The organism is Clostridium lentum, from assembly GCF_014287815.1.
GTDB classification, from domain to species: Bacteria; Bacillota; Clostridia; order Clostridiales; family Clostridiaceae; genus Clostridium; species Clostridium lentum.
Window position 1 is genome coordinate 1 of the sequence record NZ_JACOOQ010000009.1, and the last position, 57,671, is coordinate 57,671.

The window sequence follows — 57,671 nt, forward strand, 5'->3', positions numbered from 1 at the left end:
TTATTTTCATATATTTTTAAGAACCCATGCCAGTGATCTTCTAGTATTATTTTTATTTTACCTTTTTTCATATGTAAAAACCTCTAATTTATAATTAATAAATTTAACATATTTAAAGGCTGAATGCTAGATAACATATAACTTTCAGCCATCGAAAATTTTATACTTTCCTGTACTTTAAAAAAAATAAAGACTACATTAAATTATTAATTCAATGTAGTCTTTATATATATTACATAGTTAACTTCTTATTCTTTAATACAAGTATAACATCTGATTTCTTAGCTAATTCCTTACTATGGGTAACAACTATTACACATTTTCCATGCTTATGTGCACTTGTTTTTAATATTTCTATAATTTCATCTTCTGTTCCACTATCTAAATTTCCTGTAGGCTCATCTGCTAATATTACTGGCGAATCTGCAACTAATGTTCTTGCAATAGCTACACGTTGTTGCTGTCCTCCTGACAATTGTAATACATTTCTATTAATTTCATCATCTTTTAATCCTAAATCATTTAATATTGATTTATCAGCTTTTGGATTAACTATTTTTAAATTTTCTAGTGGTGTCATATAATCTATTAAATTATAATTTTGAAAAATTAACGAAATATTATTTTTTCTATGTTTCTCATATCCCTTTATTTTTATATCTTCATTATTATAGAGAACTGCTCCACTTTTCGGCTCATCTAATCCAGCTAATAATGATAATAATGTTGATTTTCCTGAACCTGAAACACCTAATATAGTGTAAAATTTACCTTTTTCAAATTCCATACTTACATCACTTAAAACACTTTTTCCATTTTTATATGAATAATTTACTTTATTTAATGCTAAAATTGACATTTATCTCCCTCCTAGCTCATTTTTGATAATATTTCTTTTGGTTTTAATTTAATTATTGATGCTGATGATAGTAATACTGAAATTATTATAATACCAGTTCCTAAAATATACACATAAACTACTTCTTTAGCATCTACTTTTACATCAATTTCACTTACAGTATGAGTTAGCAAGTTACTATTAGGATCATTTCCTAAGTTAAATCCTCCAAATCCACTTTCAACATCTTGTACAGCTTGTTTACTTGCTTGATTAACTATTGCATTACCTATATTTTGTGAAATTACCTTACTTGAAAAATATGATGCTCCGAAAGCTAATACACTTATAAGTAATAATTCAATAATATATTGTGAAATAACATTAAACTTTGATACTCCAATTGAAAGTAATATTCCAGTTTCATGAATTCTTCCTTGAATCCAAAACGCTAAAATTAATGATAATACAACTACTCCTACTACAAATGCTCCAACTAAAATTATATTTACAATCTTACCTAAAGTATCGAATGACTTAGTTAAAGCTAAGAATGTATCTTGACTTCTTACTATTGTGTATTTATTCCAATCAGCTGAAATTTGCTTAACCTTTGGCAATACATTTTCAGCTTTATCACTTGTGTTAAATATAGCATTTGTATACTTAATATTTCCATCAGAGTATCCATATAAAGTTTTTAAAGTGTACATATCTGATATTATAAGATTTTCTGAAAGCTCTGTTTTATGTCCTGATCTTTCAGTATTTGCACTTTCAAATATTCCTACAATTTCAAATTCATATTCATCTGGTGACATTGAAGATACATTATAATCAACATTATTTTTAGTTCCTTTTATTTTATCTCCAACTTTTAAATTATTCTTTTCAGCTAAAGCCTTATGAATTAATACTTTGTTTTTATCACTTTCAACAATATGTCTTCCTTCTACCAGCTTAAATGATTTACTTATAAATTTAGTATCAAACTCTGTAGATGTATGACCTTCTACTGTAAAAAGTTTTTCATATTCAGAATCATCTTTATATTGAACTACATTCTTTTCTGCATCTATATGATTAAGATTTTTAAAATCTAATGCAGCTCCTTGAATTACTCCATCATATCCTTTAATTCCATCTACCTTTGAAATTTTATTAACCAAACTTTCTGGAACAGAATCATCCAAGTTTGATGCAAAATTAGATTGAACCTCAAATCTATTGTCTATATCTTTAATAGAATTTTCCTTTGCTATAGTTGCAGCTTTTTTAATTGAAATCCCACTTAAAACAGCTGTTGCTATTCCAAATAATATAAATAACATAATAAGACTTTTCATTTTTTTTCTTGTTATATATAATCTCGCTCTTTTAAATACATTCATTGTTTTTTCCTCCTCACTTAACTTAATCACATTTTATCAATGTAATATGAAATATTTATGAAATTAAATAACAATGTATATATATTTTTTAGTGCGACAGCTCTTTTTACTTAAATAATATTTTTATTATTAAAATCTATTTCAAATTTCATTCCATTTTTAATTGGTTTAAATGAATAAGTTAATTTGGTAGTTGTCAATATTTGCTGAACTATATATAATCCTAATCCATTTCCACCACTACTCTTATTTCTATCAAACTCAACTCTATAAAATGCTTCAAAAATATGTTCTAAATGCTCATTAGAAATAGGTGTACAGTCATTTTCTATAATAAGTTTATTATTTTTTATATAAATTCTTATTTCTTTTCCTTCATCAGTATAATTTACTGCATTAGAAATAATATTAGAAATAGCTTTTGTAAATAATTTTTCATCTATACTAATATTAAAAGAATCTTCTAAATTAATATTAATATTAATTTGTCTTGATTTAGCTATTAATTTATATGTATCTACTATTTCATTTACTATTTGTGATAAATCTATTATCTTTTCATTTTTATTATCTAGAGTATTAAGCCTTGAAGTATCTAAAATTTCTTGTACCATCTTACTTAATTGATTTACTACTTCCTTACATTTTTCTAAATATATATCATGATTTTTATACTTTCCAACACCAAGTATCATATTCTCAAGCATTATATGCATACTCATTAACGGTGTTTTAAGTTCATGTGATGCACTTCTTAAAAAATCCACTTTAATTTTTTCAGATTTACTTACATTTTCTATTTCCTCTTCTAATGATAGAATTGTATTTAATAAATTTTCATATAAATTATTTATGTTATATGCTAATATACCTATTTCATCTTCCGTTTCTACTTTGCAAAAAGCTCTCTTATTTAAGTTTTCCATTTCTTTTGTAACATCACAAATTTCTTTTATTGGAGTTGTAATTTTTTTAGAATATATATATGATGCTATTAATGCTATAAATAAGCTTACTAAAATAGAGTATGGTAATATTTTTAATATAACGTCTCTAGTTTCTGTAAATGCCTCTAAATCCATGGCCATTTGTATATTACCATTTATATCATTTATTGTCTTAAAGCTTTTACTTTTTATTATTGATGAATTATTTATATTAATATATTGATTAAAATCCTCTTCACTTTTAGAACCTGTGATACCTTCTTCATAATCTTTTATAATACTATCACTTTTTATATCTGGAAGTACTATTGTTTCATCACTAACTGAATTTTGATCTAAATATATATCAACATCTTCATGTCCTTGAAAAGTTTTCTTTTCTTCATTTAATGTTAATGAAATTTTAATATTATACTTTTCTGAAAAATTTTCAGCTAATTTAAATGACTTTTCTATATCAGCATCAACTTTATTTATTTCTTTAATTAAATCTTCAATAATATTATCGCTTTCTTTTTCTTTATTACTTATGTATACCTTTGGCAATCCTAAGTATATTAAAATATGTGAAATTATAATTATCATACTTATTAAAGCCATTGTAAATATGTATGTCTTTGAAAATAATTTTAATTTTTTCATTACATCTCCTCAAATTTATATCCAATTCCTTTAACTGTTATTATACAATCCAACTCTAATTTTTTTCTAATATTTTTAATATATACATCAATTACCCTATCATTTGGTGATTCTTCAATATTCCATATATTATCTAATATTTGAGTTCTTGTTAAAACTTTTCCACTATATTTTAATAATAATTCCAATAATTTTATTTCTTTAGGTTTTAAATCTATATTGTTACCGTTCTTTTTTGCTGAATATCCTTCAAAATCAATTTCAATATCTTTATAATACCATTTTTTACTTTCATCATCTTTTAATCTTCTTCTAAGTAAAGCTTCTATTCTTTTATGTAGCAATATTATTGAAAATGGTTTTGTAATATAGTCATCTGCTTTTTCATCAAAACTCATAATTTGAGTATAATCATCACTCATTGCGGTTAGCATAATTACAGGAACATTACTTTCTTCTCTAATTTTATTTAACACAATAAATCCATTGGCTTTTGGTAACATTATATCTAAAATTACTAAATCAAATTTATTTTTATTAAATATTTCTATTGCTTGCATTCCATCTTCAGCACTTATAACATTGTAACCAACTTCTGATAAGTATTCACTTACCCCTTCTCTTATATCCACTTCATCTTCAACTATTAATATATTAACTTTCAAATTTCTTCACCTCATAAAATATAATTATTAAAGTTTAATTTATGATATATATGGCAAAATTAAATTAAATTCTGTTCCTTCATTTAGTTTACTTTTTACTTTAATTTCCCCACCATGAAGTTTTATAACTGATTGAGTTAATGATAATCCTAGTCCAACTCCATTATCTGAATATGTATTAATTCCTTCACATCTATAAAAAGGTTTAAAAATTTCTTCATACTCCTCTTCTTTTATACCTTTTCCAGTATCTATAATCTTTACTTTAATAATATTATAATCCTCACTACATAATATATTTACAGTTCCATTAATTTTGTTATATTTAATAGCATTTTCAATTACATTATAAAATGCTCTATATAACATAATTTCATTTCCCTTTATTTTACTCTTTATATTATTTGTATTTAATTTTAATTGTATATTTTTTTTATCAGCAATAATATCCAAGTCATCTACTATATCTTCTAATATTTCACTTATACTAACACTTTCATTTAAAGGTGCATTCTCTTGCTTTATTATATCTAACATTGTTTCTATTATTAAGTTCATCTTTAATATTGATTTTTCTACAATTGCTAATGTTTTATCATATTCTTCTATGCTTTTACAATTGCTTCTTTTTAAAACATCTATATTAGTTTTAATCACAGCTAATGGCGTTTTTAATTCATGGGCCACGCTAGAATTAAATCTCTTTTGGGATGTAAAAGCATTTTCTAATTTTGCTATCATTTTATTAAAAGAAATTGTAAGTTCCTTAATTTCATCATTAGGGCCTTTAACACTTAAGTTAGAAGTTAAATTATCCTCATTTATTTTTTTTATATTTTTATTTAATTCCACAATTGGAATTAAAGCATTATTTACTACAAAATAAGTGCACATACCTCCAATTATTACTACTAAAATAAATGTTGTTATTGAAAGCCAGTAAATTCTTGATGTTGTTTCCTCTATAGCAGATTCTATTGATATATTATCAATTTCAGCTTTAAAATCACTATTTAAATCTATTTTAACATCTCCTGTATTTGAATTAATTACTCCTTTTAACTGTGGAACTGTATGCCTTACATCATAATTAATACTAAAAACAAGAATTCCACTAGTTATTGTCATTATTAATATAGTAAATAATGTAAGCTTCCATTTTAATTTTATCTTTATATTATTCACTAGTGTCTCCTCCAAATAAATATCCTACTCCCTTAATAGTTTTAATCATATTTTCATTGCCACTAACAGCTGTTAATTTTTTTCTAAGAGAATATACATGAACTCTTATTACTGTTGTGAAAGGATCTGCATTTTCATCCCAAACATGATTTATTAATTCTTCTGAGCTTATAATTTTATCTTTATTTTGAACTAAATATTTTAAAAGTGAATATTCTTTTAGTGTTAAATTAATAGCTTCATCATCATATGTAACCTTATGTTTCGATAAATCTATGGATAATTTTCCTTCATTTATAATTGAAGGTTTACTGGCAAATTCTCTTCTTAGAAGAGCTCTTATCCTTGCTGTTAACTCCAAAAAATCAAATGGCTTCACTAAATAATCATTAGCCCCTAAATCTAAACCTTTTATTCTATCTTCAATTTCTCTATTTGCGGATACAATTATCACTCTTGTATTTATATCACTTTCTCTAAGTTTTTCTAATATATAAAATCCGTCTACACCTGGAAGATTTATATCTAAAACTAATAAATCATATGTGTTCACACTTAAAAATTCTAAAGCCTCTTCTCCATCAATTGCTACATCAACTGCATAACCTTCATTTTTTAACCCTCTCTGTAAAGCATGTACTATATCAGCTTCATCTTCTACAATTAATAATCTCATAACATAATTTCTCCTATTTTATTTAATAAAATAACTCCATATCATTCGATATGGAGTTATTTATTAATTATAATATAAAAATTATAATTATACTACAGGGGTTTTTAATATTATTATAAATATTTTTATTTTTTTGTTTATTCAAAGCCAGCAGCTTTTACTTCTTCTCTAAATTTTTCATCAAATCCAGTTATATCTACCTTTTGTCCATTAACTGTTAATCCTAATCCATTTTTTAAATTTGCTAAATCTTCTTCACTTAATTCAAAAGAAATATCCTCATCACTTCCTTCATTGCTATATGAACTACTACTTGAGTTATTATAAGAATTATTATATTTATTGCTATATGAATTACTATACGAATTACTATTTGCAATTTCTTTATCAACATTATTCTGTGTATTTCCATTACTGCTATATGAACTTGTAGTTTTATTATTTGCTTTGCTTACTTCTTTATTACTTGCTCTACCTCCTACAAAGCCTAGTAATCCTACTATTGCTAATGATACTACTCCAAATATTACTGATCTTTTCATAATTTATCATCCTTCCTTACTCAAAAACTTTTCTGATAACTTAACTCTTTTAATACTTTTAAACTGTCTTGTTTTTTTAGTTATCCTTTCTATGTTTTTATGATAACAAATCCAATGTAAAATCATTGTTAATTTTAAAAGAAATTATAATTTTTTAAATTTAATATTTACTAACTCATTTTTGATAATATTTCCTTTGGTTTTAATCTAATTATTGACACAGAAGATAATAATACTGAAATAATTATAATTCCACTTCCTATAACATATACATAAATTAATTCTTTAAATTCTACCTTTACATCAATCTCATCTATAGTACGCGTTGCTAAAGACGAATTAGAATCATTTCCTATATTATTTCCTCCAAAACCATTTTGCACTTCTTGCACTGCTTGTTTACTAGCTTGATTAATTATTGCATTCCCTATATTTTGTGAAATTGCTTTACTTGAAAAATAAGATGATCCAAAAGCTATTAAACTTATGATTAATAATTCAATAATATATTGAGATATAATATTAAATTTTGATACGCCAATAGAAAGTAATATTCCTGTTTCATGAATTCTTCCTTGAATCCAGAATATTAAAACTAATGAAAGTACTAATACTCCTGCAATAATAGCTCCAATTAAAACAATATTTATAATTTTATCTAAAACCTCAAATGTCTTACTTAAAGCTAAAAAAGTATCTTCACTTTTTTCTATTGTATACTTGCTCCAATCTTCAGAAATCTTCTTAACTTGTGATATTACATCTTCTACATTACTACTTGTGTTAAATACAGCATTTGTATATTGAATATTTCCATCTGAGTAACTATATAACGCTTTCAAAGTATTAATGTCTGATATTATAAGATTTTCTGGAATTTCTAATTTACTTCCTACACTCTCATCATTTTCACTTTCAAAAATACCTACAATCTCAAGTTCATATTCATTTTTAGAAATACTTGTTGCTTTATAATCTAATGTACTCTTAGTTGCTTTTAATATATCTCCAACTTTTAAGTTATTTTTCTCAGCTAGGGACTTATGTATTAATACTTTTCCATTATCTGTACTAACAATATGTCTTCCTTCAACTAATTTAAGTGATTTACTTACAAACTTAGTATCAAGTTCTGTAGAAACATGTCCCTCTACAGAAAAAAGATTATTATATCTTTCATCTTTATATTGAATTGTACTTTTTTTAGGCTCTACATAATCAAGTTCCTTAAAATCTAAACCTGCACCTTGAATCATTCCATCATAGCTTTTTATACCATTTACATTTAAAATTTTATTTATCAAACTTTCAGGAACTGTTCCATCAAAATTTGTTCCAAGATTAGCTTTAACTTCAAATTTATTAGCTATCTGGCTACTTAAATCTTGTTTAGTTAAATTTGTTGCCTTTTTAATTGAAATACCACTTAAAACTGCAGTTGCCATACCAAATAATATTAATAACATAATAATACTTTTTACTTTTTTTCTTGTTATATATAATATTGCCCTTTTAAATATACTCATATTGTATTCCTCCTAGATTAATTACTTCAAGAATATTATATATATTAAATATGAAATATTTATGAAATATACAATTTATTTTTACTTTATTTTTTATAAAAAATGATAAGGTCTATATTTTAATAAACCTTATCACCTTTAATATATTTTATTAGATTCTCAAAATAAATTTATTTTTTCTTATTTTTACCTAACAATAAACTACCTGCTGCTATAGTAAATGCTCCTATATATCCTAACAAGCTTCTTTTTCCTGTTTCAGGTAATTTATCTTTTTTACTATCTTCCATTTTTATTTGATTATTTAAATTTTCTTTGTTATTTGGTCTGTTATCATCACCCGGTTTACTCTCATCACCTGGTTTATTTCCATCACCTGGTTTATTTTCATCACCTGGTTTATTTTCATCACCTGGTTTATTTTCATCACCCGGTTTATTTCCATCACCTGGTTTATTCTCATCACCTGGTTTATTTTCATCACCTGGTTTATTTTCATCACCTGGTTTATTTTCATCACCTGGTTTATTTTCATCACCTGGTTTATTCTCATCACCTGGTTTATTCTCATCATCTATTTTAGATATAACTTCCTCTAATTTTGATTCAAATACGCTTACATTATCTAATTCTTTTGATATTCTTAATTCTATGTATGCTTCATCATTAGATTCATTTTTAATAGTTCTTACAACTCTTGAAACCAATGATGTGTTTTTAACTTTTATTTTATAAACTATAAAGTCTCCATCTATTCGTTTTTCTTCTAATAATGCATCTAATTCTTTAATGCTATTTAAAAATCCAGTAAATTTTTCTAAGCTTATATTTTGTACTTCCATTTGTAATGGAGATTCTTTTTCTCCTGAACCTGTTATAGCTGAAACAACATTTGTATCTATAATATTAGTAACAAAATCTACTACATTGTTTTCATATTCTTCTATATTTATAGTAAAAGTATCAATTTTATTGCTACCATCTTTAGTTTTTGCTGTTATAGTTACTTGTCCCTTTGCCTTTGCTGTTACTTTAACACTATTTCCTGTAACTTCTATTGATGCTATGCTCTCATTATTTACTGACCATTCTACTTCTTGTATATCTGCCTCTGCATTTACAATTGCAGTAAATACTTTATTACTTCCTACATATAAACTATTAATTTTATTATTTATAGTTATACTTTGTGCCAATGAACTACCTTTTTTAACAATTACAGTTATTGTCTTAATTGCTGATGCACCTTTACTATCTGTTACTTTATATGTAACTTCATATGTTCCTGCTTCTTTCATATTTACTGTATTCTTTATTATATTTGCTTCAGTTAATACGATTTTTCCATCTTCATCATCTTCTGCTGTAACTCCTGCTAATGGATTAAATTCATCTCCAACCTGTAATACTTTATCTTCTGCTTTTATTGTTGGTACTTTATTTAACTGTTCAATCCTTGGATTTACTGTTACTGTTATTGTCTTAACTGCTGATGCGCCTTTGCTATCTGTTACTTTATATGTAACTTCATATGTTCCTACTTCTTTCATATTTACTGTATTCTTTATTATATTTGCTTCAGTTAATACGATTTTTCCATCTTCATCATCTTCTGCTGTAACTCCTGCTAATGGGTTAAATTCATCTCCAACCTGTAATACTTTATCTTCTGCTTTTATTGTTGGTGCATGATTTAGTTCTGTAGAATTTAAAATCCACTTTGCATATAGTGTTACATTATGCGCTGGTACTTTATCTGTTTCGAAGTCCCAAGGATTTTCGCATTGCTGTTCTTTATACCATCCAGCAAATGTATATCCAGCTTTTGTTGGTTCTTGTGGCTTTTTAATCTTTTCATCAAATTTAGTGCTTTGTCCTTTTACCTCACTTCCACCTTGTGAGTTAAATACTACATCATAGCTATTTTTTGTCCACTTTGCATATAATGTTACATTACTTGCTGGTACTTTATCCGTTGCGAAGTCCCAAGGATTTTCGCATTGCTGTTCTTTATACCATCCAGCAAATGTATATCCAGCTTTTGTTGGTTCTTGTGGCTTTTTAATCTTTTCATCAAATTTAGTGCTTTGTCCTTTTACCTCACTTCCACCTTGTGAGTTAAATACTACATCATAGCTATTTTTTGTCCACTTTGCATATAATGTTACATTACTTGCTGGTACTTTATCCGTTGCGAAGTCCCAAGGATTTTCGCATTGCTCTTCTTTATACCATCCAGCAAATGTATATCCAGCTTTTGTTGGTTCTTGTGGTTTTTCAATCTTTTCATCAAATTTAGCGCTTTGCCATTTTACCTCACTTCCACCTTGTGAGTTAAATACTACATCATAGCTATTTTTTGTCCATTTTGCATATAATGTTACATTATGCGCTGGTACTTTATCTGTTTCGAAATCCCAAGGATTTTCGCATTGCTCTTCTTTATACCATCCAGTAAATGTATATCCAGCTTTTGTTGGTTCTTGTGGCTTTTTAATCTTTTCATCAAATTTAGCGCTTTGTCCTTTTACCTCATTTCCACCTTGTGAGTTAAATACTACATCATAGCTATTTTTTGTCCACTTTGCATATAGTGTTACATTACTTGCTGGTACTTTATCCGTTGTGAAGTCCCAAGGATTTTCGCATTGCTCTTCTTTATACCATCCAGCAAATGTATATCCAGCCTTTGTTGGTTCTTGTGGTTTTTCAATCTTTTCATCAAATTTAGCGCTTTGTCCTTTTACCTCACTTCCACCTTGTGAGTTAAATACTACATCATAGCTATTTTTTGTCCATTTTGCATATAATGTTATGTCATCTTCCTTTACACTATCATTTTCAAAATCCCATTCAGTTGTAAAGTTTGTATCTGTATACCAACCTTCAAATGTATACCCGTTTCTTATTGGATCATCAATTTTATTTATTAATGTATCTTTTCCTACTGAAAAATAGGCTTTATTTATATCTACGTTATCTTTTTGATGACCACCATTAAAATCAAATGTAACAACTGATTCTTCATTATTATACAATTTAATTACATGAATAAATTCTTTACCAGTTAAAGTATCTGTAAGTATAATTTTATAATCTCCTACAGGTAAGTTTGGATTATATATTTCAATAATCATTTCATTTTGCATTTCAGAAACTTCAAGATACATATCATCTTCTGATACTTCTTGTCCATCTACCCCTAAAATTTTATAATCAAATATTGGAGTGTATTCTAGTAAATTATCATTTATATCTTTAAATACTAAATTATAAACTTCTTCTCTATAATTACTTAAATCAATTCTATTTTCTCCTTCTATTTCCACTTTATCTAATTTAGGCTTATCTGTAACTCTAGTAATCCATTGTTTTTTATTATCAACATTTTCACACTTTAATTCATACATTGTTTGATTCCAATATGGCTTAAACATTACTTGTCCAGTAGAATTATTAGATGCAGAAATATATTTATGATCTACTAATATCATTCCTGAAGTTTGTGCATCATTTCCCTCTGTTCTTAATTCAAGTGTTCCATTTAATGCACCTTCTACATTGATTGATCCACTTTCAGAAAAAATTATCTTTGATGAATTTTCACCTAAAAGGTTACCTTTAATATCTAATGTATTTGTTTTAGATGATATATCTAATTTACTATCTCCTAATAAACTTAAACTTCCATTAACTTCATCAAAATTAGATTCATCATTTATTTTAATACTACTATTGTTTAATGTAATGTCTTTAAAACCTAAAATAGTTGTTCCAGCCATACCATTATGGTTATTTAAAGTTAAATTAGCTTGCCCAAGATTACTTGCTTTCTTAAAACTATTAGCAAAAATATTTCCAATACTAATATTAATATTTCCATTTACACCACCATTTACTCCATTGGCATAAATATCTTCTAATATTTTAACTCCACTATTTAGCTTTAATGTTACATTTCCAGTATAATTCCCTGTATAACTTCCAGCATAAATATTTTCAAAAATAGTATTTTTTCCTGTTGTATTATCTACTACTAATTCTGAATCATTATTATTTATACTTTCAGATGAACTACCATATACTGTTGGCCAACTCTTTTCTGTTGAACTTTCAACTGAAACATTATTCATAACTAACTTATGACCATTTAAAAATATTCCTCTATTATCTACAGACACTCCTGGAAAAGACCATGCAAAATTTTTCAGTACAACATCCGCTTCTAATTGAAATGAAGTTCTAGAGTTTAATGTAGCATCTGTTCCTTCCATACCTTCAATAGTAATATTTTTTTTACATATAAATGGAGCTGCTCCATCACTTCCTTGCCCAAGAATAGTTACATTTCCATTTAAAACAATTGTATCTCCGTCCTTTGCTTGTTCATAAGCAGTACTAAAACTTTTATATGGATTACTTTCAGATCCATTTTCTACTCCATCATGAATTTGTTTAACATATATTTTTTTCCCAGTACTTTGATGATTCTCTAATAAAACACTTTTATTAAATTCATCATTACTTGTAATTAATTCTGAGGCATTAGCTATAGTTATATTGTTAGCCAAAACTGTAATTACACTTGATGCTGCTAATACTTTTTTACTATATTTTTTCATATGATTAATTACTATATATCAAAATATAATTTATATTTTGATATATAGCCCCCTTTCTTATAATTTAAACTATATATACTCAATATTTTTATATTCGTTAAGTCTAACAATATCTGAATATTTTTCTATAGTTAATTTTTAGCCACTCGTTAATAATCTTTATGCTATGCTTACCTGTACTCTGTTATCAAGCTCATTATACCCCATATTATGTTTAGGTTATAAACTTACATATTCAATTTTTATATAATATTTTAACTTGGTAAACTTATTATAAATTCAGAACCCTTATTAATTTCACTATAAACTTCTATTTCTCCTCCATGAGCATTTACTATTGATTTTGCTATTGTAAGTCCTACTCCAACGCCTTTCTCATTAGCACCTCTTGATTTATCTAATCTATAAAAACGTTCAAATATATTCTTGTATTCACTTTTTGGTATACCAATTCCACTATCTTTAATACTTATATTGATACTATTATTTTTCTTAAAAACTTTAATATATATCGAATTATTTCCATTATTATATTTAATAGCATTAGATAATATATTTATAATTACTTGAGCAAATTTTTCTTTATCAATTAATGCCTCTATATTTTCTAATTGATATTTAATTACTATATTTTTTTCTAGAGCTTTACCTTCATAATTATAAGCAATAGATTTTATGTAATTTTTCAAATTAACTATTTCTTTATTTAAATTATCTTTTCCACTATAAAATTTAGCTAACTTTCTTAATTCATCAACAAGATTTGTAATTCTTTTTACTTCTTCATTTATACTATTAAGCCTTTCATTAGTAGGTTCCCAAATCCCTACAATAATTGCATCTAAATGACCTTTTATACTTGTAAGTGGTGTCCTTAGTTCATGAGCTATATCACCAGTTAATTGCTTTCTTAAATTTTCTTGATCATTTAACTCATTGGATAACTTATTTATAGAATTTATTAAATCATCAATTTCCATTATATTACTCTTGTAATTTAATTTATTTTTATAATTTCCCTCACCTATATATTTTGTCATTTTTGAAACCTTAGAGATAGGTTTAGCTATTGATCTGGATATTATTATTGAAATTATTATAATACTGGATATTGAAATAACTCCTATTATAATTATAATCCTATTTATAGCATTAAAAAATTCAACATCATTTTCCATATAATAAGTAGATGCATAATGACCTATATACGCATACCCCACTAAAATATTACTCTCATCATCATTAATATCAACTTTTAACTCTTCAAAATAATTATCCCATTGCTTTTCTATACTCTTCATATTTTTGCTTATATCATTTAAAGTTTTATCTGATAATACTTTTTCATCTTCAAATACACTCCATACCTTATTATCATTTTTATCATATATTTCAATTGCAATACCTTTTCTAATAGCTTCTATTCCTAAATTCTCTATAAACTCAGTATTCCAACTTTCATTTGTATATAGGTTTTTTAAGTCAAATTCAATTAAGTGATTTACTTCTACTTTATTGCTATCATCAACATACTTTTCAAAAGAATCTTTAAAAATTGTATTAACAAACAACTTTATTGATAAAATTGTTGCAATCATAATAAGTGTGAAAGATATTATAAGTTTGCTATTTATTGACTTTAATTTACTTTTGTAATCCAAACCTATATCCTACCCCATAAACAGTTTGAATTATTTTAGGATTCCTTGAATCCTCTTCTATTTTTTGTCTTAAATTTTTTATATGGCTGTCTATAGCTCGATCACCTTTTTCATAATATCCCTCAATAGTACTTTCTAGTAACTTTTCTCTTGAATATATTTTTTTAGGATTATTTATTAATGTAAGTAATATTTTATATTCAGTATTTGTTAATATAACTTCTTTTCCCTTAACCTTAACTTCATGAGTTGAAGTATTTACTTCTAATTCTTCCCCATACTTTATTATTTCATTGTCATAACTAGTAATATTACATCTTTTCAAAACTGCTTTAACTCTCAATATTAATTCACTTATATTAAAAGGCTTACAAATGTAATCATCGCACCCTAAATGAAATCCATCAATCTTATCTTCATCTTCAATTTTAGCTGTTAACATAATTATAGGAACTTGTGATTTACTTCTTATATATTTACATATTTCTTCCCCACTCACATATGGAAGCATTCTATCTAATATTATTAAATCATATTTTTTTGAATTTATTTTATCTATAGCACTTTTACCATCATAAGCAACATCTGCATAATATCCTTCATTATCTAAAAAAGCCTTTATAAATTCACATATTTTTTCTTCATCATCAACTATTAATATATTAGTCATTGTTACCCTCCAAAAAGTTTTTTCTTTTATTTTATAACTATTTTTTTATAACATTTAAAAAGTTGCCCTTAAATATATCTTAAAGACAACTTTTTATAACTATTATATTCCTAAAAGTATTTTTGCAAAAGTAAAATAAACAATTAATGCAAAGGCATCTACTATTGTTGTAATAAGAGGACTTGCCATTATTGCTGGGTCTAAGTTTAGTTTTTTTGATATTATAGGTAAAATTCCTCCTACAACTTTAGCTAACACTATAGTAAAAAATAAACTTACACATACTGTAAGTGAAACCATAAATCCTGCACTAGTAAAGAAATATAACCTTAAGAAATTAACTGATGATAAAATACTAGCAACAACTATACTTACTTTAAATTCTTTAAATATTACTTTAAAAATATCTTTTGTTGTTATTTCTCCAAGTGCTAATCCTCTTATAATCAACGTAGATGATTGAGAACCTGAATTTCCACCAGTATCCATAAGCATTGGAATAAATGATGCTAATATTACTACTGATTGAAGAACATCTTCAAAGCCTTGAATTATTGCTCCAGTAACTGTTGCAGATATCATTAATATTAAAAGCCATACTATTCTATTTTTTGCTAATGTCCAAACTGAAGTTTTTAAATATAGTTGTTCAGTTTTCTCAATAGTATCCATCTTTTGTTTAGATTTTTTATCTAAATGTTGACTTAATTCACTCATTTTGTTTTCTTGAACTGCTCTTAATAATTCTTGTGCCATAATTTCCTCCTTTAGAGTTCATATATACACAAGTAAATTAGTAAGATTATTTAAATTTAAAACATTGTGCCATATATGAACTACTTATCCTATTTAATATTTTTATTTCATTATTTCCTAGAGGTATATCATCCATATAAATCACACTCCTTAATCAGTTTACTTCTTAAGTTTACAAAACAATTGTGGAGAAATTATGAGCTTTTCATTTTAATTCTAGCTGATTTTTCATCTATATTATACAACCTGCTAATACCATTATTGATTAAAACTATTCCTAACATCTTTATTCATAACCTATACTACTAATATTTACGTATAGATAACTCTTTGGAGTTTAAAAATTTCTTTCTTACAAAGTTATGACATAAATTTATTGCACTTTCTATATTTTGAGTCAAATTCCCCAAAACTCTTAATACAAATCCACTTACTTCAAGTTCTGATATTCCAAAATAAATTGGCAAATTTAAATTATTAATATTATTTCTTAAATTCTCAAGAATTTCCACATTAATATTTTTATTTATTACAAGTAATGTTCCAAAGTTTTGATATCCTTCAAAAAAGCCTAATTTAGTAACATCATCTTCTTTTGGATTTACTAATAAATTATCTAATAAAACTATTTTATTATTTACATATACCTTTGTTTTTAACTGTACATTGCTATATTGAAATTCTTCTCCTTCTTTTGACCATCCAGATGTAATTCCATCACTATATATGAGCGTTGCACTTTCATCCATATAAATATTGTTTACCTGCTTATAAATTGCATCTTTATATAATATTACACTATCTGTTATATACTCTAAGATGCTGTTTTTCTCTAAACTTATTAACGTTTCTTGTTCAGTTTTCTCTCCATGTATACATTTATATACTTTTGTAGAGGCTTGAGTTGTTATAATTGATCTTGCATCTTCCTTTAGATTAATGCTGTATTTATATTTTTCACCTTCAACATATCCTCCTCCAAGGCCAACTATAAAATAAGTTGAAATTTTTTCACTATCAAGATGAATGGTTGGAGATAATTTTATTAGACCATCAAATCTTTTTTCACTTATAACAGTTTTATCATTCTTTTTCTCCAATACTATTTCAAATTCTCCTGCATACTTACTGTTACTCATATTAATTAATTCCTTCTAATAAACAATTCTTTTTAATCCACAACAAGACTTCATTTACACCTTCATCCTTTTTTAAATTAGTAAATATAAAAGTCTTTTCCTTTCTAAAGGTTAATGTATCTCTTCTCATAACGTCTAAATCTGCTCCAACATAAGGAGCTAAATCTATTTTATTAATGATAAATAAATCACTCTTTATCATTCCTTGCCCTGCTTTTCTTGGAATCTTTTCTCCTTGTGCCACATCAATTATGTAAATAGAAAAATCCACTAAATCTGGACTAAATGTTGCCGCTAAATTATCTCCACCACTTTCTAAAAAAATAATATCTAAATCATTAAATCTGCTTTTAATTTCTTCTATAGCAGCAAAATTCATTGATGCATCTTCCCTTATTGCTGTATGTGGGCACCCACCTGTCTCTACTCCAATAACTCTATCTTCACTTAACACAGAATTCTTCACTAAAAATTTAGCATCTTCCTTGGTATAAATATCATTAGTAATAACTGCAAATTTATATTCATCTTTTGCTAATCTAGTTATTCTTTCTATTAATAAAGTTTTTCCACTTCCAACAGGACCTCCTACCCCTATTATTACTGGTTTTTTCATATATCTCACCCTTTACCATATAACTAATTTTAATTTTCTTTTTTGATTTTAAGACATAAATAATCTAAACTCTAGTATTTCATGATTTATCTGAGCTAATTCAATACCTGGAATACTTGCACCAAAAAAACTATAATCTAAGTTTTTAATTTTTTTATATAAAACTTTAAAACTCTCACTGCATTTTTTTAGAATTATCTGACCATCTTTTTGTCCTAATGGTATAGCTCTGACACCATTTTGAATAAGTGTTGAAATTGTACTATACATATGAAAAACTATAGCTTCCTCTTCATTAAAATTTAAAGAATACATAAGTAATCCAAACACTATAGCTGGATGACCAAAAGCCTTCTTTCCATTTATTTTTTCTTCATACTCTTTTAAAATGTCACTATCATATAAATCAAGAAATAATTTAATCATTCTGCTGGCTATAAGCTTTGATCCATTTCTAGTTTCTTTAGCTATGGTTTGAACTGTAAGCATTCTATCAAGTTCTAAAATTTTTTCCCATTCATTCTTATTCAAATATTCATACAACATCCTAATTGCCAATCCATCACTATAAATAAATACATTGTTTAAAAACACATCAAGGTATTCTTTTAAACTTTCTGCATTTGTAATCTTGTTATTTCTCAAATAACTCTCCATACCATATGAATGATTAAAGGAACCTATAGGAAAGTTAGAGTCACATATTTGAATAACACGCAATACATTTATAATATTATCTTCATTACTTTTAGTGTGTGTGTGCAAATTCAACATGTTTAAATGCCTTTTTTAAAATTATATTTTCTCTAGAATAATTAATATTATCCCTTTTTAATTCTTCCTCTACTAACCTATCATATTGAATTATCATTTTATTATCTTCAAATTGTGCTTGAAGATGCCTATTACCTAAAGCGTGTGCTATTACTCCCATTTCAGTTATACTTGAAGGTTTAATAATTAACACATCTTCACTATTAGCTTTCACAACTATAAGTTTCTTATCTTCATTATAAAGAATATCACCATCTTTTAATTTTTCGTTATTATCTAATGTTATTCCATACTCTCTGTTATGGTCTGAAGTTACTCTTAAAATTCTTTTAAGCATATCTTCACTATTTAAATATATTGTTTCAACATGATATCCATTTAAATCATCTATTTCATTAATATTTCCTATTATCTCATGAAAAATCATTTCTCAATCCCTCCTATAAGATTTAAAAATTATATTAAATTTATTTTTAAACTTAGAATAAGAAGTATCTTTGTGCCAATGGTAATTCTTTTGCTGGTTCACAAGTTATTAACTCTCCATCTACAGTGACATCATAAGTTTCTGGATCAACACCAAGCTTTGGAGTTGCATTATTTAATTTCATATCTTTCTTTGTTAAATTTCTTATTCCGCCTACTGGTAATACTAACTTTTGTAATCCTAATTCTTCTTTTATGCCATGCTCATATGCGTATTTAGAAACAAAAGTTGCAGAAGTTGGATATTTTGCTTTTCCATATGCAGCAAAACAATCTCTATAAAATTCTGGCTGACACGTTGGAATAGATGCATTTGCTTCTCCTATTATTGATTTATTTACCATACCACCTTTAATTACCAGATGTGGTTTTACACCAAAGAATTGTGTATCCCAAAGTACTAAATCTGCCATTTTCCCTACTTCTATGGAACCTACATATTGTGATATTCCTTGTGCTAATGCTGGATTTATTGTATATTTTGCAATATATCTTCTCACTCTATTGTTATCATTTTCTTCAGAGTCACCTTCTAATATTCCTCTTTGCTTCTTCATCTTACTTGCAGTTTGCCATGTTCTAGTGATAACCTCTCCTATTCTTCCCATAGCCATTGTGTCAGAACTCATAATACTAAATACCCCCATATCTTGTAGTATATCTTCTGCTGCAATTGTTTGATGCCTTATTCTAGAATCTGCAAATGCAATATCTTCTGGAACTTTAGGATCTAAATGATGACATACCATCAACATATCTAAATGTTCTGCAATTGTATTTATAGTAAAAGGTTTAGTTGGATTAGTTGATGCTGGTATTACATTAAGTTTAGAAGCCACTTTTAATAAATCAGGTGCATGACCTCCCCCTGCCCCTTCTGTATGATATGTGTGAATTGTTCTTCCTGCAATTGCTTCAATTGTATGTTCTACAAATCCACCTTCATTTAAAGTATCAGTGTGTATTGCAACTTGAACATCATATTTATCTGCTGTTTTTAGAGAGTAATCTATTGCAGATCTTGTTGCTCCCCAGTCTTCATGAACCTTAAGGCCACAAGCACCTGCTTCAATTTGCTCTGCTGTAACCCTTATATTAGCTCCACTACCTTTTCCTAAAAAGCCAAGATTTATTGGAAAGCTTTCTGCAGATTGTAACATACGATGAATATTCCACTTTCCTGGTGTTGAAGTAACAGCATTAGTTCCATCAACAGGACCTGTTCCTCCTCCTATAAGTGTTGTTATTCCACCTTCCAATGCAGCATTAACAACATCTGGACTTATATAATGTACATGAGTATCTATCCCCCCTGCAGTTATTATCCTCCCTTCTCCAGCCAATGCTTCTGTACTTGGTGCTACTATAAAATCCACATCATCCATAGTATACGGATTACCACCTTTGCCAATAGCTAAAATCTTTCCATCACGAATACCAATATCAGCTTTATATATTCCTGTATAATCTACAACAGTAGCTCCTGTAATGATAAGGTCTGCAACCATAGGATTTTCTCTGCTTTCAATTGCATTTTGTCCCATTCCATCTCTTAAAACCTTACCACCTCCAAATTTACACTCATCACCATATCCTGTATAATCTTTTTCAATTTCAATAATTAAATCTGTATCTCCTAACCTTATTTTATCTCCCTTTGTTGGTCCAAATAATTCTAAATAACGATGTCTATCAATTTCAAAACTCATTATTCTTTTACTCTCCTTCCATCTAAGTATCCGTCAACTAAATTACGCAAACCGTAAACTCTTCTAACTCCACCAATATCTATTAAATTTATTTCTTTTTTATCTCCAGGTTCAAATCTAACTGCAGTACCAGATGGAATGTCTAATCTCTTTCCATAAGCTTTTTCTCTATCAAACTTTAAGTAATCATTTACTTCGTAAAAATGATAGTGAGAACCTATTTGTATAGGTCTATCACCGGTATTTATCACCCCAAGTTTTATTGCTTCTTTTCCTTTGTTATATTCTATAGTTCCTTCTTTTATAATAAATTCTCCAGGTATCAATTATGTCTATCTCCTTTCTTAACGTATTGGATCATGTACTGTAACTAATTTAGTCCCATCTGGAAATGTTGCTTCAACTTGAACTGTATGAATCATTTCAGGTATACCTTCCATTACATCGCTTTTACTTAAAATTTTTGTACCATAGTCCATTAAATCTTTTACTTCTCTACCTTCTCTAGCACCCTCTAAAAGCTCATTAGTAATTAGCGCTACAGATTCAGGATAATTTAGCTTTAAGCCTTTCTCTTTTCTTCTCCTTGCAACATCTGCAGCAACAACAATCATAAGTTTTTCTCTTTCTCTGTCTGTTAAATGCACTTGTTTTTTCCTCCCTTTTCATATTACCTTATTAAATATTATGTATTATTTGTAATTTTCTAATTAAGATACATAAATTTAAAAATTAGCATAAAAAAATAAAAAACGTTAAATATATTTATACAAGATTTCACTTACTAAGTACATTTAACATTTTTTAATGAATTTATTAATTATATTTTTATAAATAAGTTTATATCCCATAAAACAACTGAAAAAAACCATATTTATAATATTACATCCTAAAGAATATCTTCTTTTTTTCTTATTTTATTAATAAAAAAATAAATTTACTTACCAATGTATTTTAGATTACCTTGTGTCTATAAAATAAACCCACAAAAATCATGATTTTTGTGGGTTTCATGTATAGAAGTGATATAATACTCACATTTAAATATTGCTATCTTGGAATACACATTGGTCTATTAGTAATAGGATCAGGAATTACTATACTATCTATACCAAATACATCTTTTAACATTGTTTCATTAAATATATCATGTACTTTACCTTTTGAATATATCTTACCATTTTTCATACAAACAAGATTATCTGCATATCTAGCAGCTTGATTCAATTCATGTATTACTATAACTATTGTTTTTTTAGTCTTTTTATTTAAATCTTTTAGTAACTCTAAAATTTCTATTTGATATGCTAAATCTAAATAAGTTGTAGGTTCATCTAATAACAATATATCTGTATCTTGAGTTAATGACATTGCAATCCATGCACGTTGTCTTTGTCCACCAGATAATGAATCTAATTTCCTATCTTCAAATTCCTTAAGTCCAGTTACCTCAATAGCCCAATTTACTATTTCTTCATCTTCTTTTGATCTTCCTCCAAATAAACTTTTATATGGATTTCTTCCAAAATAACAAAGTTCCTTTACTGTTATACCTTCTGGTGCTATTGGTCCCTGCGGTAAAATTGCTAACTTTTTAGCTAATTCTTTAGGTTTATAATCATGTATTGATTTTCCTTCTAAAAATACATTTCCTTCCTTAGGAATTAATAGTCTACTCATTCCACTAAGTAAAGTAGATTTTCCACAACCATTTGCTCCAATTAAAATGGTAATTTCACCTTTTGAAATAGATATATCAATGTTATTAACTATTATTTTGTCCTCATATCCTAAAACTAAGTTTTTTATATCTAAGCTCATTATAATTACTACCTTTCTAATTAGATTTTTTTCTTAATAACAAATATAAGAAATAAGGTGCTCCTATTATAGCTGTTACTATTCCTACTGGAATTTCACTTGGTGCAATTATAGTTCTTCCTATAATATCTGCTGTAATTAAAAGTATTGCTCCAATTAAACCACTTAATGGAATAACTAAAATATGTTTATATCCAACTAAATTTTTTGCTATATGTGGTGCTACAAGTCCTACAAATCCTATAGTTCCACTTACACTTACACTACTAGTTGTAAGTATTATTCCTATTAATAATAAGCCAACTTTTAATAAACTTACCTTTTCACCCAAATTAATAGCTATATTATCACCTAATGATAATATATCTACTTTATGTGCTAATACTATAGCTAATGGAATAAATATTACTACATAAGGTGTTAGTACTTTTACTTCATTCCAATATCTTCCCCATACACTTCCTGTTAACCATAAAAGAATAGTTTGTATATTTTCTGAATTGCTTATATTTAAGTATTGTATTCCTGCATCAAATAATGCACTTATAGCTATTCCCATTATTACTATACTAGTATTTTTGAAATTTGTTTTTTTAGTTAGTATATAAATAATAGTTCCTGCTAAAAGCCCTCCAACCATAGCCCATAAGGATATAGGTTCTTTTAAACCTAGACTTATTGCCATACAAGCAAAAAAGCCTGCTCCTTTTCCTATCCCAAGTACATCAGTAGATGCAAGTGCATTTCTAAGTACACCTTGAAAAATAGCCCCTGCTACAGCTAAACTCATACCTACCATTATACATATTAATAATCTAGGTATTCTATACTCAAAAATAATGAAAGAGTATTTTGAAGTTGAATTATTAAATATTGCATTAAATACATCTGTTATATTTAATATCTTACTTCCAAAGAGTAAGCTTATAAAAGATACAAGCACTAACATTATTATATTTATAGTAAATATTAATGTATTTTTACTTTTCACTTACTCCACCTCTTTTCATTTCTTTATTAGCTAGTATTATATAAAAAACTGCTCCCATAAAAGCTGTTACTATTCCTACTGGTGATTCATAAGGATACTTTAAAATTTTAGATATTATATCTGATAATAAAAGCAAATTGGCTCCATATATACCGCATAATATAAAACTTTCTCTAAAATTTCTTGCTCCTAGCTTAATTACTATATGAGGAGTTATTAATCCTATAAATGATATTGGTCCTGCTATTGCTACAGAAGAACTTGATAGTAAAATTACTACTATAGTTGCTATACTTTTTATTACTTTAATATTTTCTCCTAAGCTAATTGCTATGGCATCCCCCATTTTTAATGTATCCATTGAATTTGATATTTTAATTATTAAAAGTATTGATATAATAAAACATGGTAATAACTCCACTATATGTGTAATTTGAGCATGATGAACTCCTCCAATCATCCAAAACAGTAAATCTGATGTTTTACTATCATTAAATAGCATTATAAATTTTGTTATGGAGCTTAAAAATAACTGTATACTTATTCCTACTAATGTTACTTTTAATGGTGATAAATTTCTAATTCTCCCTATTGTTTGAACAGTTACCCCTACAAATCCTGCTCCCAAAAAAGATGCTAATATTTTTGTTTTATATCCTAATGCAGGAAAAAATACCATTACTATAACTACTGATAAAGTAGCTCCTGCATTTATTCCTAAAACTTGAGATGATGCAAGTGGATTTCTAGTTAAGTTTTGCATAATTAATCCAGAAATAGCCATAGATGCTCCAACTAATATACATAATAATACACGTGGAAGTCTAATAGTTGTTATTATTAAATCCTCTTTACTTCCACTATAATCAAAAATAGCACTTATAATATCCTTAAAGCCTATATCACTCATTCCTATTAAAATGTCTATTAATAAAAATACCCCTATTGCTAATATACCTATAGTTGAAAATATTAAAAATTTATTTTTATTTATAGACTTCACTTGCATCACCATCCTATCATTTAATTATTATCTAATAGCCATTGTGACATTTCTTTAGTTAATGTATTTATTGATATAAATCCTCTATATTGTGTCCAAGGACCTCTTGCTATCGTTGTATATACATCTCCATTTTGTATCGCTTTTAATGATTTATATAATTCTGTATCTTTCCATTCTTTGTATATAGTTTTATCTATATCTTCTCTCATATATACCATTATATCTGGATTGATTTCTACCAATTGTTCTAAAGATAATGATACTTCTTTATCATTATTTTCAATTGCATTAACAAATCCTGCTTTTTCCAAAACTTGTCCTACAAATGAAGTTGAAGTATGTGCTGTGTATTCATCATTTTTAGGTGATACTGTTAATATTTTTTTATCTCCTAATTTTTCTTGTGCTTTTGCTTTAACATCTGATAATAATTTTTCTGTTTCTTCTATCTTAGTCTTTGCTTTATCTTCTTTTCCAACTATTTTTGCTATAGTTTCAAAGTTCTTTATGTATTCATCATAGCTTGATCCAATACTATCTAATACTATTGTTGGTGCTATTTTGCTTAAATCTTCATATATTTTGCTATGTCTAGTTGTATCTGCTATTATTAAATCTAAATCTAATGTACTTAGTTCTTCTAAATTTGGTTCTTTACGATTTCCAACTGATACGTATTCTATTGATTCTCCATTTGTTATATCTGTTACTTTAGTTTGCTCTCCATCGTCAGCTATAGCTACTGGATTTACTCCTAAGTTATAAAGTGAATCTAAAAATGATAATTCTAATACTGCTACTTTTTTAGAAGTATCATTTAAAGTTGTAGTTCCTAATTTATGTTCTACTACTATTTGATTTTCGCTTTTTACTTTTTCTTCATTTGTTTGTGTTCCACACCCTATAAGTGCTACACTTCCTATTATCATGCTCATTAATACTGATTTTTTTATTAATTTATTTAGTATCATATCTGATATTCCCCCTTCTTTTTTTATTGATTTTTATTATCACTTGAATTATATTATCATTTTCGCCTTATTTCGTCAATATTTTCATATTTATATTATATTTTTTATTGATAAATTATAATATAAAGTATAAAAAGAATTAAATAGTACAAAAATGTCTTGTGCTACTTTGGTCTTATGTCAATATTTTGGACACAAAAAGTCAAAAAGTAAAAAATTTAAAAATGATATTAGTAAGAGAGACGATATGACTTATAATGCTGAGGATGATTATTACATATGTGCATATGGAATATTATTATTCACATATTCATTTTTCTTCTGTTTTACTTTAACATCTCCTGCCAACCCTACAGTTTCTAAACTATAAAGTGCTGCAAAAGACATTACACCCCCTACTCCAGCACCATTTGCATAAAAATGCACACCCCCTAGTAAAAATTCAACTAAGAGATGTGCATAAACACTGAAAAAGCCTAAAAACAGTCAAAGTGCATATTAAAAATAATTAATTTTACTATTCTATATATTATTATCTATTATCAAGCATAAACATAAATTGTGATGTATAATTATCAACTTCATCTTCATATACTAAAGTAATTGTATATATATATGAGTCAAAATTTGTAGTATCTATTGTTACAACTCCATTTTCATCTACACAATCTTTTATATCTAAAGTAGTATATTCATGTGTTTTATTATGCTTCACTATTACTGATTTTGGTAATAATTTTTCACCATTTCTATTTATAACATCCAAGTTTACAATTGCTTTATTATCTTTTGAATAAATACTCCCTGGCATTAATCCACCTAAAACATTTGCTTTTAAATCTTTTAATTTTTTAAGATTTTTAAGTGGTGATAAATCTCTTATTTCATTATAGTCTATATCTAATGATTCTAAGTTTATGGCATGTTGTAACCCTTCTAAACTTTCTACTTGTGATACTTTTAGTGAAGTAAGTTTTCTCATTTGTCCAACTGTTATTTCACCTGATATTCCAAGTTCTTTTTGTATACTAGCTTTTAAAAATTCATCTTTTATTTGCACTGTTTCATTTAAATTAACTTCTACTAATGAATCCATAGCTTCTTTTAATTTTTCAATAGCTTTGTCTATTGTTTCTTGATTAGCTGAACTTAAAGCTTCTTTACCAACATTTATTGCATTTTCTAATCTTTCAATAGATTCTTGAGTATAATTATTTAAATTTATATTTTCAGCTTTTGTTAAAACTTCTTCTAATTTAGCTGTATTAAATTTTGCTATATTTCTAAATCTTGCCTCTGCCCAGTCTGCATGATCCCAAGTAATACCATTAGTTGCTGAATCTACTACTAATTTAACTTCATTAGAGTTTCTAACATCTACCATTAAACGTTGTTTTGGTGAATTTGATTTCATAACATCAGTTTCTGCTTTTAATTTACCATCTACATAAACCTTAAATATAACACTTGATGCACTTTGATTTGATACAAATTCATCAAGACCTACCCAAGTATCAAATATATCATATCCTGTTGAATCATATACTATTTCTGAATAAGAATGAGTTCCTATACCCTTTTTAAAAGTATCATAAGTTCCATTTTCATTTAAAAGTTTTATAGGTTGTTGTCTTACTGATTTATCTTTACCTATAGCCCCTGAACCTATTATTGCTGATTTCCATTCTAAATCAGATACATAAGTTTCTTCATCTGTAATTGCTACTTTTCTTGTAAATTCAGTTGTTAAGTTATCACTGTCTGTTACAGAATATACAACATCAAATATTCCAACTTTTCCTTTTTCATAATCTGTTTTTACATTTATTTTAGAAGTTAAGTTTCCATCTTCATAATCAGTTGCTGTTATTCCTTGAAGTAAATCTACTTCCTCATTTACATTAAATACTGCTAAATCTTTACCTTCTATTACTGGTTTTGAATAATTTTTATATAATTTAGTATCTGCCCAAGATGCAAAATCTCCTACTAAGTTTCCATCTACATCATCAGCAATTAAAGTAAGTTCTTTAACTCCTGTAACATCTAATCTTACATATTCTGCAGGAGTATTTGTTTTTATTACATCAGAAGTATAAACTTCTTTTCCATCAGCAAGTATTCTAAATCTTATTGTTGTACTTCCTAAGTTATAGTTTTTATCTGTTCCCACATATGTTGTAAAATAGTTGTAATTTCCATCTAAATTATATACTATTTTAGCATTTGTTGCAGCACCAATACCTTTATCAAAAGTTTTAACAGTTCCATCTACGTTAAGTTTAATCTTATTAGTTGAGCCAACTGCCATATCTTTAACAACACTTCTCCATCCAGTTGTAGCTGACTCCCAATTCATATCTGATAAATATTTGCTTTGACCATAAACTACTATTGTTCTTTCCTTTGTAGTTATATTTGAATCACTATCAGTTACTGTGTATGTTACTTTGTATGTTCCTACTTTGTTTGGTGAAAATCCACCATCATTTACTACTATATTTGAAGTTATGTTGCCATCTTCTTGATCACTTGCAACTACTCCATCCATTAAATTTAATTCAGTATTTTTCTCAATCATTGTAAATTCTTCAAATGTTAAAGTTGGGAATTTAGCTTTTATTATTTTTTCAGCGTTATCCAATTCAACTTTGAATAATTCATATGCTGGATGATTTTTAACCTCTTCTCTTAAAGCTTCTAATTTTTCTAAAGTATTATAGCTTTGTGCTACTTCTGTTTTGTTTTCATCTGTAAATAAACCAGCCATTTTATCTGCTAATTTATCTTCTTTATAAAATGCCACTTCACCGAAACTTGCCCATTCTCCACTTGCTTTTACAAATTTAAACTTCACTCTTCTTGCATTTACTTTGCTCATATTAAATTCAACAGTATCGCTTATTGCTCCAGAATATGAGCCTTGTCCTGCTAAATAGAAATCATCTCCTGATTCACTTTCTGATACATATATTTCAAATTCAGTAGCAAAACCTTTGTTATTTCCGTCACGTCTTGATGCATATGCCATCTTGCTTATTTCTTGAACTTCACCTAAATCAAATGTTACTTCATTTTTAAATGAACTATTATTTGGAGAGTTTGTCTCCCAATGAGTATTTATTTTTCCATCTATTGCATTGCCTATTACACTGTTTCCGTAATTTCCTGCATTATTTTTTGCAGATACTATAGGTAATTTAAACTCTTCGTTATATCCATCTAAATTTGAGAACTGCCCATACTTAGATTTTGTAACTGTATAATCTTCAGATACTGTAACATATATTTTTTTACTTGTTACATTGTTATCTTTATCAGTTACTTTATATACAACTTCAAATTTTCCTATTTTATCTTTTTCAAAATTATTTGATTCAATTTCAATTTTTGATGTTAAATTTCCATCTTCCACATCAATTGCTTCAACACCTTCTCTTGGATTGAAATCTTGTCCAAGTTTTAAGTTTTTATTTTCTGCTATAATTTTTGGTTTAGCATTATTTGTAGTTAATTTTGGATTAGCTATTAGTCCATGGTCTGCTGTATTTCCATTTTCAGCATCAGAAACTTCAATTACAAGCTCTTTAACACCTGATACAGGAACATTTACATAAGCCATGTTGTCATAATATCCTAAAACATCTGTAGATGCTAAAACTTTACCATCTGCTATTATTTTAAATTTGATACTTGAATTATTATTTGGTTGTATTGATGATTGATCAACTCCAAGTAATGCCTCAAATGTATCATATTCTTTATCTGATAAATCATAAGTTATCTTACCATTAGCATGTATTCCAAAACCTTTTTCAAATGTTTTTATATTTCCATTTACTCTACCTTGTATATTAGAGTTTCTTCTTGGAGTCCCCCATGCTGTTGATACAGATTTCCACTCAAAATCTGATAAATAATCATAGTCACTTACTACTTTTACATTTAATATTTTATTAAAAGTTACATCATTATCTTCTACTGTATATTTAACTTGATAGTTTCCATGCTTAGTAGTATCTACATTACTTTCAAATTTAACTTTTGATGTTATGTCACTTCCTAAGTGAGTAAATCCTTTAACATAATCCATAGCATTAAATTCTTCATTTAAATTTAATGTTATAGTTTCTTGTTGAATACTGATGCTTGGTGTTAATGAATTTATTTGTACTTTATCACCTGTTGATAAATTTTTTGCATAAGGTATTACTTCATAATTTATATTTTCATTTGCATTAGTTACTTCTGAATCTATATAAGTTCCAGATGTAGTAAACCCTATCACTTTTCCATTTTTCACTATTTCATAACCAAGGAAATCATCTTTTACTTCACTAGCAATACTCATGCTTAGTTTTATTCCAGAATTTGATTTTGATAATGAAACTTCTAAAGAAGTATCTTTGTTTTCAAATCCATTTCCTTCATAGTTCATAGCACTAGTATTTAAATACCATATTTTTTGTCCTACATTTGAATATTTCTCTTTTAATCTATTTTTACATTCATCTGATAATTTAAATCCATATTTGTCAAAATAATTACTTAGATTCATACCTATAATTTCTGATGAATATTCAGCAAATAAATCTTGCTTTTCTTGTGTAGTGCTAGGATTAGGTTTTCTCTTTCTATATAATGCTTCTAACTCTGGCCAATAAGTATTTTTCTTTATTTGTATTTGCCAAAACATTCCTAGTTTTTCAGAATAATCTAATTCTTCGTACGTTTTTAATGATTTCTCTGGTGCTAAATACTCATATAATTTATCATATTGTACTCTATCATTTAATCCATTTTTTATATAAGCATTATTTGCCCACATATTATTAGTAACTTCGCCCCACTCTCTTGCCTTTATATCCATTTGGTGTCCGGCTTCATGAAGCATTCCCCAAAGTACACTGTTTATACTACTTTCATCAGTTCTTAATACAATTTCTTGTATATGTCTTTGAATACCTATATGATCAGTATATGCATAAGCTGCACCATAAGGTTGCATTAACCTTACTGCTGTTCTAACATTTGTAGAATCATTATTTGGATCGCTAGTATCATCTTTTAATCCAGCAAAATCAAATGCTTCTTGGAATTTCTTATTCCAAACATCTACACTTTCTTCAACATCTACGTTTTCATTTACATATACTTGATATGCTGCTTTTGCAGTTCCTGTGTATAATACTCTTTTTGTACTGAATTCATATATATCAACTGTATTTTCAGGATCTTTATCTAGCTTTTCTTTATATTCTTTTAATAATTTTAAGAATTTTTCTTTATCATCTCCTGGTTTGAATGATGGGAAGAATTCTCCACCTTCTATACGTACAACTGGGGCTTTTCCTTGTTGTTCAGGTGTATATTTGTTTATTAAATATACTGCTCCACCCTTTGTAGATTTCATACTCCATGAGTCACTATATATTTCAGGTACTGTTATAACATTCATACCCTTTTGTAATTGATACTCTTTTTTCCAGTAACCAAATCTACCTTCTTGCTGAGTAAATGCAATTGTTGGAAGTGGTGCCCCATCTTCTGCATCAACAAAAACTCTAAATACTTGTCCTGGTTTTGCCACTATACCTGTAGATTGTAAGTCTGTACCAAAAGTAGACATTTTTAATTGATTTCTTGCTTTTGAATGTGTATCACCATATTGCGTTAGTGTAAAAGTTCTATCTGAGTAATCTTTATCACCTTTTAAAATTTCTTTTGCTAAATCTATAGAATATACTAATTGTTCTTTTAAAGGATGATTATTAAGTTCCGCTTCTAAATTATTTATTACATCTATATTGTTATATTCATCTTTTAACTTTGTCATTGTACCATCTGTAAAAATATTATTTATTATTTCAGATAGTGTATCCTTTTTATAAAGCATAAACTCTGAGGCAGATGCCCAATTTTGATTAGCTTTTTTGAATTTAAACTTTACTCTTTTAAATTCTGTTTCTTCAAATTTTATTTCTACTATATCTCTAGTAGAATCTGTATATTTTCCTTGGCTTACTAAAGTGAAATCATCTCCATTGTCTGTAAGTGAAGAGTATATTTCAAATTCTTCAGCAAAACCTTTACCTTTGGCACCATCTTGTCTTGCACCATATACTATTCTATTTAATTTCGTTACTTCATCTAGTGTAAGTATTACTTCATTTTCAAAGGTTTCACTGTTAACTTTTCCTGTTTCCCAATGAGTACTAAAGTTTCCATCAATAGCTTTATATATGTTTGATGATGAATATTGTCCTCCGTTATTAGCTATTGAAATTATTTTAGAATTATCTAATTTAAAAGCTTTATTATACTCTTCTAAATAACTACTATTAAGTAAATCAAACTTACTTACTTTAGCTTGATTTAATTGTATATTCCCATTTTCTTCATTTGATATACTTCTAGATAATTTGATGTCTTCTTTTATCTCACTAGCAAAAACATCTATAGTTTGTGCTGAAAAGTTAAAAGTGGTTGCTAACATAATTAAGGCTGATAGTTTTCTTCTGTGCATATTTCTCCCCCAAAGTAATTTATTGTTTCATAAGTACATTAAGTTGATATAAAAAAGCTACTCTAAAGAGTTTACCTATTATTTTTACACGTCATTCTACCATTATATACATATTTGGTCAATATTTTGATAATCCAACTAATTATTAATCTCTATACAGTGGGAGTGTTTTTATACACCTAAAACTTATTTGATCTGCCATGATATTTACGCCCTTCCATTCACATAATTGCCTTAAAATTTTTCCTATTTCCGCTTTTTGTTCTCCATATATTTCTTTTCTCCTAAATTTAAGTGCAAACACTAAATGATACTTACAATTCCATTTAGTATGTGCTAAACTATTAGTATCCATATTATTATATTGTCCCTCCTTTTGTTATTTAAATCTGGCCGACGAACCTTAAAGTATTAACAAAAGGAGTTTTTTTAACATACTGAATACTAAAGCTTTTCTAAACAACCTTTCATAGCAAGGTGTTTTCTTTATACAAGAAATAAGCCGTGAAAAATTTTCACGGCTTATTGTTGTGGAGGCGAATCACTACCTTTAAAATCCACCTATATGATTTATTTAAATCTCTTCATCCTCTTCCTCTTCTTCTGATGCAAATTCTAATGAATCTAACTCTTCTTGTACTCGCTCTTTAATCTCTTCACCAATAGTTCTTAGAAAATCTAGTTTCAGTTCCACAGACCACAGGCTATCAGCTATATTTTTATTGTAAGCATCTAGTACCATAGGCAAGAGCGCATTTATTGTATATAATGCCAAAATATTACTTTTTTCTTGACCAGTATATACACTAAAATTCCCAAAATAATCATCTTCATAAAGCTTTATAGTATTATCTTCATTTATCTCTATAACCACTATATTCCCATTATGTTGAAATTCTGGTCTTAGTGATTTTAATTTTTCAGAGCTAAATATAACTGCTAATGTCCCTAATACAGCTAGTACTCTTCTTCCATTTCCTCTACAATCATTGTTCCCATTACTTCCAAGATAGCCATATAAACCACTAATATTAACATTAATATTATTATATAAATCAGTATTTGGATAATCTCTTAATCTCTTTAATAACCAATAAAGGAAATCTTCTTTTATATTAAATGATGATTCCATAACATCCTTTAACTCTTCAGAATCAAAGGCATGTTTAAATATTCTTGATACTGTTGTCGGCGCACTAAATGTTATAATAGATATACTTCCATGCTCTTCAAATGCAATCATATTACTCTGATAAACATTTACTCTTTCTTTTCTATCTTTTAAAAGCCCCTGAGAATCATGCCAACTCTTTGCCCTTCTAGCTCTTTCAATATATATATTAAAAGAAATATATCTATATTCGTTATTTTCAATTTTAATATTTCTGTCTAAAATTTCAGTGTTTCCTTCAATATTAGAAGTAACAGAATATCTAGGAGGTTCACCCTGCCAATTATCAACTTCCAAGGTTCTATTTATTTTTACTAGACACTCTTTAAATTTATCTAACGTATCTATACCTTCAATTTTCCACTTTTTTAATGTTAAATTCACTCTCTATCTCCCCTAATTTATATATTTCTACCCCTTATATCATGATTATCTAATACTATATCCATAAATAAAAATTTCATAAATATAAAGATTAATTTATTAATTATATTTACTTTACTCCCTATAGAGAAATCTGTCTGAATTGATTTATTTATTAAATATTCAGATTCAGCAGTTACTTCTAATAATAAGTACATCTCCTTACTACTCTCTTTAATATCTAAAGCTCTTTCTAAATTTAAAGCTATGTACATGGGTCTATTCATATCCTCTAGAGAATCGCAATTAAAATCTCTCTTATTTTTCACTTGATAATTAATATTTTCCGGAATATATATCTCTATTACACTGCCACCTAAAATCTTTATTAATTTCTTTATCCAATTCCATTTATAATCTACTTGAACTTTTATTTCAACAATCTTTGTTTTTTCTCTATTAATAGGTATAAATAACTGTGGAGTCCTATCTCTATTTGAGATATTAACAGTTACTTTAATTAAATTTAATCCCTTCAATATTATTACATTCAAAATCAGATTTAATATTGCTGTATCTACTGCTATTTTTGCACTTGTAGAACTAATATTTTGTATAATATCTGGATTTAAAATACCGTCAATACATGGTAATATAATATCATTAAGTATACTATGACCTGAAAAATAAACAATTAAAATTATTATAGGGGATACTACAATATTAAGCCACTGTATTATTTTTCTCTTCACAGTTTATCCCCCCATAATTTTAATATAAACATTTATTCACAATACTCAAAATATCTTCCTCTTTTACTTCTAAATCAGCACTTAATATCCCATATTTATCTATACATAAATATAATGCCTTGTTTCTATTTTTCATCATTCTAACTTCAATTGATTTAACGAAAATCTCCTCTTCATCATAGCACCATTCTAATTCTTCTATTATTTTATCAATTAAACTGTATTTATCATTATCTAAATTAGACACATTAAATTTATTAATATACTCTCTTAAATACTGATGACTCTCTTCTAAATCCTCTGTAAGATTGATTTTCTGTATTGATAGATTATAATATAGTGAGTTTTCTAATATCTTATAAAAATCACTATTTGTTAGTATATACTTCTTTAGTCCTAATTCCTTTTCTATCCGTTTTATCTTTTTTCTATATGCATGTGAGTATTGATAAGGTATACAAACTATATTTTTTTCCTCAGTACAAATTATTTTTTCTCCAATAATATTATATAATCTATCTAAGGTAATTTTTTTATTGTCATTAAATAGTTTAAATAAAATAAATTCGACCACATTTTCAACTCCTTTAAGATTATATAATATATTTAATTATATAATCTCTTTACATTTTTTGCAATAAACAATTTAATACCCACTATATATCTATATTCTAACCATTAAAATAATATTATATCGACTCTAACTCCTCTTAATTTATATTAGTGTTAAATATAAATTATTGTTTCTAATAATTCATATATTCATATTTAATTTTATCCAACCCTTATATAGAAACTATTACTATATCTCTCATATAAGTTATATCTTTTAATCTTACTTATAACCTTGGTGTTAGTATAAAGTAGTGGAGACATTAAGTCGAACTAAATAAAATAATATTTAGTTAAGAAAGATGTGTCCATTATGAGAAAGGGCAGAAGATACGATCAAGAATATAAGGATATGATAGTAGAGTTATTTAAATCAGGAATGAGCTTAGCAGAGCATCGTCTGTGAATATGGCATTGCAAAATCAACAATTAACGGCTGGATTAAAGATGTAAAAGAAATTAAAGTAGATGAAAATGAAGTTATGACATTAAAGGAAGTAAAAGCTTTAAGAAAAGAAATGGCAAGAATTAAAGAGGAAAATGAAATATTACACCAAAGGTGGGCTTTAGCCAAAAAAGCTATGGCCATATTTGCAACAAGAAATTAGATGAAGTTATAGAATTTATAAATAATAATAAAAGCAAACATGATATTAAGACTATGTGTACCGTTCTAGGCGTAGCCAGAAGCACATATTATAAATCTTTTGAAAAACTAAATATGCAAAAGAAAATGAAATATTAGCTTATAATTTATCTGATAGAATAACTTTAGATATTGCTACAAATACAATACATAAGTTAATTGAAAATCTAATGTAAAACTTGCTAAAGATGTTTTTATTCATTCAGATCAAGGAAGCCATTACACAATTCCGACATTTCAAAAACTTTTGAAATCCAAAAAACTTGGACAATCTATGTCCATATTAGGAAATCATTGGGATAATACACCTCGAGAATCATTTTTTGGACATATGAAGGATGAAATAAACTATAAATCATGCTCAACTTTAGAAGAACTTCAATTAATTATAGATAACCGCAGTATAATCTGTGCTTGAGAAAACAAACCAATGGAAAAAGTACATTTATTGCATCTAGCTGCTCCATTATCTTTCTTCTACTAACTTATCATCTATAGTTAAATTTACTGAATCAATTTTCTTAAGTAATAAGTCTCTTTTATTTATTATATGGTTCATTGTTCTTACTTCTAAAAATAAATAACCCTCGACAACACAATCTGTATTGTCGAGGGTTTCATGGTGGAGGCGATGGGTGTCGAACCCATGTCCGAAAGCAGACCAGTCTAACTTTCTACGAGCGTAGTTTGTGAATAAAATTTCGGTCCTCAGTTCGCTCACAAACAAACTCCTGATTCCCTAGCTTCATAAATACCCCTTTAGCTCAAAGCTTTGCTAAACTTCGTTCCCCACTTTAATGACACCAGTAATCCTATGCGTGGGCACACAGGGCTGATGAGCAGCGTTAAATTAAGCTGCTAATGCAAAATTATCTTCTGCGTTTATATTTAATGCATACTTTATTATCGAGGTGACATGCTTGCCTCGGCTCGCTTATCAAACCCATCTTACCCCCGTCGAAGCCAAAACGCCCCCATGTAGTAATATGATATGATAGCTTACTTACCATCCATATTAAGTTTTAAATCCTAATAAGTTTCTTATTAGGATTTAATTATAATTCATTTAAAATTTATTGTCAACTTTCAGTTTTATCTCTACAAAGTTCCTCATATTGATTATTTATTTCATTATATTTTCTAATTAAGTCATTATACTTAGAGTTATTTTTCTTTCTTACTTTTTCACATATCTCTACAAGATAATCATAGTTCTCTATAACTTTATTTACTATATTTTTATCAATTTTATTATCATCTGCCATAGCTTTTAATATATCAAGAGTTTTATCTTTAGAGAACTTTTCTTTATAAGGCCTCTTTTCCATTAATGCACTTGAAATATCAGCTACTGCCAATATCTTAGCTTCCATAGGTATTTCTTCATCTTTAAGCCCATATGGATACCCAGTTCCATCTAACTTTTCATGATGCATCTCTGCTATTCCTCCTACATATTCCAATCCAAGTTCCTTTAAAATCATACCTGTATATATAACATGTTCTTTCATTATTTCCATTTCTTCATAAGTTAATTTATCTGACTTTTCTAATATTTCTATAGGAGTAAATAACTTCCCTAAATCATGACAAAAAGCTGAAAGTAAAATAGTATCCATATCTTCTCTTACTATTCCTAAAAGCTTATATAAATTATACGTAATTACTTCTACAGTTATAGAGTGTTCTAATGTACCTCTACTTCTAAAATTATTACATTGTATTATCATCTTGATAAACTGCTCTAACTCTTCTTTTGATATTTCTATAGTGTCTAAATAATTATAAAGTTCACTCAAATATTCTCCACTGCTTATCTTCTTATATAAAATATCATCTTCATTTATTTTTGAAAAAATATTACAAACTTCTATAGTAAACTCTTCATCAATATGGCTTAATAATTTTCGCATGTTTAAACTAAGCCCGTTTATATATATATTATCAATATCATTTAATATATTAAACAAAATAGCTATTTCTTTATATCTAATACTTATTAAAGAATATTTATCATACGGAAGATGATGATATAAACATATCTCAGCCATATCTGTAGAATAAACAGTGTAATTTTCTAAAAATATATATCCGAATACTGAATGATTACTCAAATCTGCTGTTACAGATTTATCATGTTTAAATTTTTCTTCTAATTTACAAGCGCCAATATCATGTAAAATGGCTATTTGCACCATTTGATTTATTTCATCTTCACTGTATTTGCCTTGTTCTTGTAAATATTTTAATAATATGTATGCAACTCTGTGACCGTGTAGAAATAATTCTTCATCTGTTCCATTAAGAATATAAATAAATAATCTTAGTACATTTCCTAGAACATACTTTTTCATTCTTCTACTCCACCTTTTCCCCTCTTATATAATTCCATAACACTCATTATAAATCAATCTCTCATATTATAATTTTTCGTCTACAAATACTATTTTCTTTAACAACAGTATCAAAGATTAACAGATAATTTTTATAAAAAAAGTGATAAAAGCTATACAAACCTAACAACTTCTATCACTTCATAATTTATATTATATTAATATTTATTGTTTTTGACACTATTTTACGCTTCTTCTTTAATTCCCATAATAAAAGTAGCAATAAAAGAAACTGCTCCTGCAATAACTAATCCTATACAGTAATTTAGCATCGTATCACTAGTTGTAATAGCTATAGCTGGTAAAGCTGTAACTTCAACTGCTGTCATTTGAACTTTAGTAGCTACTACATAAGCTCAAGCTGCTGCTCCACCAATGGCAGCTCCAATTAAATCCTGTTGTTGCTATAAGTCCTAATTCTATAGCATGGAAGCTGTGGTGTATACCTGATTAAATATTTACTAGTATAAACTTGCAATATCTCACTTTGTAAAACCTTTTCATAAGTTTCAAAATAAATTTGCAATACAAGGTATCGTTCCCATATTTTCAAATATAAAATTTACGTCTTACTATTATTTCATTATGCACTATTTCTTTCTATAAGTATATATGAAAGCTTAATATTTTTTTTAATAGTTTTTGATGTTTTTATACTACTCTTTAATAATTCCAACATTATTTCTGCACTCTTTCTACCTGATGTCTTGTAATGATAGTGAATTGTAGTTAATTTGGGTGAAACAACTTCTGAAATCCTAGTATCTCCAATACTCACCACTGCTACATCCTTTGGTATATTTAAACCTTTATCTTTCAAACAATCTATGGCAGCTATAGCTAGATTATCCGTAACTGCAAAAATCGCTGTTGGTGTATTCTTTTTATTTATAAGCTCATTAGCTAATTTATAACCACTTTCATAAGAGAAATCTCCCACTTTTAAATTTTCTATATCCATCTCTATATTATTTTCTTTTAAAGCTGCTATATATCCATTTTCTCTCTCAAGACCAACAGATCTATCTTCTTCATAAACCCCTATGAAACCAATATTCTTATGACCTTTTCCTATAAGATACTCTGTCATATATTTTGCAGCATTAAAATCATCATGATATACACAAGGATAGTTATCCATATACTGTGCCACCACAACTATTGGCACATTTAACTTATCCATAATCTTCTTATGTTTTGGAGTTATTTTAGTTCCCATGAATATTACGCCATCTACTTGATTATTTTTAAAAATATTTAAATATTCAAATTCTTTTTCCACTGAAAGGTTAGTGTTAGCTATCAGTACATCATAATTATTTTCCGATAACACTTCTGTGATTCCTTGTACAACTCTTGGTGCTGTTTCTGTAGATATCTTTGGCACTATTACTCCAATAAGATTTGTCTTACCAGTCCTTAATGATTTAGCATAACTTTGTGGCATAAAACCAGTCTCATCAATTACCTTCTTTATTTTTTCCCTGGATTCTGCTCCAACATAGCCATTATTTAAGTATCTTGAAACTGTAGATTTTGATACGCCTGCTAATTTGGCTATATCAATTATATTTAATGTCATTTCTTATCCCTCACTTTATATATCAGCAGGATATATTCTAGTCCTATCTATCTCCTACACTTATCCATTATTACTATTATAGTATATATTACTATAAATATATACTTATTTTTATAGTAATATATACTATATGGTATTATACTCAAAATACTAAACATCCTATATAAAAAATATAAAAACTAATCATCTACATTATTTGTATCACCTGTACTATTCTCCCGATATAATGCAGTGGTTCCTATCAAATTAAAAATATATGCTATTTCTTCTAATACAGCTCCAATAAATATTTCTTTATTTGCACTTTTAGTAACTAAAAAATCTTCAGTATCTAAATTATGTGGTAATCTTTGATACTTTGTCCAATAAATCGGTGTTAATATAGTTTGTCCAAATAATTCTAATTGAGCTGCTAATACTGCTGTAGCATCAACATTAATTCCCATATCTTCAAATTCATCTGCAACTTCATTAATTAGCTCACTTTCTTCTTTATCACCATATTGGCCAGCTTGAAAAATTTCATTTCTCCTTTTAATTCTAAATTGTAATATATTTATCCCTTGAACTGAAGCTGTATATTCTAATAAATATCCTAATACTAAAATTAATTGAGCTTTCCATTGGGTCTGCAATAATTCTATATCTTGCAAATCTTGTAATGTATAATTATTGTATTTATTAATTGTTTCTTCAGAATAACCAGTTTCATTTCTTCCAGCATTTTTGTCTTTTTTATATTTATTATGGGATATATGACACACCCCCTATTCTCGTAAAGTGAAATAAGTATCTTAGCTAGTCCTATATTTTATAATATACTTAGCTTCATTTTTGGTGATTTTATGATAAAAAAAAACAGATGTACCTAAAATTTTTTCTAATACATCTGTTTTTATAATTATCTATTTCTCTCTTTAAGTGCTCTTTCCATATCTCTCTTATGGGCTTTTTCTAACATAGAATCTCTCTTATCATAATTCTTTTTACCTCTACATAATCCTAAAGCCACCTTAACTTTTCCCTCTTTTAAGTATAGAGATAAAGGAATTAGCGTATATCCTTCTCTTGCTATTAATCCATTGAATCTAGCTATCTGCTCTTTATGCAAAAGTAACTTTCTTTCTCTTAATGGATCAACATTAAATATATTTCCTTGTTCGTAAGGACTAATATGCATGTTGTAAATAAAAACTTCACCATTTCTTACATCTGCATAACAATCCTTTAAATTGCATTTACCAGCTCTAATAGATTTTACTTCAGTTCCAACTAAAGCTATCCCTGCTTCTATAGTCTCCTCTACAAAATAGTCATGACGAGCCTTTCTATTTTCAGCTAAATTGTTTTTGTTTTTAACCCTTGCCACTTTTTCCACCCACTTTATTTATTACGTACTTTTTCTTTTATTATAACAAAATAATAAACATTTGAAACTAAAATTAACGCAGTGCTTATTAACTTGTAGTTTAATTAGCGTAGCGTTTAACTGCAAATAACTTCTATATAATTATTTACATGCCTTCATCTTCCTCTTTTTGACCTTCTTCTTTTGGTCCAAACTCTTTCTTGATTTCAGCAATTATTGAAGCCGTTCTTTTACTTGGAACTATTTCTTCTTTTTCTCCTTCATTCTTAACTATATCAAAGAATATTTCTCTGTTATCAATATCTACTCTGCTACATCTTACTTTTACCGCATCACCTAATCTATAGATATTCTTAGTTCTTTCACCAATAAGCATTAAATGTGCTTCATCATATACATAATAATCATCATCTAAATCTGTAATATGAACTAATCCTTCAATGGTGTTTGATAATTCCACAAAAATACCAAATGAAGTTACAGATGAAATTATTCCATCATATTCTTCTCCAATTCTATCCATCATATATTCAGCTTTCTTTAAATCATCAACTTCTCTTTCAGCATCTTCTGCTAACCTTTCCATTTCAGATGATTGTTTTGCTGCTTCATCTACAATAACTGCAAGTCTTTCTCTTCTTTTATCATTTATCTTACCATTTAGATTTTCCTTAATTATTCTATGAATTTGTAAATCAGGATATCTTCTTATAGGAGAAGTAAAATGACAATAGTATTGTGCTGCTAAACCAAAGTGTCCTGCACATTCTGGTGAATATCTAGCTTGCATCATACTTCTAAGTAAAAGTGTACTTACCACTGTTTCTTCTGGTTTACCTTGAACCTTTTCTAAGATTTCTTGGAGAGCTCTTGGATGTATCTCTTGTGAAGATTTAATTGTATATCCTAAGTTATAAATAAAATCTCTAAATCTTTGAAGCTTTTCATCATCTGGCTCTTCATGTACTCTATAAACGAACGGTAAATTCTGCCAATACATATTTTCAGCAATAGTTTCATTACATACAAGCATAAACTCTTCTATTATTCTATTAGCTATTGCTCTTTCATATGGTTTTATATCAATTGGACGTCCAAGCTCATTAAGAACTATCTTTGATTCCTCAAAATCAAAGTCAATTGCTCCTCTTTTTCTTCTCTTTTCTCTTAAAATTAAACACAACTCTTCCATAGTCTTAAAGTCTTCTATTAAATAATCATATTTATTTAATAGCTCTTCATCAGCTTTGCCTTCTAATATTTTAGTTACATCAGTATAAGTCATTCTTTCATTTGTTTTAATTACTGTTTCATCAATTTCATGAGCTAGAACTTTACCCTTATGGTCTATTTCCATAAAACAACTTAATGTAAGTCTATCTACATTTGGATTTAATGAACATATACCATTTGATAATTTTTTAGGAAGCATTGGAATAACTCTATCTATTAAGTATACAGAAGTTGCTCTTTTTAAAGCTTCTTTATCTAGTGGATTTTTTTCTCTAACATAATGTGAAACATCAGCAATATGCACCCCTAATCTATAATTGCCATTAGCCAATCTTTCGATAGATACAGCATCATCTAAATCCTTGGCATCCTCTCCATCAATAGTGACCATTCTTAAATCTCTTATATCTCTTCTTCTAGCAATTTCAGCTGGATCTATTTCTTCTGATATTCCTTCAGCATATTTTAAAACCTTTTCTGGGAATTCTTCTGGAAGTCCGTGCTTTTTGATTATTGTTAATATATCAAGACCCTTTTCACCCTTTTTACCTAATACTTCAGTTATTACTCCCTCTGGACTTCTTCTCTTATCTGCCCATTTAACAACTTTGACTATTACCACATCTCCATGTTTTGCTCCATTGCTATCTTTTTTAGAAACAAATATATCTTGTGTAAGTCTTGTATCTTCTGGTACTACAAATCCAAAGTTTCTACTTTCCTCGTAAACTCCAATAACTTTTGTATTTGCTCTTTCTAGTATTTCAGCAACTTCTCCTTCTCTTTTCTTGCCATTTAAATCATCTCTCGTAATTTGAACTAATATTCTATCACCATTCATGGCACCATTCATACATGAACTTGGTATAAATACATCATTTTCACCTTCATTTTCAGGAATTAAGAACCCAAATCCCTTTTTGTGTACCTGTAATTTTCCTGTTATTAATCCCATTCTCTCTGGAACTGCAAATTTATCCTTCTTAGTTCTTACGATAAGTCCTTCCTTTTCCATTATCTTTAAAGTCCATTTAAAATCTGTATATTCATTCTTGCTTATATCAAAAACAGCTACAAGCTCTTGAATATCCATTGGCCTGTAAGCTTCTTCTCTCATGAAGCTTAACAATGTTTCTTTTATTCCCATATAAATTTATTCCTCCATTTTTATATCTATATTTTATTCATGTAAACTTATATTCTTTAATATATTTTATCCTACTTTAATTATTAACAATAAAATAGACCACTATACTTTATAGCGATCTATGTATAATCTATTTAACTACGTTTAAAGCTATTGTATTAATAGCAAATAATAACATTGAAATCATTGTAACCTTTGCTAATAATGCTTCTTTTGTTCTTCCTTTATTTTTAGCAAAGAAAGTTTCATTTTTACTTCCTTGAATAAGTCCACTTAAAGCATCAGCTTTACTTTTTTGCATTAATATTGATACTATAACAATTAATCCTACTACAATTTCAATTGCAAATAAAATTTTAGTTAACATGGTGCACCTCCCATATGTAATTCCTCTTAATTATGTGGTTTAATCATACCATAATAAGTTATAAATTACAAGCAAGCTACATATTCTGTCATTTATTTTCTTTACTTTTCATAACTTAAAAGGCATTTCTTAAAATTGAAATGCCTTTTTAAATTACTTCAAATTAAAAAATGCCTTTTTACCTCTATATTCAGCAACATCATCCAATTCTTCTTCTATTCTTATTAATTGATTATATTTTGCTACTCTTTCAGATCTAGCAGGGGCACCAGTCTTTATTTGTCCAGCATTTACTGCCACAACAAGGTCTGCTATAGTTGTATCTTCAGTTTCACCACTTCTATGAGAAATAACTGCTGTATAACCAGCTCTATTTGCCATTTCTATAGCATTTAATGTTTCTGTAAGAGTTCCTATTTGATTTAATTTAATAAGTATTGAATTAGCAACTCCTCTATATATTCCATCACTTAATCTATCTGTATTAGTAACAAATAAATCATCGCCTACTAATTGAACTCTATCGCCTAATCTATCAGTTAGTAACTTCCAGCCTTCCCAATCTTCTTCTGCCATACCATCTTCAATTGAAATTATTGGATATTTATTAACCCACTCTTCAAAGAAATCTACCATTTCAGTGGCACTTAAAGTCTTGCCTTCATTTTCTAATACATATTTACCATCTTTATAATATTCAGATGAAGCTGCATCTATAGCAATAAAGATTTCCTTTCCTGGTTCATATCCTGCTTTAGTAATAGCTTCTAAAATAACATCAATTGCTTCTGCATTTGATTTTAAGTTAGGTGCAAAACCGCCTTCATCTCCTACACCTGTTGAATATCCTTTATCATTTAATGTTTTCTTTAAAGAATGATAAATCTCTCCACAAGCTTGAACTGCCTTATCAAATGAATCAAATCCTACTGGCATTATCATAAACTCTTGTAAATCTACAGAATTATCTGCATGTGAACCACCATTTATTATATTCATCATAGGTACTGGAAGAACTTTAGCATTAACTCCTCCTACATATTGATATAGTGGTATTCCTAAATAATTTGCTGCTGCATGTGCCACTGCTAAGGAAACTCCCAGGATAGCATTAGCTCCTAATTTTCCCTTATTGCTAGTTCCATCAAGTTCTATTAATATTTTATCAATATAAGTTTGATCAAATACGTTACATCCTATTAATTCTTCGCTAATAGTATCATTAACATTTTCTACTGCCTTTAAAACACCTTTTCCCATGAAATAGTCTTTGTTCCCATCTCTTAATTCTACTGCTTCATAAATACCTGTAGATGCTCCTGAAGGAACTGCCGCTCTGCCCATAGTTCCATCTTCAAGATAAACTTCTACTTCTACAGTTGGAAAACACCTTGAATCTAATACCTGCCTAGCAACTACATCTACTATTTCAACATAATTTTTCATGAATATTTCCTCCTTTATGTAAAAAATAATAATCACTTTAAACTACTTCATTATTTTTTTCATAAATATAAAATAATATTCATAAATTTATCAACATGAAAAATGGACTGTTCGTTTAACAAACAGTCCATTTCTTTATTATTCTTCATTGCAGTACTCTTCAAATTTCATTTCCCATTTCTTTGCACTTTCATAATCAATTTCTCGCATATACTTTAAAAATATATCTAAATAATCTATTCCTTTTAGCCCCTTCATTAAATGCCTTGGAAATGAAACTTTTCTTGTATAACATTGCTTTGGGTCTATTACTTTTAAATTTTCATTTTCATCAACATATATATCTCTGCACCTTGCATCTAACTTAGAAAACTTTAATCTTTTCATTTCATTGATAAGTTTGTATAAATTCAGCACAAGTTTTTTAGACATTCCATTTTCCTTAATATAGTGATCAAGTCTCTTTCCTTGAACCATTTCTCTAAGTATATAATATCTATCACACCTAAAAATTCTTGGAAAATATTTAGACCTTTTTACTTTATATAATATTTTAGCTTCTTCCCTGCATATATCTTTATTAGTAAATATCTTAACAGCTTTATCTTCAGGAAGTTCATAAACTATTCCATTATGACCTTCCCCTAAAAATTTTGCTTCTCTAAAAAGTTTTTCTAATTCTTTATCAAAATTAGCTGAGTATGCATATGTCCTAACCATTATACCTACCTAAAACGAAATACTTACTTACATTATACTATTCCTATCTACTATTTATATTTACTTTTTATTCTCTAGTTTTATACTTAGATACATTTTCATCAATGATATTACTTATCTCATTTATTTCATAAACTACACTTTTAACTTCTTCAATAGATTCTGTTTGATTTTGTATTATAGCATTAATTTCCTCTATATATGCTGATTGCTCTTCTGTTATTTGTGCAGTATTATCAACATTAGTCATGACTTCTTTTTGGTTTTCATTTACCTTTTTAATTTCATTACCTACTTTATATATTTCAGATATAAGATTTTCAGAAGTTTTTACAATTTGCTCATAATCACCCATAGTTTTATTAATTTGTTCATCTGAATTTTTAGCAATTGTTAAAGTTTCTGCTACCTCTCCTCTAACATTAGATACTAATAATGATATTTCTTTTATTATTTCTTGTATTTCATTCACTGATTCCGATGATTGATTAGCAAGTTCTCTTACTTGATCTGCTACAACAGAAAACCCTTTGCCTTGTTCTCCAGCTCTTGCTGCTTCTATTGCTGCATTTAATGCTAAAAGATTTGTCTGTTCAGCAATTCCCCTTATTGTATTTGTAATATTATTTATTGAATTAAATTTTTCTGATAAGTTTACAATCCCTTCATTTAAATTTTCTGCACTATTTAAATTAGCCAGTATATTTTCCTTGATATTATTAATAAGCTCAATAGATTCAGAATTTTTACTTTTAACTAAATCACTCATATTTAATAATTCTTTAGACATACCTTCAATATTAACAATTCCATCAGCTAGGTTATTTAATTCATCAACCATATTAATCATATCTTTAGCTTGTTCATTAATTCCTTCAGTTATATTTTCAATACCACTCTTTATTTCACCTGCTGATTCTGATATCTTATCCATTTCAATTTTACATTCACTATTCTTTTCATTAGTTTCTTTAACTATCTCTTTAAGATTATTTATAAATATACTTTGCTTCTCATTAATAGTATTAAAACTATTAATTAAATCTCCTATTTCACTTCTTGAAGTATTTTTAATAACTCCACTAAAATTACCTTCTGACAGTAGTGCTGCTTCTTTTTGCAATCTTTTTATAGGATTAACTATTAAAGTCAAGCCAAAATATCCAATAATTATAGTTATTATTACTGAAACTACAAAAATACTTATTGAAGTTTTTAAAAGAATATTAATACTATTTAAATGTTGGCTTTCTGGAATAGCAATAACATATATCCAATCCATTCCTTCTATAGTATTATAAGCAAAATATTTTTTAACATTATCGTAATCTACAGATTTCACAATACCTGAATCATTCTTTTTTATATCATTTACAAAATTCATTAAACTTCCCGAATTTATAGATGATAATTCTTTTTTACCTGTCATAAATTCTTCATTTTTATGTGTAATTATTATTCCATTTTTATCCACTATAAATGAATAGTCCTTTTCTCCCATAGACTTTTTACTTATTATTTCTTGTAAATTATATATATTTATATCACTAGCCAATACTCCAAGTATTTCTTCTGTATTTTCTGAATTTTTTATAGGTACTGAAATAGTTATTATAATATTTCCTGTTGCAGAGTCTACATATGGATTTCCTATTACTGTATCTTTTTTGTCAAATGCACTTTTATACCATTCTGTTTCTAATGTATTATAATCAGAATCAGGTATCCAATCATCACTCCCAATATATGTACCATTAACTAAAGACATATAAAATGTTAAACCTTTTTCTTCTCCTTGTTTTTTTAAATAATTTTTTATAAAAGAATTTTCAAAATTATTCACAACAGAAATAGTTCTAGACATTTCCTCTAATACTCCTATTTCTTCATTTAACCACTCCTTTACCTCATCTGAATATTGCTTAGATGTAAGCTTGGCCTTATCCTCAACTTCTTTAGATACACTTTTCTTTACTGTTATATAATTAAGTAATGTTGATGTAAATAAAATTATAGCAACTAACATAACTATTATAAAAGTAATAATAAATCTTAAACTTATTGTCTTCTTTTTCATTTAAACTCTCCTATAAATTAAGTAACTTCTCTTCTTATTATCGGTGAGTAACTATTTTTATTTATAAAAAAATATTAATTTAACAAAAACATAATTAATTTTGCTAAATTAATATTTAAATTCATTTATCTTTCATTACCCCAAAATATAGTTGCAATAGTTCCTGGTCCTCCATGACTTCCTATAACAGTTCCTATATATTGTATTTTTATTTCTTTAAAATTTAATTCCTGTAAAATTATATCTTTTAATGCTTGAGCTTCTTCTAACGCATCACCATGCATTATATATAGTGTTTCACTTTCTATATTTAACGCTTTTTCTTTAACAACTGTAGCTAAATATTTTAGTGCTTTCTTTTTTCCTTTTATTTTCTCTGTAGCTTCAACAGCTCCATTATTATCTATTTTAAGTATAGGTTTTATATTTAATAACGATCCTACCGCTGCTGTAGATGCAGATATTCTTCCCCCTCTTTTTAAATGTTTTAAATCATCTACTAATATAGAATGAATGACTTTATTTTTATTTTCTTCAATCCATGTTGTAATATATTCTAAATCCTTACCTTCCTCTATCATATCGCAAGATTTTTTTACTAACATTCCAACACCCATACTTACTGATAAACTATCAACTACAGATATTTTCGCATTAGGATTTTCTTCTAATATATTATTTCTAGCCATATTTGCACTATTAAAAGTTCCACTTAAAGCAGAAGATAAACCTACATATAATATTTCATATCCTTCATTTAATAACTTTCTAAACTTTTCTTCAAAAGTATAAATATTTATTTGTGAAGTACTAGGCATACTACCTTCCCTTAATTTATCATAAAATTCTCTATATCCTAAACTCTTGCCTAAATCATCTTCTATATTTTCACCATCTAAATTTAATAATAATGGAACAAACTCTATGTTATTTTTTTTTACAAAATCAATACCTAAATCACAAGATGAATCTGTTACTATCTTAATAGTCATAATACCCTCCTAAAACATTAGATTGTTTCTTTAATATTATTATATCAATTTTAGTTCTATTGTCAAATATTTTGATTATCAAAGTTTGTCGAAATATAAAAGAGTAAGATATTTTAATAAACACCTTACTCTTTTATTATTGTTATTTAGAAATTATTAAATTTTCTCCTGTCATTTCAACTGGAGCTTCTAATCCCATTACATTTAACATAGTTGGAGCTATATCAGCTAATTTACCATTCTTTAAAGTTTTACCTTCAGTATGATTTGAAACCCATATAAATGGTACTGGATCAGTAGTATGCGCTGTAAATGGCTTACCATTTGAATAATCAATCATAACTTCAGCATTACCATGGTCAGCTGTTATAAATACAGTACCATCTAATTCTAATACTTTATCTACAACTTTTCCTAAACATACATCCACTGCTTCAATAGCTTTTTTAGCAGCTTCTAAAACTCCTGTGTGTCCAACCATATCTGGATTTGCAAAGTTTAAGATAACCATATCATATTTCCCTGAATCTAATCTTGCTATTAATTCTTCAGTAACTTCTGGTGCACTCATTTCAGGTTTTAAATCATAAGTAGCAACCTTTGGAGAAGCAATTAACGCTCTATCTTCACCTTCATTTTCTTTTTCAACACCACCGTTAAAGAAGAATGTTACGTGAGCATATTTTTCAGTTTCAGCAATTCTTAATTGATTTAATCCCTTGCTTGCAACATATTCCCCTAAAGTATTAGTAATTGTTTGTGGGCTATAAGCAACTTCAACACCTTCTAATGTCTTATCATATTGAGTCATAGTAACAAATACTAAATTTAAAGTTTCTCTCTTAAACCCATCAAATACCTTATCATTAATAGCTCTAGTTATTTCTCTAGCTCTATCTGGTCTAAAGTTGAAGAATACTACTGAATCTCCATTCTTAATTTTACCATTTTCGTTTACTACACATGGTAATACAAACTCATCTGATTTATTGTCATGGTAAGATGCTTCTAAAGCTTCCACAGCGCTAGTTGCTTTTTCACCTTTTCCTAGAACCATAGCATTATATGCAAGTTCAACTCTTTCCCATCTATTATCTCTATCCATAGCATAGTATCTTCCAGATAAAGTAGCTATTTGTCCTACACCTATTTCAGCCATATAGCTTTCTAAATCTTTAACAAATTCAATTCCTGAACCTGGAGCAACATCTCTACCATCCATGAAACAATGAACATATACATTTTGAACTTCTTGTTCTTTAGCTAATCTTAATAAACCTTTTAAATGATCAATGTGAGAGTGAACTCCACCATCAGATAATAATCCCATTAAGTGTAAAGCTGCATTATTCTTTTTAGCATTATTCATTGCATCTAAAAGTGATTCATTTTTAAAGAATCCACCATCTTTAATTTCTTTAGTAATTCTAGTTAATTCTTGGTATATAATTCTTCCTGCACCTATATTTAAGTGTCCAACTTCTGAGTTACCCATTTGTCCATCAGGTAAACCAACTGCCATTCCACTTGCTTGTAATTCACTATGTGGATATTTAGCAACTAATTTATCAAAATTTTCTTTTTTTGCTGCTTCAACAGCATTTCCATCGCCTTTTGGAGCTATTCCAAATCCGTCTAATATCATTAACATTACTGGTTTCTTAGCCATAATTCCCTCCAAATATCGTAAATCATTTTTTATACAATAAAACAAATTATTGTAAAGTTCATCAATTAATGCTTTAAATAAATTAAAGATAATAAATTTATCTATATTTATTATCTTTAATTTAATTCATAATTATTATACTATAATTATATGTGTATAACAATAAAATAGCTATTTTTGTAAATGTTTATATATGAATTAATAATTTTTATCTTTTTCTTAATTTACACTAATATACAAAAGGAAGCCCTAAGGCTTCCTTAACTTTATAATTAGTAGTTAACTATTTGTGCAAAATCAGTAGCAACTAAGCTAGCTCCACCAACTAAAGCACCATCTATGTCAGACATAGCCATTTGAGCTTTGATTGTTCCTGGCTTAACTGATCCACCGTATTGGATTCTTATCTTGTCAGCAACTTCTTTTCCAAACATTTCAGCTAAAATATTTCTGATAGCCATAATTGTTTCGTTAGCTTGTTCATCAGTAGCAGTTTTACCTGTTCCTATAGCCCAGATTGGTTCGTAAGCTACAACAACCTTTTCTGCTAATTCTGGTGCTAAACCTTCTAAATCAGCTTTTATTTGAGCTCCAACAACTTCGTTAGTTGTTCCATTTTCTCTTTCTTCTAAAGTTTCTCCACAGCAAAGGATTGGAGTTAAGTTATGAGCAAATGCAGCTTTAACTTTTTTGTTTAAGGCTTCATCAGTTTCGTTAAAGTATTCTCTTCTTTCACTGTGTCCTAAAACAACATAGCTAACTCCCATAGCTTCAAGCATTCCTGGAGCTATTTCCCCTGTGAAAGCTCCTTTTTCTTCAAAGTGCATATTTTGTGCAGCAACTTTAATGTTTGACCCTTCAACAGCTTTTAATACTGCATCTAAGCATACAAAAGTAGGACAAACTACTACATCACAAGTAGCATCCTTTACTAATGGTTTTAATTCATTTACTAATTTAACAGCTTCTTCTGGAGTATAGTGCATTTTCCAGTTTCCAGCGATGATTGCTTTTCTCATTATTTTCACCTCATATATAAATTATCAATTATTAATTATTAATTTAAATAATTATTTATCATTTAAAGCAGCGATTCCTGGTAAAGTTTTACCTTCTAAGAATTCAAGTGAAGCTCCACCACCTGTAGAAATGTGAGTCATCTTATCTCCAAATCCTAAGATGTTAACAGCAGCAGCTGAGTCTCCTCCACCGATAACTGTTGTAGCATCTGCATCTGCCATAGCTTTAGCAACTGCAATTGTTCCTTTATTGTAGTTTTCAAATTCGAATACTCCCATTGGTCCGTTCCATATAACTGTCTTAGCATCTTTTACTGCATCAGCATATAAAGCTTCTGTCTTAGGTCCAATATCTAATCCCATGAATCCAGCTGGTATGTTTTGATCTTCTGTTACAGTAGCTTCAACATCTTTAAATTCAGATGCTATTCTATGATCTACTGGTAATAAGAATCTAACTCCATTAGCTTCAGCTTTAGCTATCATTTCTTTAGCATAATCTAATCTATCATCTTCACATAAAGAAGTTCCTATTTCATATCCTTGAGCTTTTAAGAATGTATAAGCCATTCCTCCACCAATGATTATTGTATCAACTTTTTCTAAAAGGTTGTTGATAACAGCAATCTTATCAGAAACTTTAGATCCACCTAATATAGCTACGAATGGTCTAACTGGATTGTTTACAGCTTCTCCTAAGAACTTTAATTCTTTTTGGATTAAGTATCCACATACAGCTGTATCAACGTAGTTAGTTACTCCTACAGTTGATGAGTGAGCTCTGTGAGCTGTTCCAAATGCATCGTTAACATAAATGTCACATAAAGAAGCTAATTCCTTAGATAATTCTTCTCCGTTCTTAGTTTCTTCTTTTCTGCATCTAGTGTTTTCTAATAATACAACATCTCCGTCTTTCATATCAGCAACAGCTTTTCTAGCGTTTTCTCCAACAACTTCTTCGTCTCTAGCGAAAACAACTTCTTTACCTAACATTTCGCTTAATCTTACAGCAACTGGTGCTAAGCTCTTAGATGCATCTTTTCCTAAGTGTGAGCAAAGTATAACTTTAGCTCCATTTTCAATTAAGTATTTGATTGTTGGAAGAGCTCCTACTAATCTATTTTCATCAGTTATAACTCCATCTTTTAATGGTACGTTAAAGTCACATCTTACTAAAACTCTTTTACCTTTAACTTGAACATCTTCAATTGTCTTTTTATTAAAGCTCATTCTTTTCACCTCATAAATTTTTATAGTTTTATCTATAATTTTAAAATAGGCCCGGTCTTATAAGTATGCCTTAGAGACCGGACCCTGTTTAGGATCTTATAAGAGTGCTTTTATAAGCATCTAAATCCATATATAATTATCTATTAAAATTAAGCTAATTCAGCGAAGTATTTAATAGTTCTAACCATTTGGCTAGTGTATGAGTTTTCGTTGTCATACCATGAAACAACTTGTACTTGGTATAATCCTTCTCCGATTTCAGATACCATAGTTTGAGTTGCATCAAATAATGAACCGTATTTGATTCCGATGATATCTGAAGAAACTAATTCTTCTTCAGTGTAACCGAATGATTCATTTGAAGCAGCTTTCATAGCAGCATTGATTCCTTCTACTGTTACATTTTCACCTTTAACAACAGCAACTAATATAGTAGTTGATCCAGTTGGAACTGGTACTCTTTGAGCAGATCCGATTAATTTTCCGTTTAATTCTGGAATAACTAATCCGATAGCTTTAGCAGCTCCAGTTGAGTTAGGTACTATGTTAACAGCACCAGCTCTAGCTCTTCTTAAATCACCTTTTCTTTGAGGACCATCTAAGATCATTTGGTCTCCAGTGTAAGCGTGAATTGTTGACATTATACCAGATTGAATTGGTGCAAAGTCATTTAAAGCTTTAGCCATTGGAGCTAAGCAGTTTGTAGTACAAGATGCAGCTGAGATTATGTTATCTTCAGCAGTTAATATATCTTGGTTTACGTTGAATACAACTGTTGGAAGGTCATTTCCAGCTGGAGCTGATATAACAACTTTCTTAGCACCTGCTTCGATATGAGCTTGAGATTTAGCTTTTGATACGTAGAATCCAGTACATTCTAATACTACGTCAACACCAATTTCTCCCCATGGTAATTTTGAAGCATCTGCTTCAGCGTAGATTCTTATTTCTTTTCCATCTACAGTGATTGAGTTTTCTCCAGCAACAACTGTATCTCCTAAAGCGTATCTACCTTGTGCTGAATCATATTTTAATAAATGAGCTAACATTGATGGGCTTGTTAAATCGTTGATAGCAACTATTTCATACCCTTCTGCTCCAAACATTTGTCTAAATGCTAGACGTCCTATACGTCCAAAACCATTAATTGCAACTCTTACCATTACAATTACCTCCTAAATAATAAATATAATATATTTAAAATAAAAATTTTAAAACAACATTAATTTTGAGCTTTCATCAGTTCCACTATCTTATTTGCTGCTGCTTCATCAGTTACTAGAACTGCATTACTATCATTCATTTCAGCTGCTATTATAGCTTCTACTTTATTTTTTCCAGCTGCTACAGCAATATGTGTATTAATTTTTTTTGCATCATTTATTTTTATACCAATGGTAGTATTTTCAGATACAACTTTTGAATTTTTATCAAAATAACATCCATACGCTTCGCCTACTGCACCATTTTTTTTAAGCTCTTCAATAAATTCTTCAGATGCTCCTCTTTTTCCTGCCATATGAATAGCATTTCCTATACCATATATAAGTATATCTGCTTTATGAATGCAATCTATGACATCTTTGATTTGCTTTTCTTTTAAAAGCCCATCTAAGACTTCTAAACTAACATTTTCCGGAATATGAAGCAATTTATAACTCCCATTAACTTTTTGTGCTAAGGCAGCTGCCAAAGTATTAGCTTGGCTTTCAACTTTTCTTCCCATTCCTCCTCTTGCAGGCAAAACAAGAACATTGGAGACATTATTTATTTTAGGGAAAGCTTCAACTAATTCCTTAACTGTACTTCCACCTGTAATAGCTATTATACTATCATCTTTAATAATATCTTTTACATAATTAGAAGCAGCTTTTCCTAATTCTTTTAATACATACGGATTACTTTCCACATCTCCCGGAACAATTATTACATCTTTTAATCCTAAAGATGTTTTAATAAATTCCTCAACGTCGTTTAATCCTTTTATCTCATGCATAAAATCGTTTAATTGTTCTACTACTCTGATACCCTCTTCAGTAACAGTCATTCCCAGAGTATTTATCTCAATTAAATCCTGCTCTTTTAAAAAGTTAATCTCAGTACGCACAATTCTTTCACCTAATGAAAGTTCTGATGCTAAAACCCTTCTACCAATTGGCTGGTTGAAATATATAGTCTTTAAAATATTGTATCTTTTTTCTAAGATATCAACCAATTCAGGAACTATCTTTTTCTGAACTGATAATATTTCCTGCACTTTTAGCCCTCCTTTTGGTCTTAAAGCGTCCCACTTATAACTTTTTGTGTCCCGCATATATTATTATAAAACAGAATTTAGAATTTTTAAACCCTTTATAGTAAAATTTTATATATTTTTTTATTATCTAACTTCTTCTTTCTTTTATTAGAAGGCTAATCTCCATTTACCCTCTATATTTTGCCACGGTTATTCTAGATATATGTAATGTATTTTCTAACAGTATAAAAAAAGCCTCATGGCTTTTTTTTATTTTTCAAAGAAAAATATTCCACAAGGCTTAATTCCAGAGTGAATACCTACTGTACACCCTACTTTAGCATCTATATAATTTATATTTTTTTCTTGGAAGTATATCTTTAACCCTTGGTATACATCTTCATTTAAAAGTTCTAATAATACTATTGGCGAGTCAAAATCAACATCAGTACTTTCAAAATCTGATACTAATTTCTTTAAAGCCTTTTTACTTCCTCTAACCTTATCTTTAACAGACATTTTACCATCTTTTATTTCTAAAATTAGTCTTAAGCCTAACACACTACCTATTGTTCCTGCAGTTTTTGATAGTCTTCCACCTCTTACAAGGTTTTCTAATGATTCAAAATTTAATGAGCACTTAACCTTAGGTATTGCTTTAAGAATTCCCTCTTCAATTTCTTTTATTCCTAAACCTTTATCTCTAAGTTCACAAGCTTTTAATACTAATAATCCTAATCCTGATGTAACATTTCTAGAATCAATTACAATAATATCATCACTTTCTAACATATCTTTTGCTATACATGCTGATTGATATGTTCCACTCATGTCTGAAGATAATGTTAAGGCTACTATTTTATACCCTTCATCTAAATACTTTTTAAAACTTTTTTCAAATCTATTAGGAGTTACTTGAGCTGTTGTAGGTAAAACACCTGTAGCATCAATTTTATCAATCATTTCCTTCGTGGTAATTTCTATACCATCTAAATAACTTTCTTCTCCAAAGTTGATTAATAACGGTAACACTTCAATGTCTTTTTCTCTTATAAGTTCTGCCGGTAAATCTAAAGTACTATCTGTTATAATTTTAATTTTTTCCATGAACAGTACCCCCATTTCTTATTTCATATTTGGAAAATCCATTTGTCTTAATGCTTCATAAGCTATTGTACACACTGTATTGGATAAATTTAAGCTTCTTGTACTCGTCTTTATCATTGGTATTCGTATACCTTTATGCGCATTATGCACTTCTTCTGGAACACCACTTGATTCTTTTCCGAACATAATAAAATCTCCTGGCTTATAACTTTCTTCATTATAGAATTTTCCTCCATGAGTTGTAGCTAGAAATATTCTTTGTTCTCCATACTTAGCCATAAAATCTTCATAAGATTCATGCACCTCAAGCTTTAAGTCTTTCCAGTAATCTAATCCAGATCTTTTAACTGCCTTGTCATCTATGCTAAATCCTAAAGGCTTTATTAAATGTAAAACAGAATCCGTTAAAACACAAGTTCTGGCAATATTCCCAGTATTTTGTGGTATTTCTGGTTTATATAAAACTATATTTAAATTCAATGAATTCACCCTCCAAAAAGTAAAATGAAAGTCTCTTACTTTAATATATGTATGTATCTATCTATAAATTTTATAATACTATATGATTATTTATTAGTCAAAGCATTTTACAGAATGTTAATTTTAATTAAATTTATAATTTCTCTATTTAAGTCCTTATTAACAACAAAGAAAAAAGGGTGCAAAAAACTCACCAAAATAAAAAATCGCTGTATGTATTAAACTTACAACGATTTTTTGTATAATTAATTATTTTAATTTTCTGTAGTAGTTGCTTTTTTAGTTCCTACTTTTACCACAGTATTCATCGGTGCATAATAATCTGATGAAATAAACTCTCTTGACACTTCAACACCATTTGAATATGTAACTAAATATGCTTTTGATCTATATCCAGCCATACCATTTACAGTTGTAACTCTACTTCCCTCTGCAAGTGTATTATCATTAACATATTCTGTAGTATAATCTAGCTTTTCTATAACTTCATTTACTAACTCATAAGTGTTGTTTCCAAAACTTTCTTTATTTCCATAGATATTAAATACTATAGTATTAGAAGTCATATATCCTTCAATATATATAGGGAAATCATATGTATTAACAAATCTGTAGTCTATCTCTCCTTCATAAACAGTTGCATCTAAGCTTGGCTCTGCATAACTTACCATCATTGAATGGTTATATCTTAATGAAGATTTTAAATTAGCTCTCATGGCAGCTCTATATAGTATAGTAGAAATATTACATACTCCACCACCATATTCTTGTACTACTTCACCAGCTACATAAGCTCCAGCTTGTTGATAACCATTTTCTGGTGTAGTTTTTCCTATTGCTTTATTATAACTAAACTCTTCACCTGGCATTAAAAGCGTTCCATTAACTGAATTTGTAGCT

47 protein-coding genes, 1 other RNA gene and 3 pseudogenes (1 of these 51 running past the window's edge) are annotated in these 57,671 nt (G+C 27.9%); 2 read left to right on the top strand and 49 right to left on the bottom strand.

Annotated features, from left to right (window positions below):
* Positions 1 to 232: 232 nt before the first annotated feature.
* From H8R92_RS06410 to H8R92_RS06550, 29 genes and pseudogenes are all read right to left on the bottom strand, one after another.
* The gene (locus tag H8R92_RS06410) at positions 233 to 859 is read right to left on the bottom strand and encodes an ABC transporter ATP-binding protein (RefSeq protein WP_022167002.1); all 627 of its coding nucleotides are present in this window, start codon (positions 857 to 859) and stop codon (positions 233 to 235) included.
* 11 nt (positions 860 to 870) lie between these two features.
* Positions 871 to 2,229, bottom strand: a complete 1,359-nt coding sequence (locus tag H8R92_RS06415; RefSeq protein ID WP_022167001.1) for an ABC transporter permease — start codon at positions 2,227 to 2,229, stop codon at positions 871 to 873.
* 110 nt (positions 2,230 to 2,339) lie between these two features.
* The gene (locus H8R92_RS06420; protein WP_022211924.1) at positions 2,340 to 3,818 is read right to left on the bottom strand and encodes a sensor histidine kinase; all 1,479 of its coding nucleotides are present in this window, start codon (positions 3,816 to 3,818) and stop codon (positions 2,340 to 2,342) included.
* Complete coding sequence (locus tag H8R92_RS06425; RefSeq protein ID WP_022166999.1) at positions 3,818 to 4,483, bottom strand: response regulator transcription factor; 666 nt, start codon at positions 4,481 to 4,483, stop codon at positions 3,818 to 3,820. Before H8R92_RS06425 ends, H8R92_RS06420 begins: the two co-directional genes overlap by 1 nt.
* 39 nt (positions 4,484 to 4,522) lie before the next feature.
* On the bottom strand, positions 4,523 to 5,668 hold the full coding sequence (locus H8R92_RS13505; RefSeq protein ID WP_022166998.1) for a sensor histidine kinase: 1,146 nt from the start codon (positions 5,666 to 5,668) through the stop codon (positions 4,523 to 4,525).
* Complete coding sequence (locus H8R92_RS06435; protein ID WP_022211925.1) at positions 5,661 to 6,344, bottom strand: response regulator transcription factor; 684 nt, start codon at positions 6,342 to 6,344, stop codon at positions 5,661 to 5,663. The genes H8R92_RS13505 and H8R92_RS06435 overlap by 8 nt, the downstream gene beginning before the upstream one ends.
* A 137-nt stretch (positions 6,345 to 6,481) precedes the next feature.
* Entirely contained in the window at positions 6,482 to 6,886 is a 405-nt protein-coding gene (locus H8R92_RS06440) for a hypothetical protein (protein WP_022211926.1), read from the bottom strand.
* Positions 6,887 to 7,056: 170 nt separating this feature from the next.
* Complete coding sequence (locus H8R92_RS06445; RefSeq protein WP_022166995.1) at positions 7,057 to 8,412, bottom strand: ABC transporter permease; 1,356 nt, start codon at positions 8,410 to 8,412, stop codon at positions 7,057 to 7,059.
* 170 nt (positions 8,413 to 8,582) lie between these two features.
* Positions 8,583 to 13,034 carry an InlB B-repeat-containing protein gene (locus H8R92_RS06450; protein ID WP_186835017.1) on the bottom strand — a complete coding sequence of 1,484 codons (4,452 nt, stop codon included), beginning with the start codon at positions 13,032 to 13,034 and terminating at the stop codon, positions 8,583 to 8,585.
* Positions 13,035 to 13,288: 254 nt separating this feature from the next.
* A complete protein-coding gene (locus H8R92_RS06455; RefSeq protein ID WP_186835018.1) occupies positions 13,289 to 14,632 on the bottom strand; it encodes a sensor histidine kinase in 1,344 nt (447 codons plus the stop codon).
* 46 nt (positions 14,633 to 14,678) lie between these two features.
* The gene (locus H8R92_RS06460) at positions 14,679 to 15,365 is read right to left on the bottom strand and encodes a response regulator transcription factor (RefSeq protein ID WP_186835019.1); all 687 of its coding nucleotides are present in this window, start codon (positions 15,363 to 15,365) and stop codon (positions 14,679 to 14,681) included.
* A 102-nt stretch (positions 15,366 to 15,467) separates the two neighbouring features.
* Positions 15,468 to 16,016, bottom strand: a pseudogene (locus tag H8R92_RS06465) (magnesium transporter); the annotation flags it as partial.
* Between the two features lie 410 nt (positions 16,017 to 16,426).
* Positions 16,427 to 17,260: an urease accessory protein UreD gene (locus tag H8R92_RS06470; RefSeq protein WP_186835020.1), complete on the bottom strand. Its 834-nt coding sequence runs from the start codon at positions 17,258 to 17,260 to the stop codon at positions 16,427 to 16,429.
* A gap of 1 nt (position 17,261) precedes the next feature.
* Positions 17,262 to 17,876: an urease accessory protein UreG gene (gene ureG, locus H8R92_RS06475; RefSeq protein WP_186835021.1), complete on the bottom strand. Its 615-nt coding sequence runs from the start codon at positions 17,874 to 17,876 to the stop codon at positions 17,262 to 17,264.
* 48 nt (positions 17,877 to 17,924) lie between these two features.
* Positions 17,925 to 18,521, bottom strand: coding sequence for an urease accessory protein UreF (locus tag H8R92_RS06480; RefSeq protein WP_243166622.1), 597 nt, complete (start codon positions 18,519 to 18,521; stop codon positions 17,925 to 17,927).
* Between the two features lie 103 nt (positions 18,522 to 18,624).
* Positions 18,625 to 19,077 carry an urease accessory protein UreE gene (locus H8R92_RS06485; RefSeq protein WP_186835023.1) on the bottom strand — a complete coding sequence of 151 codons (453 nt, stop codon included), beginning with the start codon at positions 19,075 to 19,077 and terminating at the stop codon, positions 18,625 to 18,627.
* Positions 19,078 to 19,129: 52 nt separating this feature from the next.
* A complete protein-coding gene (gene ureC / locus H8R92_RS06490) occupies positions 19,130 to 20,845 on the bottom strand; it encodes an urease subunit alpha (protein ID WP_186835024.1) in 1,716 nt (571 codons plus the stop codon).
* Positions 20,845 to 21,171 carry an urease subunit beta gene (gene ureB / locus H8R92_RS06495; protein ID WP_186835025.1) on the bottom strand — a complete coding sequence of 109 codons (327 nt, stop codon included), beginning with the start codon at positions 21,169 to 21,171 and terminating at the stop codon, positions 20,845 to 20,847. Before ureB ends, ureC begins: the two co-directional genes overlap by 1 nt.
* Positions 21,172 to 21,189: 18 nt before the next feature.
* Complete coding sequence (locus H8R92_RS06500) at positions 21,190 to 21,492, bottom strand: urease subunit gamma (protein WP_022168255.1); 303 nt, start codon at positions 21,490 to 21,492, stop codon at positions 21,190 to 21,192.
* Positions 21,493 to 21,895: 403 nt separating this feature from the next.
* Positions 21,896 to 22,669, bottom strand: coding sequence for an ABC transporter ATP-binding protein (locus H8R92_RS06505; protein WP_291663589.1), 774 nt, complete (start codon positions 22,667 to 22,669; stop codon positions 21,896 to 21,898).
* Positions 22,670 to 22,682: 13 nt separating this feature from the next.
* Positions 22,683 to 23,657 carry a FecCD family ABC transporter permease gene (locus H8R92_RS06510; RefSeq protein WP_022168252.1) on the bottom strand — a complete coding sequence of 325 codons (975 nt, stop codon included), beginning with the start codon at positions 23,655 to 23,657 and terminating at the stop codon, positions 22,683 to 22,685.
* Positions 23,647 to 24,660, bottom strand: coding sequence for a FecCD family ABC transporter permease (locus H8R92_RS06515; RefSeq protein ID WP_186835026.1), 1,014 nt, complete (start codon positions 24,658 to 24,660; stop codon positions 23,647 to 23,649). The genes H8R92_RS06510 and H8R92_RS06515 overlap by 11 nt, the downstream gene beginning before the upstream one ends.
* A gap of 20 nt (positions 24,661 to 24,680) precedes the next feature.
* Positions 24,681 to 25,634: an ABC transporter substrate-binding protein gene (locus H8R92_RS06520; RefSeq protein WP_022168250.1), complete on the bottom strand. Its 954-nt coding sequence runs from the start codon at positions 25,632 to 25,634 to the stop codon at positions 24,681 to 24,683.
* A gap of 273 nt (positions 25,635 to 25,907) precedes the next feature.
* Positions 25,908 to 26,060 (bottom strand): hypothetical protein, encoded by a 153-nt coding sequence (locus H8R92_RS06525; RefSeq protein ID WP_186835027.1) that lies wholly within the window; start codon positions 26,058 to 26,060, stop codon positions 25,908 to 25,910.
* Positions 26,061 to 26,166: 106 nt separating this feature from the next.
* A complete protein-coding gene (locus H8R92_RS06530) occupies positions 26,167 to 32,160 on the bottom strand; it encodes an NPCBM/NEW2 domain-containing protein (RefSeq protein ID WP_186835028.1) in 5,994 nt (1,997 codons plus the stop codon).
* Between the two features lie 199 nt (positions 32,161 to 32,359).
* Positions 32,360 to 32,515, bottom strand: a pseudogene (locus tag H8R92_RS06535) (transposase); the annotation flags it as partial.
* Positions 32,516 to 32,734: 219 nt separating this feature from the next.
* Positions 32,735 to 33,715, bottom strand: a complete 981-nt coding sequence (locus H8R92_RS06540; protein ID WP_186835029.1) for a hypothetical protein — start codon at positions 33,713 to 33,715, stop codon at positions 32,735 to 32,737.
* Between the two features lie 17 nt (positions 33,716 to 33,732).
* On the bottom strand, positions 33,733 to 34,446 hold the full coding sequence (locus H8R92_RS06545; protein WP_186835030.1) for a hypothetical protein: 714 nt from the start codon (positions 34,444 to 34,446) through the stop codon (positions 33,733 to 33,735).
* Between the two features lie 19 nt (positions 34,447 to 34,465).
* On the bottom strand, positions 34,466 to 35,020 hold the full coding sequence (locus tag H8R92_RS06550) for a hypothetical protein (protein WP_186835031.1): 555 nt from the start codon (positions 35,018 to 35,020) through the stop codon (positions 34,466 to 34,468).
* 520 nt (positions 35,021 to 35,540) lie between these two features.
* On the opposite strand from H8R92_RS06550, the gene H8R92_RS13350 reads away from it, so the two are divergent.
* Entirely contained in the window at positions 35,541 to 35,666 is a 126-nt protein-coding gene (locus tag H8R92_RS13350) for a hypothetical protein (RefSeq protein ID WP_279287101.1), read from the top strand.
* A 115-nt stretch (positions 35,667 to 35,781) separates the two neighbouring features.
* Positions 35,782 to 36,101: pseudogene (locus tag H8R92_RS06555) on the top strand (IS3 family transposase); the annotation flags it as partial.
* Between the two features lie 223 nt (positions 36,102 to 36,324).
* On the opposite strand, the gene ssrA reads toward H8R92_RS06555, so the two are convergent.
* From ssrA to H8R92_RS06655, 20 genes are all read right to left on the bottom strand, one after another.
* Positions 36,325 to 36,680, bottom strand: a transfer-messenger RNA (tmRNA) gene (ssrA, locus tag H8R92_RS06560).
* A gap of 103 nt (positions 36,681 to 36,783) precedes the next feature.
* Positions 36,784 to 38,058 carry an HD-GYP domain-containing protein gene (locus H8R92_RS06565; protein WP_186835032.1) on the bottom strand — a complete coding sequence of 425 codons (1,275 nt, stop codon included), beginning with the start codon at positions 38,056 to 38,058 and terminating at the stop codon, positions 36,784 to 36,786.
* Between the two features lie 224 nt (positions 38,059 to 38,282).
* Positions 38,283 to 38,426, bottom strand: coding sequence for a hypothetical protein (locus H8R92_RS06570; protein ID WP_186835033.1), 144 nt, complete (start codon positions 38,424 to 38,426; stop codon positions 38,283 to 38,285).
* A gap of 254 nt (positions 38,427 to 38,680) precedes the next feature.
* On the bottom strand, positions 38,681 to 39,679 hold the full coding sequence (locus H8R92_RS06575) for a LacI family DNA-binding transcriptional regulator (RefSeq protein WP_022211047.1): 999 nt from the start codon (positions 39,677 to 39,679) through the stop codon (positions 38,681 to 38,683).
* Positions 39,680 to 39,858: 179 nt separating this feature from the next.
* On the bottom strand, positions 39,859 to 40,443 hold the full coding sequence (locus tag H8R92_RS06580; protein ID WP_022168156.1) for a hypothetical protein: 585 nt from the start codon (positions 40,441 to 40,443) through the stop codon (positions 39,859 to 39,861).
* A gap of 137 nt (positions 40,444 to 40,580) precedes the next feature.
* On the bottom strand, positions 40,581 to 41,048 hold the full coding sequence (smpB, locus tag H8R92_RS06585; RefSeq protein ID WP_022211046.1) for an SsrA-binding protein SmpB: 468 nt from the start codon (positions 41,046 to 41,048) through the stop codon (positions 40,581 to 40,583).
* Positions 41,049 to 41,193: 145 nt separating this feature from the next.
* Positions 41,194 to 43,428: a ribonuclease R gene (rnr, locus tag H8R92_RS06590; protein WP_186835034.1), complete on the bottom strand. Its 2,235-nt coding sequence runs from the start codon at positions 43,426 to 43,428 to the stop codon at positions 41,194 to 41,196.
* Positions 43,429 to 43,558: 130 nt separating this feature from the next.
* A complete protein-coding gene (secG, locus tag H8R92_RS06595; RefSeq protein ID WP_186835035.1) occupies positions 43,559 to 43,795 on the bottom strand; it encodes a preprotein translocase subunit SecG in 237 nt (78 codons plus the stop codon).
* A 153-nt stretch (positions 43,796 to 43,948) separates the two neighbouring features.
* Positions 43,949 to 45,241 carry a phosphopyruvate hydratase gene (eno, locus tag H8R92_RS06600; RefSeq protein WP_022211043.1) on the bottom strand — a complete coding sequence of 431 codons (1,293 nt, stop codon included), beginning with the start codon at positions 45,239 to 45,241 and terminating at the stop codon, positions 43,949 to 43,951.
* A gap of 138 nt (positions 45,242 to 45,379) precedes the next feature.
* Entirely contained in the window at positions 45,380 to 45,961 is a 582-nt protein-coding gene (locus H8R92_RS06605; RefSeq protein ID WP_186835036.1) for a protein kinase, read from the bottom strand.
* Between the two features lie 67 nt (positions 45,962 to 46,028).
* Positions 46,029 to 48,038: a methyl-accepting chemotaxis protein gene (locus tag H8R92_RS06610; protein ID WP_186835037.1), complete on the bottom strand. Its 2,010-nt coding sequence runs from the start codon at positions 48,036 to 48,038 to the stop codon at positions 46,029 to 46,031.
* A gap of 125 nt (positions 48,039 to 48,163) precedes the next feature.
* On the bottom strand, positions 48,164 to 49,030 hold the full coding sequence (locus H8R92_RS06615) for a DegV family protein (protein WP_186835038.1): 867 nt from the start codon (positions 49,028 to 49,030) through the stop codon (positions 48,164 to 48,166).
* A 142-nt stretch (positions 49,031 to 49,172) separates the two neighbouring features.
* Positions 49,173 to 50,699 carry a 2,3-bisphosphoglycerate-independent phosphoglycerate mutase gene (gene gpmI / locus H8R92_RS06620; protein WP_186835039.1) on the bottom strand — a complete coding sequence of 509 codons (1,527 nt, stop codon included), beginning with the start codon at positions 50,697 to 50,699 and terminating at the stop codon, positions 49,173 to 49,175.
* A gap of 272 nt (positions 50,700 to 50,971) precedes the next feature.
* A complete protein-coding gene (tpiA, locus tag H8R92_RS06625; protein WP_186835040.1) occupies positions 50,972 to 51,718 on the bottom strand; it encodes a triose-phosphate isomerase in 747 nt (248 codons plus the stop codon).
* A gap of 51 nt (positions 51,719 to 51,769) precedes the next feature.
* Entirely contained in the window at positions 51,770 to 52,948 is a 1,179-nt protein-coding gene (locus tag H8R92_RS06630) for a phosphoglycerate kinase (protein ID WP_022211037.1), read from the bottom strand.
* 149 nt (positions 52,949 to 53,097) lie between these two features.
* Positions 53,098 to 54,111 carry a type I glyceraldehyde-3-phosphate dehydrogenase gene (gene gap, locus H8R92_RS06635; RefSeq protein ID WP_022211036.1) on the bottom strand — a complete coding sequence of 338 codons (1,014 nt, stop codon included), beginning with the start codon at positions 54,109 to 54,111 and terminating at the stop codon, positions 53,098 to 53,100.
* A 59-nt stretch (positions 54,112 to 54,170) separates the two neighbouring features.
* On the bottom strand, positions 54,171 to 55,205 hold the full coding sequence (locus H8R92_RS06640; protein ID WP_302623260.1) for a sugar-binding transcriptional regulator: 1,035 nt from the start codon (positions 55,203 to 55,205) through the stop codon (positions 54,171 to 54,173).
* 249 nt (positions 55,206 to 55,454) lie between these two features.
* Positions 55,455 to 56,291: a DegV family protein gene (locus H8R92_RS06645; RefSeq protein WP_186835042.1), complete on the bottom strand. Its 837-nt coding sequence runs from the start codon at positions 56,289 to 56,291 to the stop codon at positions 55,455 to 55,457.
* Between the two features lie 18 nt (positions 56,292 to 56,309).
* Positions 56,310 to 56,771, bottom strand: coding sequence for a tRNA (cytidine(34)-2'-O)-methyltransferase (locus H8R92_RS06650; RefSeq protein WP_022211033.1), 462 nt, complete (start codon positions 56,769 to 56,771; stop codon positions 56,310 to 56,312).
* Positions 56,772 to 57,025: 254 nt separating this feature from the next.
* Positions 57,026 to 57,671, bottom strand: partial view of a VanW family protein gene (locus H8R92_RS06655; RefSeq protein WP_022211032.1) — the 3' end only. It continues 782 nt past the right edge of the window; 646 of the gene's 1,428 nt are visible here — the last part of the coding sequence; its start codon lies beyond the right edge, outside the window — the gene reads right to left on this strand; the stop codon is at positions 57,026 to 57,028.

Coding starts and splice junctions, on each gene's coding strand:
- ureC (WP_186835024.1), bottom strand. CDS start 20,845: ATGAGTTTTGAAATTGATAGACATCGTTATTTAGAATTATTTGGACCA.
- H8R92_RS13350 (WP_279287101.1), top strand. CDS start 35,541: ATGACATTAAAGGAAGTAAAAGCTTTAAGAAAAGAAATGGCAAGAATT.
- rnr (WP_186835034.1), bottom strand. CDS start 43,428: ATGGGAATAAAAGAAACATTGTTAAGCTTCATGAGAGAAGAAGCTTAC.
- H8R92_RS06460 (WP_186835019.1), bottom strand. CDS start 15,365: ATGACTAATATATTAATAGTTGATGATGAAGAAAAAATATGTGAATTT.
- secG (WP_186835035.1), bottom strand. CDS start 43,795: ATGTTAACTAAAATTTTATTTGCAATTGAAATTGTAGTAGGATTAATT.
- H8R92_RS06565 (WP_186835032.1), bottom strand. CDS start 38,058: ATGAAAAAGTATGTTCTAGGAAATGTACTAAGATTATTTATTTATATT.
- H8R92_RS06445 (WP_022166995.1), bottom strand. CDS start 8,412: ATGAGTATATTTAAAAGGGCAATATTATATATAACAAGAAAAAAAGTA.
- tpiA (WP_186835040.1), bottom strand. CDS start 51,718: ATGAGAAAAGCAATCATCGCTGGAAACTGGAAAATGCACTATACTCCA.
- H8R92_RS06410 (WP_022167002.1), bottom strand. CDS start 859: ATGTCAATTTTAGCATTAAATAAAGTAAATTATTCATATAAAAATGGA.
- H8R92_RS06450 (WP_186835017.1), bottom strand. CDS start 13,034: ATGAAAAAATATAGTAAAAAAGTATTAGCAGCATCAAGTGTAATTACA.
- H8R92_RS06530 (WP_186835028.1), bottom strand. CDS start 32,160: ATGCACAGAAGAAAACTATCAGCCTTAATTATGTTAGCAACCACTTTT.
- H8R92_RS06605 (WP_186835036.1), bottom strand. CDS start 45,961: ATGGTTAGGACATATGCATACTCAGCTAATTTTGATAAAGAATTAGAA.
- H8R92_RS06610 (WP_186835037.1), bottom strand. CDS start 48,038: ATGAAAAAGAAGACAATAAGTTTAAGATTTATTATTACTTTTATAATA.
- H8R92_RS06630 (WP_022211037.1), bottom strand. CDS start 52,948: ATGAGCTTTAATAAAAAGACAATTGAAGATGTTCAAGTTAAAGGTAAA.
- H8R92_RS06435 (WP_022211925.1), bottom strand. CDS start 6,344: ATGAGATTATTAATTGTAGAAGATGAAGCTGATATAGTACATGCTTTA.
- H8R92_RS06455 (WP_186835018.1), bottom strand. CDS start 14,632: ATGATTGCAACAATTTTATCAATAAAGTTGTTTGTTAATACAATTTTT.
- H8R92_RS06575 (WP_022211047.1), bottom strand. CDS start 39,679: ATGACATTAAATATAATTGATATAGCCAAATTAGCAGGCGTATCAAAA.
- gpmI (WP_186835039.1), bottom strand. CDS start 50,699: ATGGCTAAGAAACCAGTAATGTTAATGATATTAGACGGATTTGGAATA.
- H8R92_RS06470 (WP_186835020.1), bottom strand. CDS start 17,260: ATGAGTAACAGTAAGTATGCAGGAGAATTTGAAATAGTATTGGAGAAA.
- H8R92_RS06440 (WP_022211926.1), bottom strand. CDS start 6,886: ATGAAAAGATCAGTAATATTTGGAGTAGTATCATTAGCAATAGTAGGA.
- H8R92_RS06615 (WP_186835038.1), bottom strand. CDS start 49,030: ATGACTATTAAGATAGTAACAGATTCATCTTGTGATTTAGGTATTGAT.
- H8R92_RS06645 (WP_186835042.1), bottom strand. CDS start 56,291: ATGGAAAAAATTAAAATTATAACAGATAGTACTTTAGATTTACCGGCA.
- H8R92_RS06520 (WP_022168250.1), bottom strand. CDS start 25,634: ATGATACTAAATAAATTAATAAAAAAATCAGTATTAATGAGCATGATA.
- H8R92_RS06570 (WP_186835033.1), bottom strand. CDS start 38,426: ATGACAGCAGTTGAAGTTACAGCTTTACCAGCTATAGCTATTACAACT.
- eno (WP_022211043.1), bottom strand. CDS start 45,241: ATGAAAAATTATGTTGAAATAGTAGATGTAGTTGCTAGGCAGGTATTA.
- gap (WP_022211036.1), bottom strand. CDS start 54,111: ATGGTAAGAGTTGCAATTAATGGTTTTGGACGTATAGGACGTCTAGCA.
- H8R92_RS06485 (WP_186835023.1), bottom strand. CDS start 19,077: ATGATTTTTCATGAGATAATAGGAAATATTAATGAAATAGATGATTTA.
- H8R92_RS06415 (WP_022167001.1), bottom strand. CDS start 2,229: ATGAATGTATTTAAAAGAGCGAGATTATATATAACAAGAAAAAAAATG.
- ureG (WP_186835021.1), bottom strand. CDS start 17,876: ATGAAAAAACCAGTAATAATAGGGGTAGGAGGTCCTGTTGGAAGTGGA.
- H8R92_RS06420 (WP_022211924.1), bottom strand. CDS start 3,818: ATGAAAAAATTAAAATTATTTTCAAAGACATACATATTTACAATGGCT.